Source organism: Bradyrhizobium sp. BTAi1 (assembly GCF_000015165.1).
GTDB lineage: Bacteria > Pseudomonadota > Alphaproteobacteria > Rhizobiales > Xanthobacteraceae > Bradyrhizobium > Bradyrhizobium denitrificans.
The window spans coordinates 3279721-3335502 of the sequence record NC_009485.1 but is presented as its reverse complement, the minus strand read 5'-3'; the positions used below and the strand labels follow the sequence as shown (position 1 = coordinate 3335502).

Genomic DNA, 55782 nt, shown 5'->3' with positions numbered 1-55782 from the left:
AACCGATCGCGGATCGCGCGCCTGCTGGATGCGCTGTTCATGTCGCCGATGGTGCTGCCCGCGATGGCCTTCAGCCTCTCGCTGTTGCTGGTGTTCAACGTGATCGGCATCAGGCTGTCCTTTGCCACCTTGGTGCTCGGCCACACCATCGTCTGCGTGCCGTTCGTGATCCGCATGGTCGGCGCCGCCGTGCAGCAGCTCGATCCCGTGCTCGTCACCTGCTCGCTGAGCCTCGGCGCCAGCCGCTGGTACACCTTTCGCCGCATCACCTTGCCGCTGATCCGCCGCGGCATCGTCGCGGGCGGCCTGGTCGCTTTCCTGTCTTCCTTCGACAATGTGCCGGTGTCGCTGTTCCTGGCGGATGCCCGCACGGAGGTCCTGCCGATCAAGCTGTGGGCCATCCTCGAAGGCAGCCTCGACGTCCGCGTCGCCGCCGTCTCCGGCGTGATCGTGGTGCTCACCCTCATCGGACTTGTCTGCGCGGAGACGCTGGGCGGACTCAGCCGCAGCTTCGGAAAGAGCTCTTCATGACCATCATCCGTGACCTGCGCGGCTATGGCCGCCAGCGCCCCGACATCATCTGGCCGAACGGCGCCCGCGTGGCGGTGTCGCTGGTGATCAATTTCGAGGAAGGCGCCGAGCTCGCCGTCGAGCAGGGCGACGCCGACACCGAGCGTTATGGCGAGGTGCAGCCGACCCTGCCCTCCGGCATGCGCGATCTCGTGCAGGAGCAGGTGTTCGACTATGGCATGCGGGTCGGCCTGTGGCGCTTCCTCGACGCCTTTGCCGCGCAGCGCAGGCCGGCGACACTGATGATGTGCGGCCGTGCCGTCGAGCGCGTGCCGGATCTCGCGCGCATCGCCGTCGAGGCCGGGCATGAGCCGGCCGTGCATGGCTGGCGCTGGCTGCCGCACGCGCTCTATGCCGACGCCACCACCGAGCGCCGCGACATCGTCCGCACCCGCGACATCATTGCGCGCGCGACCGGCGTGACGCCGGTCGGCTTCATGACCCGCGGCAGCCAGAGCCCCTGGACACGCGACCTGCTCGGCGAGCTCGGCTTCACCTACGACTCCAACGCGCTCGACGACGACCTGCCCTACTGGACCTCAGCCGCGAACCGGCCGCTGCTGGTGCTGCCCTATGGCTTCGACACCAACGACATGAAGTTCTTCCATCCGAACGGCTTCGTGCAGCCCGAGGATTTTTCCGACTACGTCGCGGCCGCGCTGCGCACGCTGCTCGCCGAGTCCGATCGTGGCGCGGCGTCGATGCTGACGATCGGCTTTCATCTGCGGATCTCCGGCCGGCCGGCGCGGTTTGCGGCGGTCGGGGCCATCCTGGCGATGCTGGCGCGGCTGGGTGATCAGGTCTGGGTGGCGCGGCGCGCCGATATCGCCGCGCATTTCCGTGCGATCGTCGCCCCGCCGATGGGCCAGAGCCCGGCGCGCGCGGATCACCTGATGCTCATCGACAGTTCGACCTCGTCGCCGAACGGAACCGAGAGGTAGCCGTTCCCCGGCGCGCGGACATAAGCGAGATAGTCTGGACAATGATCCGCATTGTCGGCCACGATGAACGCGCCGGGGCTGAGCTTGCTCTCGAGCAAATCGAGAACATCGCGATAGAGCGGCTTGGCGCCGTCGAGCAGGACGAGATCGATCGCCTCGGGCAGATCGGCGCCGAGCGTCTGCAGCGCATCGCCCTCGCGGATCTCGACGAGATCGAGCAGGCCCCCCTCGGCGAGATGATGCTTGGCGCGGGCGATCTTCGACGGCTCGAACTCGGTGGTGATCAGCCGGCCGCCGCCATTGTCGCGCAGCGCCGCGGCAAGGAACAGCGTCGAGATCCCGAACGAGGTTCCGAACTCCACGATCCTGCGCGCCTCGAAGCTGCGCGCCAGCATGTAGAGCAGCACGCCGGTCTCGCGCGAGACCGGCAGCGGGAAATCCTTCAGCTGCGTATAGAGCTCGACATGGCCGGACTTGCTGCGCATCAGCGCTTCGCCGCGTTCGGCCATGCCGGCGAAGATCGGGCTCGTCTCCGGCCGCGCCAGCGCGGCTTCGGCGAGCAGTCGATCGAGCAGCGGTGCGAAAGGTTGGGTGGTCAGCGTGATCATGGTCATCTCCAGGGCGTTGGTGGCTCATTGCGTCCTGGTCAAAATACGAATAATCACTCGCGTTCGCTAATCGCATTCCGGAACGCCGCATGGCTCCTCGTCGAAAAGCCTCGATTTCCGCGCGAAAACAGCCACAACAGGCACGCTCGACCGATCTCGTCGCAGCCATCCTGGAGGCCGCTGTTCAGGTTTTGACGACCGAAGGCGCACAGCGTTTCACCACCGCCCGCGTCGCCGAGAAGGCCGGCGTCAGCGTCGGCTCGCTGTATCAGTACTTCCCCAACAAGGCCGCCATCCTGTTCCGGCTGCAGAGCGACGAGTGGCAGCAGACGACCCGCCTCCTGCACGGGATCCTGGAGGATACGAGCCGCCCGCCCCTGGTGAGGTTACGGGCGCTGGTTCATGCCTTCCTGCAATCGGAGTGCGACGAGGCCGCGATCCGCGGCGCGCTCGACGATGCCGCTCCGCTCTATCGCGACGCGCCCGAAGCGCGTCAGGCCACGGCCAGCGGCCGCCGCGCGCTGCTGGCTTTCATGCGCGAGGTCCTGCCCGACGCAGGAGAAGCCGACCGCGCGCGTGCAGCCGACCTGATCAAGGCGACGCTGAGCCAGGTCGGCAAGCATTTCTCGGAGACACCGCGCAACCGCGCCGAGATATCGGCCTATGCCGACGCGATGTCGGACATGTTCTGCGCGTATCTTTCCACGGCAAACAAGCCTCGCAGGCGCAAGGCCGGGTAGTCCTGCAGCCGGCGCATCTCCGATCAACGCCCTCACAGGATCCTCCGTCATGCACGGGCTGGTCCCGCGCATCCAACGGGGTCAGTGCCCGATAAGCAGCATATGCGTGACCCAGGCTTCCGCAAACACGCCGCACCCGAAAGCAGCTCGGATGTTGCAAAGTCGATTGCGGCATCGACTTGCTCCTCATATCCAATGATAGGTCGGATGGGGCTTGCTTCTTTGCGGGTGCCGTCCGTGTGGACCGGTAAGATCAATACCGAGAGGTCATCAGGTCCGAAACAGGAGGTCCGATCTGACCGGAGGATTCGCCGGTGCGGCAGGGCCAACATGCGCTCGCGAGGACGGACGATATGGTCGCAGTTGTCGCTGCGGCGCGGATCTGGGGAGGGAAGGTTTTCACATGACGGATGTCAGCCTTGTTGGTCAGCCACTCTGGCTGCGCATTCTGCAATTTCCGCTGACGCGCCTCATCGTCCTGGGATCTGTCTTGTTCTACTTCATGGGGTGGGCCCAGGCTCGCCTCGAGCAATTCCACGATTCACCCTTGTTGAACGCGGCCATCCAGATCATCCTGGGCCTGGCGGCGATCGGCGTGTACGTGGCCTATGGAAAACTCGTCGAACGCCGCGAGGTGACCGAGCTTTCGACGCCGGGGCTTGGCCGTGAATGGGCCATCGGCGCGCTGTGTGGCGCGGTCCTTTATACCGTGAGCGCCGTGGTCCTGATGCTGCTCGGCATCTACAAGGTCCAGGGATTCAACCCCTTGCTGTTCCTGCTTCCCAACCTGGCGTTGGCGATCAAGTCGGGAGTCTTCGAAGAGTTGGTTTTCCGCGGCGTCCTGATGCGATCGGTCGAGGACATGTTCGGAAGCTGGGTCGGGATCCTGGTCTCATCCCTCGCGTTCGGACTTGTTCATCTGCTGAACCCAGGAGCGACGCTGGGCGGGGCCATCTACATCTGCATCGAGGCCGGGCTGTTGCTGTCCGCGGCCTATCTCGTCACCCGCCGCCTGTGGATCTGCATGGGCTTCCACATGGCCTGGAACTACTTCCAATCGGCGGTCTTTTCCGGCGTCGTCTCGGGCGCCGTCAGCGATCCCGGCCTGCTGAAGGCCACCATCGAAGGACCGGAGCTGCTGACCGGGGGCTCGTTCGGGATGGAGCATTCGGTGGTCGCGCTGGTGGTCTGCACCACGGCCGGCGTGATCCTTCTGCTCATCGCCATCCGCCGGGGTCACCTGATGCCACCGATGTGGCAGCGCTGAGAGAGGGGCGCGTTTCATGACGGGCAGCGGGACCCACGGCCGCCGGGACGCGACGTCGACTCGATGACCAGCGCATCCAGATCTCCGCTGACGTGATGCAGCGTCGCGAATCGGCGACGAGCCGACACCGGACTCTCATCAGAGCCTGGAAGGTGTCTGTTAAGGGCGAGGAGCGGACGTGATAGAGCATTCTGATTGAGGTGTAGCTTGTAGCGTCCGAACAAACGGAAATTTCCGGTATTGGGCTAGATCGGCTGGAACATCAACCTGCGCGGTCATGGTGGCCTCGATCCTTTCCGGATATTCAGCCAACGATCGGCGTCGCCTCAACGTAGATCTAAAGCCTTTGCTCCTTGACCATTCTAATTGCTCGCTCGCAAAGCTGCCCATCTCCACTTACCCGACCGTAGAACGCGTTTCTCCGTCCGACCTCTAGTCGTTTAATGCTCACGAGGACTTGCGCTCGCTCCAATTCGTTGTGGACTTCGCCGTAACCGGCCTCCAAACGCTCCAGATCAGCCATCGATCCGTGGGTCTGTAAGATCAAGCGGCATACTGCCCTCAGATAGAACGCTCGCGCATTGTCGAAGGTTATGAGTCGGGCGACAGTAATCAACCCAACACTCGGTGGAGAGCCTAACGAGTGCAGCCATCGAAAAATCTGATAGACTTGATAGTCATACATGCAATCAGGCGACTGGAGAAAACTCTCAATTGGAGTAAAATCTCTTGGAAATGTTCCAACCGCGCCAATGTAGTCCAAGAGGGATTGGGTCTCTTGTGGTTGGGTTGCCAAGTGTTCAAGGCAATATGCCAATGCGTAGTCGTCGGATTGTGCTCGAAGGCGATTTATAAGAAAGTGAAATAGGGTTTTGTTGAATTTTCCAGGCGCATCTATAAACTTCTGACGGAAAACCTCTCGCACGACCTCCACTGGCGCATCATCCGGACTCACCTTGTCATCAAGGTCCTCTATCGTCATGTAGGGATTAATCGACTCCATTGTTTTAATGAGAAAGTCCCTATACTGCTTTTGTACGTCAGTTATTATCGGAGCGATACCCTCGATGATAGCTTTGGCTTCAGCTGCTGAAACGATTTCCGTCTTTGCCGACTGCAAATTTAGACCCCGTCGGCGGAGAGATCGGATCAGAGACATCAGTGCTTTTTTGCAAGCTGGTACGTCTGAACAAAAAATTCGTATGTCGTCCACGTAACGAATAAAGTCGACTTGCATGTCTGCCATGGCTTGGTCAATTGGGTTTAGGTAAACCTTGGCCAGCACATCCGAGGCGGAAAGTCCTTGTGGAACTCCGCGATTGGGCACGACAGCCCATCGATTCAGGCAGAGCTGAAGCAATTGGATTACGTCGCTATCAGCGCCGAGCGTTCTCAAGTCCGAAAACAGAACCGTCAAATCTATGTTTTCGTAGAATCCCGTAATGTCGGTAAGAACGACGTGAGCCGCGCCATTATCAATCCGCTCGACGCTGACTTTGCGAAATGCAGACCAGCCATTGAAGCGATTTGTGAACCACTCAACCCGCCGGACGCTCTCGGAAAGCCGATATGAAAAGTCGACCTTACCTTGAGACCAACCTAATCCGAGGTTGATAGCCGAAAGCAAGGCGCCAACTGCAGCTGCATACACCACGCGATCCTCAAGATTGAGGAGGGCTGCAGGACGAACTGCGCCATTTCCTTTAGGAATGTCCGCGATCACAGCAGAGTGGGGACGATATCCGGCGGCAATTTTTTCGCTAAGCTGACTCAGCCAAGTGGCCTGATCGGCATCAACCAACTCGATCTCCAAAGGAGACTCGATAAAAGAGCGTGCAGTATTTAGATCAGATTTCACTCGCTTGAGGGCGAGCTCGAGGTCCAACTTCTCAACCGGAAATGCCATTTTGCATTGCACGCGACCGTTGCGCTCCCTATCCCGGCTAAGAACTCCCGCCGCCGACTCTTTAATCTCCGAGCCGGACCAGAGAAGCGTATCTTGATCCGGGTTGCATAGGAAGCGGGCCTCAGAACGCGACGGGCCACAGCCTCTCTTGACCCGTAGCCGACGTCCGTTTTGGGCTGAATGCGGACGCCACGGGCTCATTTGCAGAGGTCTGCCTCAGCGACAGTCTGTCTTCCCGAATCGGATTGCTTCGTAGCTTCCGCCCCCCAATGGCGCCGACCTGCTCCGCCGCGCAAGACGGAAGCCTCAGGTGAAATCCGCTCATGAGCCGCCGTGCTTCGTTTCGGCCGGCTTTCTTCGCGCGTGCTCAAAAAAGCGAAATTCCCCCGCGATCTCAAGCTGATTTGCCCTGTCCAGTCCCGCCGTGGACAATATTCTTGTTTCTTTTTTTCAGAATTCATGATCTTATTTCCCCATCCCGCCCGATCGAGGGGCGCTTTCGCGAACGTCACGAAACGTTGGGTGGGATGCGATGGCCGGTTCTCGTCGCAGCGTGCGTCACGCATGCGGACGAACGAGGAGAGCCGGACGGCGAAGTCGCGTGGTCCTGATACTCCGACGCTAGTATCACGCGCTGATGCGCAAGCATCATGCGCAACGGTGGCCAGACAGCCCGGCGCACCGGGGAGATCGCGTATAAGCCGTAAGCCCATTGCGCAGGGAAGGCCGGATGCCGGCTGATCCTGTGGTAACCGCCGCGTGCTTTGCTTTTTGCACGCGGGCCATGGGCGTCAGTCGATGCCCGGCCTTCCCTGTGCCCTCTCCTCAGAGAGGGACGAACGGCAGACACATCTTGGACGCCTGGTGCGCCGCGAGCCTGCGGACGGCTGCCTCATCGGATTTCCCTCGGCAGGAAGACAGATTTTCTCGCGACAGACCCGAATGAAGAACTTTCCTCTCCATCCCGACCGATCTGCAAAATTGCGCAGGGAAACCGATCCTGCGAATGATCCGGCCAGATTTGCAGGCATCGGCTTTCAGGAGATTTCGCATGACATCCTCTTTCACCGGCCCGGCGCGCGGATCGCGCCCCCTGAGGCTGGCCCGCCGCAGCGTGATGATGATGGCCGTCGCCCTGCTCGGCGCCCTCGCCGCATCGCGCGCTGAAGCCGCAGAGACGCTGCGCATCGGCTATCAGAAATCCTCCACCTTGATCGCCCTGCTCAAGACCAATGGCGAGCTGGAAAAGGCGCTGGCGCCGCTCGACATCAAGGTGTCCTGGCACGAATTCTCCAGCGGCCTGCCGCTGCTCGAGGCGATCAACATCGGCAGCATCGATGTCGGCGCTGATGTCGCCGACACCGTGCCGGTGTTCGCGCAGGCCGCAGGCGCCAAGATCGCTTACGTCGCCGAGGAGGCCGCCTCCCCCTCCGCGCAGGCGATCCTGGTGTCGACCGCCTCGCCGATCAAGTCGCTGGCCGAACTCAAGGGCAGGAAGATCGCGGTGACCAAGGGCGCCGGCAGCCATTATCTGCTGCTCTCAGCGCTCGCCAAAGCGGGGCTGACCTTCAAGGACATCACCCCGGCCTATCTGCCGCCCGCCGACGGCCGCACCGCCTTCGTCAGCAACAATGTCGATGCCTGGGTGGCGTGGGATCCGTTCCTGACCAGCACCATCCGCCAATCCGGCGCGCGCGTGCTCACCGACGGCAGCGACGGGCTCGCCAGCTACAAGCGCTATTACCTCGCCTCGGCCGATTATGCCGCCAAGCGCGGCGACGTCCTCAACATCATCTATGGCAAGCTGGTCGAGACCGGCAAATGGGTCAAGGCCAATCCGGCCGCAGCGGCGAACCAGCTCGCCACGCTGTGGGGCATCGATGCGGCCACCGTCGAGGAGGCCAACAGCCACCGCTCCTACCAGGTCGGCACAGTCACCGCAGCCGGCCTCTCCGAGCAGCAGAAGATCGCCGACGCATTTCTGGCCGAGCGCGTGCTGCCCGCGAAGGTGGACACATCTGCGTTAGCGATCTGGACTCCGAAGGCGCCGTGAGCCAGAGAGGGAACCGAGGTTTGTGCTCTGCAGCGAAGCCGAGCACGAGGCCCGATGACGAGCCTGAATGAAGGAGCCCACCTTGACCGACCACCTCCCGCCGACCGACCGCACCACCGAGCACCCGGCCCACCGCCTGTTCGTCGACCGCTGGTCGCCGCGCGGCTTCACCGACGAGGCGCTGCCCGAGTCGGCGCTTCTCACCTTCATCGAAGCGGCGCGCTGGGCGCCCTCCTCGTATAATTCGCAGCCCTGGCGCTTCCTCTACGCGCTGCGCGGCTCGGCACAGTTCGACACCTTCCTGGCGCCGCTGATCGAGTTCAACCGCGGCTGGGCGCAGCATGCCGCTGCCATCGTCTACGTGCTGTCGAAGAAGACCTTCATCCCGGCCGGCAAGACCGAGCCGGTGCCGGCCCGCACACATTCCTTCGACGCCGGCGCCGCCTGGGCCAATTTCGCCAACCAGGCCGCCCTGTCCGGCTGGGCCACCCACGGCATGAGCGGCTTCGATGTCGCTGCCGCGCAGGCGGCGCTCGGCGTGCCCGATGATTTCGCGGTGGAGATCGCGATCGCCGTGGGCCGCAAGGGCGACGGCGAGAAGCTACCGGCGATGCTGAAGGAGCGTGAGAAGCCAAGCCCGCGGCTTTCGATCGCCGAGATCGCCGCGTCAGGCCTATTCCCGAAGAGCTTCGGCTGAAGCCGATCAGCCGGTTTCGGCTGGCTCCTCCTAGACGGGGTAACGGGCCGACCACCCGGGCGGCACGCGAACGCGCTCCCAAATAGCGCAGGAGTGAGCGTGCCGCTCGGGTGGTCGGCCCGTTACCCCATCTACGATCCTGTTGAAACGGGTGTGGGCGCGCCGCATCTCGAACCAGGAGGCCCCCGGCGCTACCCCAGCTCCCGACGCTGACGACCGCCGCAATCTGTGGCACAACATGCGACCCGCCTGAAGAGAGTTGCCCCGCATGCCGCCGCCGAAACCGCCTGCCTTCGAGACCCTGAGCCTGCATGCGGGCCAGCAGCCGGATCCCGCGACCGGCGCCCGCGCGGTGCCGATCTATCAGACCACGTCCTACGTGTTCGACGATACCGAGCACGCCGCCGCGCTGTTCAATCTCGAACGCGCCGGCCACATCTATACCCGCATCTCCAACCCGACCACAGCCGTGCTCGAAGAGCGGCTGGCCGCGCTCGAAGGCGGCGTCGGCGCGATCTGCACCGCGAGCGGCCAGGCCGCGCTCCATCTCGCCATCGCCACGCTGCTCAATGCCGGCGACCACATCGTCGCCTCGTCCTCGCTCTATGGCGGCACCATCAATCTGCTTGCCCACACTCTGCCGCGCTTCGGCATCACCACGAGCTTCGTCAAGCCGCGTGACCTCGACGGCTTCCGCGCCGCGATCCAGCCGAAGACCAAACTCGTCATCGGCGAGACGCTCGGCAATCCCGGCCTCGAGGTGCTGGACATTCCCAGGATCTCGGCCATCGCGCACGAAGCGGGCATTCCGCTCCTGATCGACAATACCTTCGCGACGCCCTATCTCAGCCAGCCGATCGCGCAAGGCGCCGATATCGTGATGCACTCGGCGACCAAATGGCTCGGCGGCCACGGCATCGCCATCGGCGGCGCCATCATCGATGGCGGCCGGTTCGACTGGCGTGCGTCCGGCAAGTTTCCGCAGCTCACCGAACCCTATGCCGGCTACCATGGCATCGTCTTCGACGAGCAGTTCGGCCCGGCCGCCTTCATCATGCGCGCCCGCACCGAGGGCCTGCGCGATTTCGGCGCCTGCCTGTCGCCGACCAACGCCTTCCATCTGCTGCAGGGCGTCGAGACCTTGCATCTGCGCATGGAGCGTCATGTCGCGAACACCAGCGCGGTGCTGGCCGCGCTGACGGCCAACAAGGCAGTCGACTGGGTGCTGCACCCGTCGCTGGAGACCCACCCGGATCATGCGCTGGCGAAGCAGCTGTTGCCGCGCGGCGCCGGCTCGATCATCTCGTTCGGCATCAAGGGCGGACGGCCTGCCGGGCGCAAATTCATCGAAAGCCTGAAGCTGATCAGCCATCTCGCCAATGTCGGCGACGCCAAGACCTTGGTAATCCATCCCGCCTCGACCACGCATCAGCAGATGGATGCGGCCCAGCTCGCTGCCGCCGGAATCGGCGAGGAGCTGATCCGGCTGTCGGTCGGCATCGAGGCGGTGTCAGACATCATCGACGATCTCGGACAGGCGCTGCGCGCCTCGCAGAAGGTGTGAGCGATGCAGCTGTCGATCAACGACCGCGACGTCTTCATTGCCACCGGCGGCCGCGCTTTCGAGCCCGCTTTGCCTGCCGTGGTCTTCGTGCATGGCGCAGGCTTCGATCATTCGGTCTGGGCGCTGCATAGCCGCTGGTTCGCCCATCACGGCTTTGCGGTGCTGGTGCCCGATCTGCCCGGCCATGGCCGCTCCGCCGGGCCGGCGCTGCCGACCATTGCCGCGATGGCCGACTGGATCGATGCGCTGTTGCACGCGGTGAATGCCAGGCCTGCGCATCTGATCGGCCATTCGATGGGCTCGCTGATCGCGCTGGATGCGGCGGCACGCCATCCGGAGCGCGTCTCGGCGCTCAGCCTGATCGGCACCGCGGCCACCATGACGGTCGGACCTGATCTCCTGAAGGCCGCGGAGGCCAATGATCACGCCGCCATCGACATGGTCTCGATCTGGGGCCTCGGCTTTGCGGCCGAACTCGGCGGCAGCCGGGCGCCCGGGCTGTGGATGCATGGCAGCGCGCAGGCGACCCTGGAGCGCTGCGCGCCCGGGGTCCTGTTCAACGATCTCGCCGCCTGCAACACCTATCAGGACGCTCTGACGTCGGCAGCCAAGATCAAGGTGCCGACTCGCCTCATCCTCGGCGAGAAGGACATGATGACGCCGGTCAAGGCCGGCAAGGCGCTGGCCGCGGCGATTGCACAATCGCGCACGATCGTGTTGCCCGGTGCGGGACATACGATGATGGCGGAATGCCCGGATGCGCTGCTCGATGCGTTGATCGATTAGTGGAGCGCGTGTGGTCGAGCCGGTGGTGTAGGTGGATCCGCAGCGGCCTCCCGCAGGGCCGCTGCGGCGTTGTGACCGCGATGCGACCTTGTGCCACCGATACGGCGGCAGCATGACGCGGAACGGGCAGTTGTGGCGGAACGTTGCTCCCAATATCTGAAGGTCAGAAAGGAGCACGCAGATGCAGCTGCGCAAACTTTTGACGATCGCCGCCATCGGCACCATCACACTGTCTGCCGTGACGCCATTGGCGGCGGCACCTTTGCTGCCGAACAATCCGGCCGCACCCGCCCGGGCCGTCGACGGCCTGCAGCAGGTGCAATACCGCCATTGGCGCGGCGGGCACGATTGGCATCCCGGCCTCGGTCGCCGTCACGGCTACCAATACGGCTACCGGCATCATCACCACGGCTCCGGCGCGGCCGTGCTTGGCGGCCTCGCGGCCGGCGCGATCATCGGCGGCGCCATTGCCAACAGCCGTGCGCAGGCCAGCGAGTCCCAGGTCTCCTGCGCGCAGCGTTATCGATCCTATGATCCGGCCTCGGGCACCTATCTTGGCAAAGACGGGCGCCGTCATGTCTGCCGGTAGAGGAACTCAGGCGTCGCCGCGTTCCTCGACACATGTGGCGCGACAATCGGTCCGCCTTGAGAACTGAAACCAGGCTTCTGTCGTTCGGTTTGAGCAAGACCCAACACCTCGGGAGAAATCAGAATGATGACCTTCAAGGCCGCCGCGACCATGGCTGCCGCCGGCGCGATCTCTTTGTCCACGCTGCAATCGGTCTCCGCAGCGCCGCTCACCGCGGTGTCAGCGGCCGCGAAACCGGCTGAAACCTCGCACGCCGTCCAGGTCGGCTATCGGGGCTGGCACCATGGTGGCTGGGGCGGCGGTGCGGCGATCGGAGCCGGCCTGCTGGCTGGTGCCGTGATCGGATCGGCGATTGCGGCACCGAACTATTATGGCGGCTATGCGCCCTACCCGTCATACGGTTACGGCGGCTACCGCTACGCAAGCTCCCCGTATTACGGCTATGGCGGCTACTACCCGGTGCACGCCTATCGTCCGTATTACGGCGGCTATGGCTACAGCTACGCGCCCCGCCCGGTCTATCGCAGCTATGGCTATTCCTATGGACCGCGGCCGTGGCGGCACAGCTACGGTTACTATCGCGGTCCGGGCTGGGGTCATCACCATGGCTGGCATGGCGGCCGTCACTTCGGCCACGGTCATGGCGTGATCCGCACCCATCATCATTGGTGACATGATCGCGTGAAGTCGTGGCAGCGGCGCGAGCGGTCGGTCCGCCGCACCGCTGCCATTCACTTCACGTGCCGTGCGCCGCGGACGATAATCCCTGCCGCGCTTCAATGATGCCGCGGTCAATCCGGGCGACCTCTGCTGCTGGAATCACATACTCTTCGTGATCGCGCCAGGCGAACACGACGAACGTCGCGAAGGCCCCTATTGCACCGAGCGCCACCATCCACCAGATGTGCCAGATCAACGCAAAGCCCATGATCGTGGCGAAGAAGGCGCAGACAAAGCCGGTGGGAGAATTTCTCGGCAGCTCAATGTCCTCATAGTCCCTTTCTCTGGTCTGGAGCTGCTGGTTTTTGGCGTTTTCCTTGATCCGCCAATACGCGTCCTGCCCGGTGACATTCGGCAGCACCGCGAAATTGAACACCGGCGGCGGCGACGATGTCGCCCATTCCAGCGAGCGGCCGTCCCAGGGGTCGCCGGTGGTGTCGCGCAGACGTTCCCGGTCGCGGATGCTGAACACGAGTTGGAGGATTTGAAGAACGACACCGATCGCGAGCAACGCCGTGCCGAAGGTCGCCGCCGCCAGCCAGGGCCGCCATTCGGCGACATCGTAGTGCTGCATGCGCCGGGTCATGCCGAGCAGCCCCACGACGTAGAGCGGCATGAAGGTCATGTAGAAGCCGATCAGGGTGAACCAGAAAGCCGCCTTGCCCCAGCTTTCATACAGACGGAAGCCGAACGCCTTCGGAAACCAGTAGGTGACGCCGGCAAAGACGCCGAACAGGACTCCGCCGATGATCACGTTGTGGAAGTGGGCCACCAGGAAAAGACTGTTGTGCAACAGGAAATCCGCCGGCGGCACCGCGACGAGCACCCCGGTCAATCCACCGATCATGAACGTGATCATGAAGCCGACCGACCACAGCATCGGCGTCGTGAACCGCACCCGGCCGCCATACATCGTGAACAGCCAATTGTAGATCTTCACCCCCGTGGGCACCGCGATGATCATGCTGGCAATGCCGAAGATCGCGTTGACGTCCGGCCCCGCGCCCATCGTGAAGAAATGATGCAGCCAGACCATGAAGGAGACGACGCAGATCGCCATCGTCGCCAGCACCATCGATCGATAGCCGAACAGCGATTTACTGGAGAACGTCGCAACCACTTCCGAGTAGATGCCGAAGGCCGGCAGCACCAGAATGTAGACCTCGGGATGGCCCCAGGCCCAGATCAGGTTCATGAACATCATCATGTTGCCGCCGGCCTCGTTGGTGAAGAAGTGGAAGCCGAAATAGCGATCGAGCATCAACATCGTCAGCGTCGCCGTCAGGATCGGAAACGCCGCAACGATCAGCAGATTGGCGGCCAGCGTGGTCCAGCAGAACATCGGCATGCGCAGATAGCTCATGCCCCGAGTACGCAGCTTGAGCACGGTCGTGACGAGGTTGATACCGCTGACGAGCGTCCCTACCCCGGAGATCTCGAGCGCCCAGATATAATAATCGACACCGACGCCAGGCGAATAGGTGAGCTCCGACAGCGGCGGGAACGGCAGCCAGCCGGTGCGGGCGAACTCGCCGACCACGAGCGAGACGTTGACCAGCAACGCACCGGTCGCGGTAAGCCAGAATCCCACGGAGTTCAGGGTCGGAAAGGCAACGTCGCGGACACCGAGTTGCAGCGGCACGACGAGATTCATCAGCCCGACCACGAACGGCATCGCCACGAAGAAAATCATGATCGTGCCATGCGCGGAAAAGATCTGGTTGTAATGCTCCGGCGGCAGGTAACCGTTGGAATGGAAAGCGACGGCCTGCTGCGTGCGCATCATGATGGCGTCAGTGCCGCCGCGCAGCAGCATGACGAAAGCGAGCAGGATGTACATCACCCCGATCCGCTTATGGTCGACGCTGGTGATCCATTCACGCCAGAGATAGGGGAAATACCCCTTGGCAAACACCCAGATGAGGACGCCCAGAATAGCAACCAGCACCAGACCGGCGGCGACGAGTGGAATGGGCTGGCCCAACGGTATCGCCGACCAATCGAGCTTGCCGAGCATGCAGCCTCCAGATCAACGGTGCGCGCGGGCGCGCGGCGCGGACGGTGGACGACGACGTGCGAGCAGCATCAATGCGATCCCGCCGATGCCGACAGCCAGTCCGATCCTGCTGAGTTGACCGGCCGGCGGCAGCTTCTTGCGGCCGAGCCAGCCGCCGCTCACCGCAGTGCCGGCCGCGATCGGTGCAAGCACCGCGCCGGTGCTGCGCGGCGCGCTGTTGGCTCGCGACAACAGAAAGCGGAACGCTGTGCTCATCAGTTGCTCGGTCGGGCGGCGGGCCAGCGCATAGGAAATCTGGCCGAGCCGTGCCGGCCAGCCGACAGCGACCTCGTCGCGCGGCGTCCGAACCAATTGCACGAACGTCTCAGCGACGTCCTCGGGGCGATACAGCAGCGGCCCCGGATCCAAGGTGCGGCCGGACACATTGGCGCCGTGGACAAAACCGGGCGTGTCCACCATGGCAGGAAATACACTGCAGACGTGAACATCCTTGTGAGCGGTGAGTTCCTGGCGCAGGCTGGCCGAGAAGCCACGCAGGCCGAACTTGCTTGCCGTATAGGCCGCGGCGAACGGTGTCGGCGCCCAGCCGCCCAACGAAATGTTGTTGATCAGGGTTCCCCGCCGCTGCCGCAGGAAGATGGGCAGCACCGCATAGGCGCCGTTCATCGTGCCGAGCAGATTCACCTCGACGGTCTTGCGATGCAGCGCCATATCGGCATCTTGATAAGGACCGAACACGCCGGTCCCTGCATTATTGATCCAGACATCGACGCCGCCGAACGTCCGCACAGCCTGTTCGGCCAATCGTTTGACCGCATCGGCGTCGGTGACGTCGGTGGCAACGGCGATGGCCCGGCCCCCGAGCGTCTCGCATTCGAGCGCCACATCCTTCAAGACATTCTCGCGCCGCGCAGCCAGCACGACACTTGCACCCTCGCGTGCCAAAGCGAGCGCCGTGGCACGGCCAATGCCGCTGGACGCGCCGGTGACCACGACGCGGGTTCCGCGCAGATCTCGCATCAGCCTGCGCGCTTCGGGGGCAGAATCCAGAAGCCAGCCAAGCGAGGCCCGCAATCGCTGCGTGCCGCCAGTATCGAACCAGCGGCCATGGGCAAAGATGACGCGCTCGGGCGCCAGCGTGATCAGCCGGGCCGCTGCAAGCCGGACGGCGCGGCCGCCGAGCCGCAACACCAACCTCAGATAGGCCGGAGCCTTGCCGTCCGGCGCCGTGATTCCGAGCAGACGCGCCACGGTGCGCCGCACCGCCCCGAGACCTTCCGGGGCCAGATTCTGCACGAGATCGGTCAGGATGAGCGTACGGCTGGGCCGGTGGAACAGCTCGACCTCCGAGAACAGCGGCGCAGAAATCAGCACGATCTGCAGATCCTGCGACCAGGCATCCGGCGTCACATCGGTCAGTTCGCGATCGATCCGCAGCCCGCTGCGGCGGACCTGCGCGCGCCGCGCAAGGCCCGGCGCGGCGTAAACTTGGGCATTCGGCAGGGCCGCCTGCCAGTCCCGAAGAAACATCCAATGCGCGACGTTCGGGGCGAGCAGATATTTGATTGGACCGAGCCGCTCCAGCTCCTCCCGCAAGGCGTGGGAAAATCGTGTTGGCGAATGCAGCAGCAGGTCACCGCTCGACAGCCGTATCACCACCATTCGAATTGGCAGCGGCACACCAGCGGCGCTGATGCGGCCGGCATCGACGATCCACACATTGTCTGCGACCGACCGCAAGCCATGGCCGGCGCTTCGAGGCTGAGTTGCTTGGTCCATGCGAGGTCCACCGACGGGTTGCCCGTCAACAAACCTCCGGGAGCCGTCATGGTTTCAATCGGCGGCGCTCAGGTTCCAGATATATGTGCTGCCTGGGTCGAGTAAGGGACAGTCAGGGATCGCCATGACCTCCCCGGATCAACGCAGGTAGCTTGCCAGGTTCAGGCTCTGGATCTTAGAGATGGCGGTATAGGACGCCGTGAGCTGGGCCTGATAGGTGGACAGCTGCGCCGTCACCGCAGCCACATCGACGCTGGTCAGGTCCGTCGCGAGGCTCTCGGCATAGCTCTTGAAATCGGTCTGCTCCGATTTCGCGCTCTCGATCCGAGAGGCGGCATCGGACAGCTTGGCCTGCACGGTTGCGACGTCGTCGACGGCCTGGTCCGCCAGCGTCAGCGCCGAGCTGATATCCGTGGACGACAGGGTCGAGCTGTTGGCGACGAATTTGAGCACCCGCATCACCTCCTCGAAGGCCGAATTGTCGGCCGTGACGCCATAGGTCACGGCCGCGCCTCCGGACACCCGAGCAGACGCAAGCTCGTCGTCACCTTTATAATAGCTGGTATCCGGTGTCGCCAGCGATCCCGCTCCGGAGGCGAACGTCGAGGTATCGACAGCGGCTGTCGACGTCCGTGCGCCACCGAACAGATATTGTCCGTCATATTGGGTGTTCAGAATGCCGGCCATCTGCTGCAGCAATTGCTGCGCCGAGCTGATCGCCGACGTGGTTCCGGTGCTGCTGCCGGAGCTGGCGGCGCTCAGGGCCGACCGCAGCTGGCTGACAATATCGGACACCTGCCCGACGGCGGAATACATCACCTGCACTTTGCTATCGGCCAAGGTCGCCGCATCGATATAGGACTGCGCGCGCGTGACCGACACCTGCAGATTCACCACATGCTGCGTATCGGCGCCATACCCGGCCAGGTACTCCGTCTTGAGCCCGGAGGCCTCTTGCACCTGCATATCGGCCATGGTGGCCTGCGTGCGCAGCGCGCTCGAAATCATCTGGTCGGAGTTTGCGAAGGTCGCGACCCGCATCGTCATGTTACACGCTCCGGATCAAGTCGATTGCACGGCAGTGAGCAGCGACGAGAACATGCTGTTGACCACGGAGATCAGCTGCGACGCCGCCGCGTATTTGTTTTGCAGCGAACTCACGCGCGCGGTCTCCTCGTCGATATTCACGCCCGACTGCGACGACAGCGAGCTCGCATAGCTGGCTTGGGCGGTCGATTTGGCAGTATAGTTACTCGACGCCTGGGTTGCCTTGCTTGCCACATTGGCGACGATCGCTGCGGCATAATCGGCGAACGAGCCGGTGGTCGCGCTCAGGCCTCCCGCAGACGAGAAGCTCGTCGAGCCGGTCAGCTTGTCATAGAGCTGGTTGATGATCGTGGCCGAGCCGGACGTCAGCACCTGGCTGCCGGTGGTCAATGTGGCCGAATTGTCGAGGGTTCCAGTCGGCAGTCCGGCGGCACCGCTGAGAATACTGCTGTCGACGGCGAAATTGGCGGCGCCTGTGCCGGTGACGAGGTCATTCATCCCGAAATACTCGGAAAAACCGCCCCCGCCGACCGAACTCGTCATGTCGTTGATCGCGATGCCGTTGGACGACGATGTCGCGCTGATCGACAGGTATCCGCTCGAATCGAGCGAGGCGGACACACCGGAAATGCCGTTGAGTGCCGTCACCAGATCGCCGACCGTGGCGTAGGACGACAGATCGAGGTCCTTGTACGAGACGAGATTGCCGCTCTGATCGGCTACCGCGATCCGCACCGTTCCGGACGCCGCCAGCGCGGTTGTACTGCTCACGCTGGCAGAGCCGGTCAGGCTGGTCGGCGGCGGAACCGCCGACGCGCCGTTGGTGATCGCGTTCAGCGCCGATTTCAGCTCCGTGGCAAGCTGATCAAGCTGCGTCTGCGTCGCCGGCAGGGTTTGGTCGCGCAACGTGATCAATGCGCCGATCTTGCCGGACGTGATCTGCGACGTGACATCCACGCCGTCGACCATGATGCCGCTGAAGCCGCCAGACGAATAGCTCGACGACGCCGAGACATTCGCGGACGCGGTATAGCTCAGCGTGTGCGCCGAGCTGTCGACGAGAGCACGCCCCGACGACGTATAGACCTGAAGGTCGCCGTTCGAGGCGGTATAGTAGCTGACGTTCATATAGGACGACAGGTCCTGCAGCGCGGAGTTGCGCTGGTCCTCGAGATCTGCCGTCGACTGCCCGGCCGCCGCCATCTTGCGGATCTGGACATTCAGATCCGCAATCTGCTGCAGATCATCGTTCACGCTTTTGACCGAGGAGGCGATGTCCTTGTCGGAATTCGCACGCAGACTCTGCACGCCGCTCGACGTGCTGCGCAGCTGACTCGCAAAGTCATCGAGCGCACTGACCGCGGCCGATTGCAGCGACACGCTGCTCGGCGAACTTGCCAGCGACGACAACGCCGATTCCAGCGATGCCAGCGCGTTCGCCAGCGACGTTCCGGTCGTCGAGGTCCCAGATGTCGACGCGCTGCCGAACAGCTGCTGCAGCTGCTCCAGATAGCTGTTGGTCGTGTCGGCGGCACCGAGCTCCGAATTGGCGCCGATCAGCGATTTCAGCAGCAGCTTGTCGACGTTGCTCGATATGCCGGTAATCGAAACGCCGGTTCCGACGCCGCCTGTAACGGTCGCGACCTGATTCGCCGACTTTTCCGTGTAGCCTTTGGTGTCGGCATTCGAGATATTCGACGACGCCACACTGATCTGCAGCTCCGTGGCGGAGATGCCGCTGAAGGCGACAAGACGGGCTATATCGAGCGACATCGTCCCCACTCCCCTCGAATTGCTTCAAGCTCTGACGTTGGTTCCGCAGGACGTCGCCCGCACCGTGCGCCGTCCACTCGCGCCATAGGGCGACACGTTCGCGATCTGCTCGCGGATCGCCTGCATCACGGCCTCGATGCGCCTGTTGCTCGCCTCGATGGCCGCGCGCAGCCGAACGAGGTTCTCATCCATCGCAAAGCGCAGGTTGAGAATATGCTCCAGGAGCTGCTCGCGCAGCACGCGGTCCTTTACGTCGAGCGCAGCGGTCCGCGCGGCGCACTCGGCCACCCGTTGCTCGAAGATGCCGGCCAGCCTGTTCTTGTCGTCGAGCTGCTTCGATCGCGACGCGGGCAGCCCCTTGGCGAGCTCGACATTCTCCTCCGCAACGACCGCGATCAATTCGTCGATCAGCGCAATCAAGGCCCGGACCTCGTCCTCGCTTGCGGCCGTTTGAGGAACCTCAACCTTCTGTCTCATGCTGTCGCTCCAATCTCAATGCTCACGCGGCGGACGTCGGCCCGCCTGGGCGACGCGCGCGTAGGTGTTCAGGGCGGTGACGCGGACCGCGGCGATCCGAAACTCTTCCTCGAGCTGCGCGCATTCGCGCAACAGCTTGCGTCGGATCGCCTCGATATCGTCCATCAGCGCCAGAAGCTGCGCGCGGTCATCCTTGCCAGCAGCAGCCGCGCGCAGCTTCAGCCGCCGCAGCTTCTTCAACAGCGCCTCGCCCTCGCCGAGCCGCTCCCTCTTCACGTCGGCCATGCTCACCTCATCGACGAGATCAGGGTGTCGTACATCTTGTTGACGGCCGAAATCACCTGCGAGGCAGCCGAATAGGCCTGCTGAGCCGAGATCATGTTGCTGAACTGACCGGTGGTGTCCGTCGTGCTGGATTCAAGCTCGCTGCCATAGATGGTTCCCGCCCCGTTCTCGCCCGACGCCTGCAAGGTCGCATTTCCCGACGTCGCAGTAGCGGTGTACATGCCGTTCGAATGCGCAACGAGACCGTTCGGATCAGCGAAAGTCGCCACCGCGATCTTGTAGATCGGAACGGTTTGGCCGTTGGAATAGGTCGCCTCGACGAGGCCGTTCTTGCCGACCGAAATGCTGCTCAGCGTACCGAAGGATATGCCGTCGGAATTGGCGCTGAAGTTGGACACGCTGGGTGTTGTGCTTCCGGACGCCAGCTGGGTCAGACCGTCGGTACCGCCCCCGGTGGTCCCGAAGCTGAGCGCGATCGAGCTCGCCGCAGCGCCGTTGTTCCAGGTGATGCCGAGATTGGTCGAGGAGACGGTGCTGAGCGAACCGTCGGAATTGAAATTGATCGTATAGGTGCCGCTGGTGACCGTGCCGTCGGATGCAGTGGCTGGCGCGAAGCTGGCGGTCCATTCATTCGCCGTTGTCCCCTTGGTCCAGGTGACGTTGAGCGTATGCGATTGCCCCAGCGAGTCGTACACGGTCATCGAGCTGCTGAACGTGTCGCCGCTGGCTGCATCGGCCGGCAGGTTGGCTGCGAGCGAGGTCTTGGTGGTCGCTCCGCCATTGGTCAACGCCACCTTGGTGTTGACCGGCTCCAGGCCGCTGCCGACGACATTGCCGCTCGCATCGGTCCGCCAGCCTTCGAGATAATAGCCGTTGTTCTCGAGATAGCCGGCATTGTCGGTGGTGAAGGCGCCATTGCGTGTATAGAAGGTCTCGCCGCCGGCCGAGGTGGAGTCAGTTGCGACGAAGAAGCCGGAGCCCTGAATTGCGACGTCGGTCGCGTTCGTGGTGGTAGCCAGGAGTCCCTGCTGAGTGATGTTTGTTCGGCTGGAGACAGACACGCCGCCGGAGGAATAGGCCTTCGAGTTGCTCGAGGCGGTCACAAGCTGCTCGAACAGGCCAGACGTCGTCTTGTAGCCGGTCGTGTCGGCGTTGGAGATGTTGTCGCTGATCATGGCTAGCGACGAGCTCTGCGCGTTCAGCGCCGAGATGGCCGAGGACAGGGCTCCAGAGAGACTCATGATTTTACTCCGAATGACACGTCAGGAGGTGACGCCGATGATGTTGCTCGCACTGACCGGAACGCCACCGACGGTGAGCGACGGCGTGCTGGTCGAGGTATCGATGCCGGTCACCGTGCCGGTGATCGTCGTGTAGTTGAGGACCGAATTGCCCGCGGAGTCGGTTGCGGTGACGGAGATCGTGTATTGGCCGCCGTCGCTCAGCTGGTTGCCTTGAGAATCGGTGCCATCCCAGGTGATCGAGTTCGCCCCTTTGTTTCCGGTCCCCGTCCCGGTCCACACCGTGTTTCCTGAGGAGTCCTTGATCGAGATCGAGACGTTCGATGCGGCCGAGGACAGCGAGTAGCCGAAGGTGGCGGAGCCGTTGGAGAGAACGGCGGTGTCCGTTTTTGCCTCGACGGTGTGACCGATGTAGTTGACGGAGTTCAGCGTCACCAGGCTCGAGAACGAGCTGGCGAGGGAGTTCATGCTGGTGTTGAGCGACTGCTGTGACGTGTAGTTGGCATAAGACGTCATCTGGTTGACGAAGTCGGTCACGCTCGTTGCATTCAGCGGATCCTGGTTCTGCAGCTCGCTCACGAGCAGCTGAAGGAAGTCGCTGGAGCTCAACGTCGTCCGAGACGAGTCGCTCGTTGATGAGGTCGATGAGGTGGTCGTTGCAGACGAACTCGCCGCAGAAACGGTCATGATAGAACTCCGGCTCTCACCGATCGGCGCGGTGGGACACAGCTCACGCCCGAACGTCGTCGGGGCGTCTGCTGATCAAACGGCCGTCGCGCCAAATTCAGGCGCGCAAAATGAGAGGGAATTATTTGATCTCACGGCAGAATTTGCCGCCGCTCAGTTGTGCAAGGGCGGCAAAAAACGCCGGGCGCAGCGGCGCGGCTGACAGGACCTGATCGGCCGGCGAGAGGGACGGTCGGGTCGCTGCTCGTGTTCGACAGCGGACACAGCATGCGATCATGTTCGCAGACAGGTCTCAGGCACCGCCGAACAACCGCGACGGCGAACGCCTGCGCCGGCAGCGGCGCACGTCTTCCGCATGATCCGATGGAAAGCTGGATCTATGATGTGGGACGATTGCACCGGGGCGCAAACGCCGGCCGGCCACTCAGCGCTCGATCCGAGCTTGCGGGCCGGCGCGGCTCAACCCGGCTGATGGACATCCGCAGGCGACGCGGTCGCCTCTTCCGCCGCCAAGCGGCCGGCAGTTGCAACGATACGATCAGCGAGACCAGAGGGCGCGCGGACCGGGGCTGACGACAGGGCTTGGCGGATCAGGCGCGCTTCCGACAGCAGCCGGGCAGCATCAGGCGATGCAGCAAGCAGATCGGCCGCGGCGCGGCGCTGCACATCAGGCCATTGGGAGATGTCCTCTCCCAGGCGGTCGATCAGATCCTCGAATTCCCTGACGTCCATCGTCCGCCCGATCCAGCGTGTCTGGGATCGTCATAAACCATTCTGTAGCTGGACGAAATTGATATTGCCGGACCGCGACAAAGCGGCCTCGCGATGTAACGCGATTTCCGTATTTCCCGGGGGTCCTATGCAGCGCAGGTTGCATCCGATACCACCAATCCGAGCCGGACAGCTCCTGTTTCCCTCGGTTTCGGAATATGTCCCGCAATGCAACGCAACTGATTCGCGACGCTCACCCTCGCCTCGGCGAATCACCTGCCCGCGATCCCACCCGCGCCCTCACGTCAACCGCCTCCCAGGACTCGCGCAACTCCGTCACCCCCGCCATGATGCGCAGGAAGTTCTCGCGCATCCCCGGCCGGCCGTAGGCGCGCAGGGCCGCAACGATCAGCGCGTTGTAGGTCTCGAACAGACGTTCTGCGACCGCGCCGCCGCGGGTCGGGTCCAGATGCAGGCTCAACCCGCGCAGGATCGCAGTGGCGCGGGTCAGATGTGCATGCCCCTCCTCGAAACGCCGTGCCTCCTGGGCCTGAAGACACTTTTGGAGGTACGTCACCGTCCCGTTGAGAAGCATGATGACCGCGCGCACCGGGGGAACCGTGACGGCCGCGCCGCGATAGGCCTGAGTGGCCAAATGTGCCATCGGATTCTGGGTCATCAGTTACTCGAACTCGCGTTGAGAAGGGCTTTCAGATAGGTCAGCGTGTTGTTGGCGCTCTCGATGGCCGCCTGGTACTTGGCGTATTGCGCCGTGAGCTGGGTCTGATACGTCGCAGCCGCGCTCTTGATGTCATCGACCTTCGCCTGCAGCGTCTCGTCGCGCGACGTGAGATTGTCGATCAGCGTCTGCAGCGATCCGGTGGTCGACGAGGCTGTCTTGGCAAACTGGTAGATCTGCGTCGCCAGCCCCTGGGTGGAGGTCACCGTGATCGACTGCGAGGTCGAGCCGGTATAGGTGAAGGCCATGCCCGCATAGGCCGTCCCGGAATTGCCGACGATCGTGTTGCCGCTGACGGTGAACAGGGAGCTGTCGCCGCCGACCGAGGCCGCCGTGAGATTGCCCGACGAATCCACCGTGAGATCCAGCGTGAAGGATTGCGGCGACGTTCCGGTATTCACGACGCTGAGCTGGCTGGACGACGTCTTGGTCTGGGCCGACAGCAATGTGGTGACACCGCTCAGATTGGTGCTGAGGATCGTCGACAAGGTGCCCGTGTCGAGCTCAAGCTCATTCTTCTCGTTGAAGGACAGGCCGAGATCCGCCATCGTCAGACCGCCGACCGAGGTTCCCAGCACATCCTGGAGCGTGTTCATGATGTCGCGCATGGTGCCGTCGCCGAACAGCACCGCGCTCGAGGCCGCGGTGCCATCCGAATTCGTCGTCTGCTGCGCGATCACCGCATCACGGAAAGCATTATAGTTGGTGACGAATGTTTGCAGCGCCGACGAAATCTGGCTGGTATCTGTGCCGATGCTGATGTTGAGTGTCGTTCCGGACGGTGTCGCCTGCAGAAGATCGAAGGTGACGCCGCTGAGAACGTCGGTGATGTCGTTAGTGTTGCGGGTCAGGCTGATTCCGTCGAGCGTGAACTCCGCCGCCTGCGCGGTCTGCAGCACGGTGGCGAAAGCGCCGGAGCTGTCAGTCACCCCGAGCTTGTTGAGGATGTCATCGCCGGACGAGCTGGAATAAGTAATGTCGGCGGCATCCTCCGTGCCGGTCAGCACCAGCTCGTATGACCCGCTCGAGACCTGAACGATGGACGCCTCGACATTCGTCGTTGAGGTCTGGGCATTGACCGCGTCGACGACGTCCTGCAGCGACATGTCGCTCGTGACCGTGATGTCGGCGGTGGTGCCGCCCGACAGGCCAAGCGAGAACGTTCCGGAATAGCCGAGCGCCGTGGTCTGGCTGGATTGGGTCGTTCCGGCAACCTTGTGCGCGGTGGCGATCTGGCTGATAGTCAGGGTGTGGCTGCCGGTCGCCGCACCATTGTTTACCGACATCGAGAGGGCCGACGACGCGCTGACGTCCCCCGTCGCACTGATCGTGGCCGCCCGGGTCGCGAAGACGTTGGTCGCGAGCGAGTTCACCATCGAGGTAGCCAGCGACGACAAGCCTGAAGACAACGTCTTCAACGCGGTCTGCAGCGTCTGATAGGCCGTGATCTTCGCCTCGTTCGACGTGATCTTGGTCGAGATCTGCGTCGCCTGGGTGAGCTTGGCGTCGACGGCGGATTGGATCAGAGCAGTCCAGTCGATCGTGCTCGTGGTGCTCGTTCCCGACGTTGTGAGCGAACTGCTCGAACTCGTCGTCGACGAGGAGGAAGACGACGACGTCGTGCTGCTCGTGCTTGAGGTCGCGCTGCTCACCGTCATTCGTCGACATCCTCCGAGGGAGAGGCCGGGCCGGCGTCGCGCCGGCCCGGCAGAACATGACTTAGCCGAGCAGCTTCAGGAGGTACTGCGGGATCTGGTTTGCCGCGGCTTCGGCCGACACCGCAGCCTGGGTCTTCACCTGAGCCGAGGACAGCTTCGCCTGCTCCGAGGCGATGTCCACGTCCTTGATCGCGGAGTTGGCGGATTGCAGGTTCTGCGTCTGCGTCGAAATTGAATCGGCCGAGAAGTTGAAGCGCGACTCCTGCGCACCGATATCCGCGCGGGCCTTCGACACGGTGTCGATCGCAGTGTCGAGCGTCGTGAGCGCCGCAGTCGCACCGCTCTGGGTGCTGACGTCGAGCGAGGAGACGCCAAGCGTGCTCGCCGTGAGATCCGACAGCTTGATGTCGATGGTGTCGGTGGCGGACGAACCGACCAGCACCGAGACGCCGGCTGAGAAGGTGCTGGTGCCGTCGAGCAGGCTCTGGCCGCTATAGCGCGTTCCCGTCGCGATCGACGAGATTTCGCTGATCAGCTGCGAGAATTCCGACTGGATGTAGGTGCGGCTGGTGCCGACCGTCGTGCCCGAGGCCGACTCCGAGGCCAGCGACTTCATGCGGGCCAGAATGTCGCTGATGTTGGAGGCGCCGCCGTCGGCGGTCTGCAGGATCGAGGTAGCCTGCGCGGCGTTGGTGGCCGCCTGCTGCAGCGTGGTGATGTCCGAGGAAATGCGCGTCGAGATGGCGAGACCGGCCGCGTCGTCGGAGGCCGAGGTGATACGCGATCCGCTCGACAGCTTGGAGAGCGAGCTCGTCTCCTGATTGGAGTTGATGTTCAGATAGCGGACGGCCGAATTGGCGGCGATGTTGGTTGAAATGGCGGGCACGGTGAAGACTCCTGAGTGATCGGCAGAACGGGCCGGATCGTGGAAGGACTGACGGTGCGGATCAGCCCCGTCTGATCGATCAAACGGAAGCGCCTGCGTGTTTCAGGCGGGAATTCTTTCTGGCCAGGACTCTATGGTTAGCAATCGGTGAAAGCGCCGCAGATGTCGCGCTCGTGCCGCCGCAGCATGTCACGCAATTGCTGGCGACCCCGCTTCAGCAGCGACTCCACCGCAGACACCGTGGTGTCCATCACCTCGGCGATCTCACCATTGCTCATGTTCTCGTGATACGACAGGATCACCGCGACGCGCTGCTGCTCCGGAAGCCGACGCATCGCAGCCTCCAGCAGATCGCTCATCTCGGCTCGTTCGATCACGCTCGCCGCGTCGGGCTTGCCGTCCGCGACCTCCGGAACGACATCGACATTCTCGGTCCGCGGCTTGCGCCGTAGGTCGATGCAGCGGTTGCTGACCACGCGATAGAGCCAGGTCGAGAACTTGGCACGCCCATGCTGCCAACGTCCGCGATGGGTCCAGACCTTGAGCATCGTGTCCTGCACCACATCCTCGGCATCGGCGGCGTTGCCGACGATCCGCAAGGCAATGGCATAGGCGCGGTCGATATGACGCTCGACCAGCAGGCGGAACGCCGTCTCGTCTCCCGTGGCGAGACGATCGAGCAGTTCCTTGTCCTCGTCGAACACCGCGACCTGACCGGGCGAGCAATCCGGAACGGTGCTGGCCGACTCGCTCCACGGCACCTCGGCGACATCCGGCGACGCCGGCGCGTTCAGGGGCACGCCATCAGTCGGGGCACAGACGTCCAGCGCGTAGTTCATTTCCCAATCTCCAACCCGCAATGCCAAAACCGCGTCTCGCACACGGCTTCCGATCCTTGAACGCCCAGACCGAAACAAGCAGGCGGATTATTTTTGTTGTTTTTCAAACGCTTAGCTGGAGTATTTTGCCTAGCGCCGGGCAAATTCTGCCCTCCGCGGATCAGGCGAGGCACGATCATGGATGAAGAGAAGCCGCAGGTCGGCATGGCAGGGATTCATTCCGAGGACGAATTCAGCTGAAGATGCAGGCACAACGCAAACACACAGCGTTCGTAGGAGCGCACCGCGGTACATCAACATGGCAGTGGCGCGAGAGCCGGAAATCGTCACCGAGCGTATCCGGCGCCCGGCAATTTTTTCCGAATCATCTTCAGCGAAGCTACCGTATTTTTTGACTCTGTCAGTTGCCGCTGGCGCGTTTTTTGACTCGCACGACGACTTTTTACGAATTCATGCGCCTGATCCGACTAACTCAAACGTTGTAGTAGCCGACATCAAGGAATGCAGGGCGGTCGACATGACGTGTCGAACGCACTGAATGCGCGCGTGTCTGTTTCTATCAGTTTCAATAGCGGGCAGGTCTGTTTCCGGATGTTTCGATCGCCTCTCGCGATCGCTCGGACGGGCGCCGACGAAGCAAACAATCAGGCTCGGCCGCCCGCACTGACTCTCCATTTTTAACTAACTGTTCCGCTCCGGGCGATGAGTTCAATGGACCGCGTTTCATTCCGTGGCACTCAGCGCGCGTGGATGATCAATCAATGGTGACATCCGGCAACATTACGAAATGAACAACACGTTTTCCGTGTCCCCGCTTCCATCACACCCACATCACAAACGGCACGACCACTTGCGCGATCGCTGCGCCTGATCTGCGGCCTTGGTCCGTTCAACTGTCCAGGAGGACCTGCATGACGCGACCAGCATCGAGCGCCATTCATGACGACCCGACGCAGACCTTGCGCGCCGACGGAGTCTGGCTCGGCGAACACCAGGCTCGCCGTCTGCGTTGGGTGTCACGCACATTCGGTCCGCCGGTCCGGTGGGATCGTTTGTCTGAGGCGTGCGGCGGCCGCACCATTCTCGTGCTCGACCCTCCGACGGGTGCCGGAGCCGAACTGCTGGTCAGCAGCTTGACGTCCCATGACGCAGTCGTAATCCCACTCGGGGAAAATCCTGCATTCGACTTCCTCAAATCGAAGCTGACCGAGTTCGGCACCGTTGGCGCATCGGCGGATGGTCCACACGAATTGTGGTGGGGCGGGCTCGGCTGGCCGGCGCCGGTAGGCGCGCACAGACCCGATGCGCTGCGAGTCGTGTCCTGTCACGCCAGGACCATCGGCGACTTGCATATCTATCATCTCAGACGCTCGCTCGAGCGGCTCGGCCTCGCCTTCGAGATTGAAGCCATCGATAGCGGCAGCGGCGATCGCCTAACAGCCGCCGACAGGGCGGACTTCGTCACGCGCATGTGGCAGCGGCACAAGCAGCCGCTCCTGTTCGTCGAGCCCGACGTGATGTTGCAGGCCGTCCCGGATCTGCCTGAGCTGACGGGCTGCGATTTTGCCGTCCACAAATGGAACGGCTGGGAGATGTCGGCGCGGACGCTGTATTTCGGCCGCTCGAAGGCGGCCGAGACGATGCTGAGGACGTGGTCTGAGCTGGCTCGCACGTTTCCCGATGTCTGGGACGGTTATCTCATTGATCAGGCCTGGAGTGCCGTCACCTCGCAGATTGCGCTGGATACCGTGTGGCTGCCGCGGTCCTATCACGCTGTTGCGGGTCAATTGGCGGCTCGAAGCGCTGTCGTCGTTCACAACCTGAAACCGACGAGCGGCGATCTCGGTCCTGATCCGGATTTTGCGACGATGGTCCGCCCCGCCAGGCGCGCCGGCCGTGTCGGTGCGTCAGACGCCCTGCTCGTCCTCTGCTCCGGTGCCAACTCCGACAAAGCGGTCACCGTCATTCTGCGCGAGGTCGACGGCCGCAGCGCCCGCGAGACGGCCGACAGCATTGATGCGGTGACCCGCGCCTTCGTCGCGGATTGCGGCGGCTTCGGACGGCTCGAACTCTCGCTGTGTTCGTGGCAGCCGGAGGCCCGCATCGCCCGCGAAGCCGCTTTCCTCGCCGACAACATGGTCTTCGAGGTCGTTCCCGGGCAGCACTTGCCGGAGAACCTGTTCCGCACCATCGCCGCCGCCGAGGCAGGCCGCAGGCCGGACAATGTCGAGACCTATCGCCGCTGACTGCAACGAGGACAGATCATGTTCGATACCATCATTCTGCTGACCGGCAGCCGCGACCAGCAGCTCGCGCTCTCCGAACTGCTCAGGGCGCATAATCCCGCACTGGCGTTCCGCGGCGCGGTCAGCTTGCCGGAACTCGAAGCCATCGAACAGGACGTGCTCGGCAGATCTCGCCTGATCGCGTTCACCACCGGCGTGATCGTGCCGTCCGAGATTCTGGCGGCTGTCGGTCACGGCGCCTACAATTTTCATCCGGGGCCGCCGAACTACGCCGGCTGGGCGCCAGCCCATTTTGCGATGTATGACGGCGCCGAGAGCTTCGGCGCCACCGCCCATGTGATGGAGCCCCGCGTCGATTGCGGCGCGATCATCGGAACCGAAACCTTCGACATCCCGAACGGCGTCGATGTCCGCGGCCTGGAGCAGATGACGTTCGTGCGGACAGCCTATCTGTTCTGGCGCATGTCGCGCGATCTCGCCTGCCACGCCAGGCCGCTGCCGGTTCTCCCGATCGCCTGGAGCGGCATCAAGAGCACCAGGCAGATGTATGCGCGGATGTGCGATATGGCGGCCGATATCGATCCTGCCGAGATGATGCGCCGCGTCCGCGCCTTCCACGACGATTTCCGCGGCATCCCCCTCACGATCACCCTGCACGGCATGCGCTTCCAACTGGCATGCACCACCGCCCAGGCCGCCGAGCCGGCCACGGTGGAGGCGCCGGCGCTGGCGATGGCTTCGTGATCCTGTTTATTGGTTTGAGCTTGATCGTTTCGGAACGCGGTTTCCGCTCTTCCGGCTCAAGCTCTACCGTTTGAGCGGCTGGATCGCTGTCTGGTTCAGCCGAGTCTCCCAGCCGTGACGCTCCAACTCGGGATCGTCATGTTCCTCTTGCGGCCAGCCGATGCAGAGATAGGCGACCAGCGTCCAGTCGGACGGCAGGTCGAGCTCCCGACAGACGGCGGCGGGGTCGAGGATCGACACCCAGCCGACGCCGAGCCCTTCGGCCCGTGCCGCAAGCCAGAAGGTCTGGACCGACGCCACCACCGAGTAGCGCAAGGTCTCCGGCATCGTGGCGCGGCCGAGACGGTGACCCGTCGCGGTCCCCTCATCGGCACAGACAGCGAGATGCACGGGAGCGAGCGTGAGCCCTTCCAGCTTCAGGCGGGCATAGAGCGCGCGTCGCTCGCCATCATACCCTGCCAGCGCGGCCTGATTACTCTGTCTGAAGTTTTCGACAATTGCTGCACGCCGCTCTGCCGTTTCAACCAGGACAAACCGCCAGGGCTGACAGAACCCCACGGAAGGCGCGTGAGCGGCCAGGGTCAGCAGCCGCTCGATCAAATCCGGGGGCACCGGATCGGTCCGAAAGCGGCGCACATCGCGGCGCCAGCGCACGAGATCGGCGAACAGAGCCTTGAAGGACGCATCGAAATGCGGAGGATGCTTTGCAGGGCTCATGGCGCCGCTCCACTCAGGACGTGCAGGAACGATCCGGTCACCGAGCCGCGCCGGGCACCGCGTTCTGCCGTCACCTGGCCCGACGCATCACGGCAATCGATCAGCGGATCGTCGGTTCCGCTCAGAATCGTCGCGTAGTGGAACTCGTGACCGTGGACTTCGGCTCCGGTCCGGCCGAGGCTGCAATCCGCCAGCAAGGTTGCACGGCGATAGCCGAGGTGCAGGCGCCGCCTGGCGAACGAGGTCTCCAGCGACAGCAATCCGGCCATGGCGTGCCGCGCGCCCTCGGCATCTTCCAGCCCGGCCCCCAGCATCATATAGCCCCCGCATTCGCCATGGATCGGCACCGCGCGCGCGGCCAGATCGCGCAGTCCGTCGCGGAACGTCGCCGCCGACGCCAATCGGCCGGCGTGCAGTTCGGGATAGCCGCCCGGCAGCCAGACCGCATCGGCTGTGGGGTCCGGAGCCTCGTCGTTCATCGGCGAGAACGGCACGATCTCCGCGCCCTCGGCGCGCCAGTGCCGCAACAGATGCGGATAGTTGAACGAGAAGGCGGCGTCGGACGCCAAGGCAACGCGCTGCCCCGGCGGCCTGATACCCAGGCCTGATGTCTGTGCGGCATCGATCGGGAGGCGTGCGGGTTGCGCGAGCGCGCGCACGGCATCGAGGTCGACCGACTTGGCCAGACATGCCGCAAGCCGGTCGAGATGAGGCTCGATCGTGGTGAGCTCCTGGACCTGGACGAGGCCGAGATGCCGCTCCGGCAATGTCAATTGCGCATCGCGCATGACCGCGCCGAGCACGCTGATTCCGAGCTGCGCAAACGCCGGCGCGATGAGCGCGCGATGCCGTTCGCTCGCCACCCGATTGAGGATCACGCCGGTGATCTGGACATCGTCCCGAAACCGCGCACAGCCGAGCGCGACAGCGGCAGCCGTCTCGGTCTGCCCGCTGACATCGAGCACGAGCACCACCGGCCAGCCCAGCAGCGCGGCCAGATCCGCGGCCGAGCCCCTGCCCGCGCGGCCGGGCTGCGGCGCCCCATCGAACAGGCCCATGACACCCTCGACGATGGCGATCTCGGCACCGGCGGCGACGGCAGACACAAGCCCTCGCAGCTGCGGCGCCGACATCGCCCAGCCGTCGAGGTTGTAGCTCGTCCGGCGCGCCGCGATGCTGTGGAACGCAAGATCGATGTAGTCGGGGCCGCATTTGAACGGCTGCACGGCCGTGCCACGTTCGGCAAGAGCGCGCAGCAGCCCGAGCGTGACGGTCGTCTTGCCGGCCCCCGAGCGCGGCGCGGCGATGATGATCCCCTTGGGAGCCGCCGCGGTCATGGTCGGAGTACCGGCTTGTCGCAGCAAAATATGCTATGCGATCCGGCATGACGGAAACCGCGGATCCGCTGAACCGACCGCTGAAGCGTGGCTGGACCACCGGCAGCTGCGCGACCGCGGCTGCGCGCGCAGCCTATGAGCTGCTGATGACCGGCAGCTGTCCTGCGATCGTCGACATCGCCCTGCCGGGCGGACGTCGCGCGAGCTTCGCAGTCGCGATCCACGAGGCCGAGGGGGGGCGTGCGACGGCTGGCGTCGTCAAGGATGCCGGTGATGATCCCGACGTGACGCATGGGGCGTTGATCAAGGCCACGGTGCAACGGCGCGACGCCGGCTCCGGCATCGCGTTCCGCGCCGGCTCGGGCGTCGGCACCGTGACGCGGCCCGGACTGCCGCTGCCGCCGGGGGAGCCTGCGATCAATCCCGTGCCGCGTGAGATGATCATCGCCGCGATCGACGAGGCTGCCACAGCCCTTGGCGGCACGCGCGACGTCACCGTCGAGATCGCGATTCCCGGCGGCGAGGACCTCGCGAAGAAGACCTTGAACCCGCGGCTCGGCATCGTCGGCGGCCTGTCGATCCTGGGCACCACGGGCATCGTTGTGCCCTTCAGCTGTGCCGCCTGGATTCACTCGATCTATCGCGGCATCGATGTCGCGCGCGCCGCCGGCCTGCCGCACATCGCCGGCGCCACCGGGAGCACCTCCGAGAAGGCGGTGCAGCAGCTCTATGGTCTGCCGGACACGGCGCTGATCGACATGGGCGACTTCGCCGGCGGCATGCTGAAATATCTGCGCCGCCATCCCGTCGGCCGCGTCACCGTCGCCGGCGGCTTTGCCAAGATGACCAAGCTGGGCCAAGGCCTGCTCGACCTGCATTCGCGCGCCGGCGAGGTCGATCTCGGCTGGCTTGCAACCGCGCTGCACGATGCGGGCGCGCCACCGGAGCTGGTCGAGACGGCGCGAACCGCCAACACCGCGCTGCAGGTGCTGCAAGAGTCCGACAGGTCCGGCTTCCCGGCTGGCGACGTGGTCGCGCGGGCCGCTTGGCAGACCGCGTATCGCGCGCTCGCCAATGACGCGGTCGCGCTCGATGTCGCCGTGTTCGACCGCGACGGCCGGCTGGTCGGGCGATGTCTGGGGGCAGATCACTCTCCCCTCCCGCGAAACCGCCGCTGATAATCAGCATCGTACAGTGCGCTGTCGCGAAAATCCTCTGCGCCAAGTGCGTGGCCAACCAGGATCAGCGCCGTGCGCTCGACCTCATCGGCCGCGACCTGAGCTGCGATGGTCGCAAGCGTGCCGCGCATGATGCGCTGATCCGGCCAGCTCGCGCGATAGACCACGGCGACCGGGCAATCATCACCATAATGCGGGCGCAGCTCATCGGCGACCTTGTCGATCACATGGATCGACAAATGAATGGCGAGCGTGGCGCGCGACTGCGCGAACAGCGACAGTCGTTCCGTATCGGGCATGGCTGAGGCGCGACCCGACGTGCGTGTCAGCACGACCGACTGGACAAGCCCTGGCAGGGTCAGCTCACGTCCCAGCGCCGCCGCCGCCGCGGAGAACGACGGCACGCCCGGCGTCACGGTGTAAGGGATCTGCAGCGCGTCGAGGCGCCGCAATTGCTCGCCCAGCGCGCTCCAGATCGCGAGGTCGCCGGAATGCAGCCGCGCGACGTCATGGCCGGCGGCCGTGGCCTGTGCGATCTCATTGATGATCTCGTCGAGCGACATTGGTGCCGTATCGACGATGCGTGCGCCCGGCGGGCAGTGTTCGAGCAGGGCCTGGGGGACCAGCGAACCGGCATAGAGACACACCGGGCAGCGCGCGATCAGGTCGCGCCCGCGCAAAGTGATCAGATCCGCCGCGCCAGGGCCGGCGCCGATGAAGTGCACCGTCATCCGCCGTTCTCCGCAGGGAAGGCGCCGTCCCCTTCAGCCAAGGCACAGGTCGCCGACGCATTGGCCATGCGCGGCAGGATCAGTCGCGCATGGCGGCCCGCGGCAACGAGCGCCGCCGTCTCGGCGATGGATGGCACTCCCTTCAACCGGTGCACGAGGTCGCTATAGGTGACAGCGCGATCGGCGACCGCCGCAAGCTCGGCAGCCGCGACCCCGACCAAGGGACGCCGCAGGCGCTTGGCGGCTTCGACAATGCCCGCCTCGTCTCGCTTGTCGGCTGCCGTTGCGATCACGGCGATATCGCTCGACACCAGGCTCGCGGCCCTCAAGGCTTGAGCCACCACGGCCTCGATCGCATCAGCGCTGGCGTCGCGGCGGCAGCCGATCCCAAGCGCAATCATGGCTTCATCACCCGCCATTGCGTTACCGGCATCGCCTGCCGCCAGCCATGCATCCGGCCGACCGGCTCGATGCGCGACACGGCGATCCTGATCAGCTCGCCGCCATGCCGGCCGAACAGCTCGGTGACACGCGCTTCGCCCTCGAGCGAAATGACATTCGCCACGAGCCGCCCGCCCGGCTTCAGTCGCGACCAGGCCGCCTCGAACACGCCTGGTTCCGAAATCCCGCCGCCAATGAACACCGCATCCGGAGGTTCGAGATCGGCCAGCACCGCTGGAGCGCGGCCGAGCACGACCTTGAGATCGGGCGCGCCGAGGGCAAGCGCGTTGCGCATGGCTCGGTCGGCCCGGTCCTGCCGGGCCTCGATCCCGATCGCGCGCAGCGCGCCGTGGCGCAGCAGCCATTCGATCGCGACCGAACCTGAGCCCAGGCCGACGTCCCAGAGCAGTTCGCCTGGATGCGGCGCCAGCGCCGACAGCGTGACGGCCCGCACGTCGCGCTTGGTGAGCTGGCCGTCATGCTCGAACAGATCATCGGCGAGACCCGACGTGAGCGGAATCACCGGGGCGTCCGGCTCGCCGATCACCTCCAGAGCAATCGTCGTCAGCGGGTGGATGTCCGACAGATCGAAGACATTGGCCGCCGCGCTGCGCACCCGCTCCTGCGGTCCGCCCATCGCCTCGAGCACGGTCAGGCGCGAGCGCCCCATGCGCCGTGACGTCAGCAGAGCCGCGAGCTTGCCCGCCGTCGATCCATCCCAAGCCAGCGCGAGAATGCGCGCCCCCGGCACGAGATGGCGGATGATCCCTTCGAGCGGGCGGCCATGCAGGGTGACCAGAGCGACATCCTGCAGCGGCCAGCCGAGCCGCGCCGCCGCCAGACTGAAGGCGGATGGCTGCGGCACGCACAGCATGTCCGCCGCGCCGAAGCGCTGCATCAGCTGCTTGCCGACGCCGTAGGTGAATGGATCGCCGCTGGCGAGCACGACCACCGGCTCTCCCCTGCGGGCCTCGATCCGCTCGAACGCCAGATGCAGCGGACTTGGCCAGGCCAGCCGCTCGCCTGAAATCAGCGACGCCGCGAGCTCCAGATGGCGCGCGCCGCCGACCACCAACGCGGCCTGCGCAATGAGACGGCGGGCAGGCTGCGAAAGCCCCTCAACGCCGTCCTCACCGATGCCGACGATGGACAGCCAGCGCGCCGCGTTGCAAGTTGGCTGCGGATTCATGATGGACCCTGTCCTGCATGCGCATTCTCATTCTCGGCGGCACGACCGAAGCTTCGGAGCTGGCGCGTCTGCTGGACGGCGACGCCCGCTTCGCGGCGACGCTCTCGCTCGCCGGCCGCACCGCCTCGCCCAAGCCGCAGCCGCTGCCGACGCGCATCGGCGGCTTCGGCGGCGTTGCCGGATTGGAAGCATGGCTGCGCGATCGTGCGATCGCCGCAGTGATCGACGCGACGCATCCTTATGCGGATCAGATCTCGCGCCATGCCGTCGCGGCCTGCCGTGCCTTGTCGCTGCCGCTCGTCTCGATCCGGCGCGCCGCATGGCAGCGCCAGGACGGAGATCGCTGGATCGAGGTCGACAGCGCGGAGGCTGCAGCCGCGGCGCTCGGCGCGACGGCGGCGCGAATCTTCCTCAGCCTCGGCCGGCTGGAGCTCGCGGCGTTTGCCGCGGCTCCGCAGCACCATTACATCGCTCGCACGATCGACCCGCCCGGCGACATCGCCCTGCCGCCGGATATTCGCTTCGTCTATGATCGCGGGCCGTTCGACGACGCGAAGGAGCACGACTTCCTGATCCAGCAGCGCGTCGCCTTCATCGTTTCCAAGAACTCCGGCGGCGCTGCGACCTATCCGAAGATCGCGGCCGCGCGGCGGCTCGGCATTCCCGTGGTGATGATCGCGCGCCCCGACAAGCCGCATGGCATCGCGCTCGACGATGCGCGGCAGGCACTGCTCTGGCTGGAGACGCAACTTGCTCATGCGCCACCCTCCACCTCACGGCGCAAAGTATAGACCCAAGGCGCCCTGCCCTCGCGCGCGATCAGGCGCGTGGCCGTCGCCCCGATCATCACCAGCGTACGCATATCGGCGTCGTCAGGATTGACCTCCGCCAGCGTCGTGATGATCCGTCTGACATCGCCGCTGCCGGCGGCACGCACCATCACGACGACAGTCGATGGCGGCTTGAGCTGCCGCAACAACTCGAACGCCTGGCCGAGCTGGTGCGGTCGCGCTTTCGACAGCGGATTGTAGAGCGCGATCACGAAATCGGCCGTGGCCGCGGCTTCGAGGCGACGCCTGATCGTGGTCCAGCTCTTGAGATTGTCGGAGAGCGAGATCGCGCAGAAATCGCCGCCAAGCGGCGCGCCGACCTCAGCGGCCGCTGCGAGCATCGCGGTGACGCCGGGCTCGACGCGGATGTCCAGCTCGCGCCAGGCCAGGGGCCCGGTCTCGACCGCCTCGAACACGGCGGCGGCCATGGCGAACACGCCGGGATCGCCTCCCGACACCACGGCAACCTGCCGGCCTTCGCTGGCGAGGGTGAGCGCGTGCCGCGCGCGATCGAGCTCGACCCGGTTGTCGCTGGCGTGGCGGACCTGGCCCGGAGAGCTGGTGGCGACCCTGTCGAGATAAGGTCCGTAGCCGATCAAGTCGGTCGCAGCAGCGATCACTCGCGACGCCGCCGGCGTGATCAGCTCCGGCCGCCCCGGACCGACCCCCACGATGGTGAGCGTGCCCGTCACAGCCGACGCCCCTGTCCCGGGATCAGGATCATCGAGAAATACGGGCCGCGCGCCAGTTCGATCTCAGCCAACGGCGCGACGCGCTGTGCCTCCATCGTGCCACGCTCGATATAGAGGGCGCGGTCGATCAAGCCGGCGCGGATGATGGCTCGCTTCACTTTCGTCAGATTGCGCCCGACCTTCATGATCACGGCCGCCTCACAACGCGCCAGCCGATCATGTAGGACGTCCTCGTCCAACGTACCTGGCAACACCGAGAGGATGTCATCACCCCAGGTGATCGGAACGTTGGCCTTGGTCCAGCATCCGGACATGCCGGTCACGCCGGGCACGACCTCGACCGGATGATCACGCTCGAGCCGGCGCCACATATGCATGAACGAACCGTAGAAGAACGGATCGCCTTCCGACAGCAACCCGACCGACCGTCCAGCGGCAAGATGCGCCGCGATACTCTCCGCCGCGCGGTGATAGAAACCGCCGATCTGCGCCTGATAGGACGGATCGGCGACAGGCACCTCTTCGGTGACGGGATATTCCAGCCGCAACTCACGACGGCCGGCATCCATCAGCGGCGCGACGATCCGGCGGGCATGGCCCTCCATCCCGCGCTTAGCGAAGAACGCCACCACATCGACCGACCGGACCAGGCCGGCCGCGCGCAGCGTGAGGTAACGCACGTCGCCGGGACCAACGCCGATGCCGTACAACGTGCCGGCATCGGCCACGCCCGCGATGGTGTCGAGCAGGCTCATTCGGCATCGCTCGCGATGGCATTCACCGCCGCAACGGCCATCGCGCTGCCGCCCTTGCGTCCTTTCACGATCAGATACGGCACGCGGCCATCGGCCGCGAGCGCCTCCTTCGATTCGCGCGCGCCGACGAAGCCGACCGCTGTTCCGATCACCGCTGCCGGCCGCGGCGCGCCCTGGTCCAGCATATCGAGCAGATGAAACAGCGACGTCGGCGCGTTGCCGATCGCGACCAGCGCGCCGCCGAGATGCGGACGCCACAATTCGAGCGCCGCGGCCGAGCGCGTCGTGCCGAGCTGCGCGGCCAAAGCTGGAACCTTGGGATCATCGAGCGTGCAGATGATCTCGTTGTTGGCAGGCAGTCTGGCGCGCGTGATGCCCTGCGCCACCATCTTTGCATCGCACAGGATCGGCGCGCCGCGATCAAGCGCGGCGCGTGCCTCGGCCGCGAAGCGTTCGGAGATCTCGATGTCGGACGTGATCTCGACCATGCCGCAGGCGTGGATGATGCGCACGGCGATCTTCTCTTCCAGGCCCTGAAAGCGCGTCAGGTCAGCTTCGCGGCGGATCGTCGCGAACGAGCGCCGATAGATCTCCGCCCCATCCTTGATGTAGTCGCGCAGGTCAGACATCGGCGTTCTCGCTTGCTCGGAACAGCCCGGCCGCTGTCCCATCGCGCGCCGGATCGAACATGCCGCAGGACGCGCTCTTCACGGTGCCGTGGCGGATGATGCGATAATGATCGCCGTCACCGGCCAGCACCAGCTCTGCCGGCGCCGAGCGCGCGCACCCCTTGGCGCAGCCGGAGACGTGCAACGAACCTTTGAACCCTGTGCGCGCCATCGCGGCCACGAGCATGCGCGCGTGTTGCCGCGTCGCCAGCCCGGTCGACGGACAGCCGCCGACGCCCGAACAGGCATCGATGCGCATCAACGGATCCGAATCATCGACGATCAGGCCAAGCCGCGCCGCATCGGACACGCACTGCGCGGCCGTTTCGCGGCGTACTGCGACATACAATCTGCGCCAAGGTGACAGGCGGATCTCGCAGACATCATGGGCCGCGAGCACAGCCGCGAGCCGCATCAGCGTCTCGCTGTCGAGGCGACCGAACGGCGCGCCGAGGCCGACGGCGCAGGTCTGGTCCGTCAAAGCGATCAGACCGCAGCGCTCCGATGGCGCGATCGCCCTCGTCGCGATGGCATCAGAAACCGTCAGCCCCAGCGCGGCGCTCAGAGCAGTTTGCATCGTCGACGGCAGCGTCGCGGAGCGGCGCGTCGGGCTGTGCTGCAGCACGAGCCGCGCGAGCTGCACAGCCTTGGCCGGGGCATCAGCGGCGTCGGTGGTGCCAAGCCATGCGACGCCATCCATGGCCGCCATGCCGAGCGCGACGCGGCCGCGACCGTCGCGATCACAGGCCGCGAGCCGAATATCGGCGGCAAGATCCGTCAGCGGCAGCCGGCCGCCGCCGTCGAGCACGAAACCGAACTTGGCCGGCAACGCCTCAAGCGCCTGATCGGACGCCAGCAAGGCCTCCAGCTCGGCCGCAACGGGACGCATGTCGATCATTTCCGCGGGGTCCAATCCCGCCAGCGGATTGATCACGATGTTTCGGATCGCCTCCAGCTCCGCGCTGTCGTCGAGCACCCGGAGCCTCTCCAAGACCTCCCACAACGGCGCCAAGGTCGCTGGGGAAACGCCGCGGATCTGCAGATTGGCGCGCCGCGTCAGATCGATCTGGCCATTGCCGAAGCGCTCAGCCGCCTCAGCCAGGTCACGCAGCGCGGCGACCGGCAAGGCGCCGCCATGCGGCCGAACGCGAACGATGAGCCCGTCACCGCTCGGCATCGGCCGCCGCGCCCCGGGACACCAGCCTTTGATATCGACCGCGGCGGTCACGACACTCTCTCCGTTGGCACGAGGCGCGTATGGGCCAGCGCAAGCTCGTCAGCAACAGCATTGCGACGCGGCACCCAGAGGCGTCGGCGCAGCGCATCCTCGAACCGCGACAGAATGGCGGCCACGGCCGCCGGATTGCGCGCGATCATGCCGTCCAACACTGCCTCGTCGCGCAGCAACGCCCCATGCGCCAGATCAAACAGATGCTCGGGAACGCTGTCCGACGTGGCCGCGAAAGCGTAGAGCGCGTCGATTCCTTGCGCGATCTCGGCGACGCCGCGATAGCCGTGGGCGAGCATGCCCGAGATCCAACGCGGATTGGTGAGTCGGCCGCGCACCACACGGGCGATCTCCTCGTCAAACGTGCGTGCCTTCGGCTGGTCGGGCCGGCTGGTGTCGAGATGCAGCAGCGCGGGTGTCGCGCCGAGCGATGCGGCCGCAGCGGCGAAGCCGCCGGCGAAGTCGGCGACCTCCTCGCCGTCCAGCAGATCGCGCTCACGATCGTCCTGCGGATGCACCAGCGCATCGATGCTGCGAACCCGGTCACGAAACGTCGCGGCGGCCGACACGCCGTCATGCCCTCCGCCGAAACTATAGCCGCTGCCGTCCAGATAGGCGTCGCCGAGCTGCGATCGGGTTTCCCATGTCATCCCGAGCGCGAGGTCGGCGGCGACGGCGCCGTAGCTGCCGGGCGCGCCACCGAACACGCGCGCGAGGCTCTCGCCGCGCCGCCGCGCCGCGGCCAAGGGATTGTCGGCATCGTCCTCGTCGAGCACGGCGACCTTCTGCACGGCGAGATCGAACAGCGCGATCTGCGCTTCGAACAGGTCGCGAAACAATCCCGAGATGCGCAGCGTCGCGTCGATGCGCGGCCGATCGAGCATCGCCAAAGGCAGCACATCGATGCCGGTGACGCGGTTCGAATTCAGATCCCAGCGCGGGCGCACGCCGAGATAGGCCAGCGCCTGGGCGAGATCGTCACCGCCGGTTCGCAGCGATGCGGAAGCCCAGAGATCGAGCATCAGCGACCGCGGATAATCGCCGTGGTCCTGAAGATAACGCCGGATCACCTCGTCGGCCGCGCGCACGCCGACCACGGCCGCGGTCCGGGTCGGAATGGCCCGCGGGTCGATCGCAGTCAGATTGCGCCCGGTGGGCAGCACGTCGAGACGGCCGCGGCTCGGCGCGCCAGCGGGCCCGGCCGCCACGCGGCGGCCATCGAGCGCGGCCAGCAGCGCCTCGCGCTCGGCGACGACGCTCGCGTGAATTCGGGTTTCGACGTCGGCGCGATCGACGGCGCCGCCCGCCTGGCCAGCGGCTGCCGCGATCGCGTCGATGAGCAGGCCGGCCGCCGGCGCGTCCGGAGCCTGGCCGAACACATGGAGGCGGTCGCGCACCGCCAGCTCCTTGATATCGCAGAGCTGGGCGTCGAGCTGCGCCACCGCCTCGCGGCCGTTCATGGTGCGGTCGAGCCCGCAATCGGCGGCGAGACCGCTCTGCCAGGCCCGCGCGATGATCTCGTCTTCCAGCAGTCTGAGGCGGCGCCGATCGAGCCCATCGGCTTCGGCATATTCTTCGACCAGCCCCTCCAGCTCCAGCAACGGTCCGTGCAGACCGGCCTGCGCCAGCGGCGGCGTGAGATGTCCGAGCGTCAGCGCCGCAAGCCGGCGCTTGGCCTGCATCGCCTCGCCGGGATTGTTGACGATGAACGGATAGATGACGGGAAGCGGGCCGAGCACGGCCTCCGGCCAGCATGTGTTCGACAGCGCCAGCGCCTTGCCCGGCAGCCATTCCAGCGTTCCATGCGCGCCGAGATGAACCAGGGCATCGATCGTCTCGACCTCGCGCAGATGCGCATAGAGCGCGACGTAGCCATGCCGCGGCGGCACGGTCGTGTCGTGATAGCCGGATTTGCGGTCCGCACGACTGCCGCGATCCGGCTGCAGCAAAATTGTAAGCTTTCCGGCGCGCAGCACCGGAAAGCGAAAGGCGCCATCGCGAAATGCCGGGTCGGCCGCGGCCTCGCCCCAGCACTCATGCAGCGCGTCCTGCAGCCCTTCCGGCAACAGCTTCAAAGCGCTTTGATAGACCGCGAACGGCACGACGAGGTCATCCGCCTCGTCGCGCAGCAACGCTTCGATCTGCGCGGCGGTCGGTGGAGCACCGCCAAGATCGTATCCTGCCTGGGCGAGGAGCTGCGCAATGGCCGCAGCGCTCGCGCTGGTGTCGAGACCGACCGCATAGCCACGACGCCCGCCGCGCGCCGGGTAGTCCGACAGCATCAGCGCCATACGGCGCTCGCCTGCCGGCGCCGCGCGCAGCCGCGCCCATCGCGCAGCGAGCCGGGCGACATAGGACGCACGATCCGCCTGCGGAACGTAGCTGATAGTGCCGAATTGCAGACGCTCATCCGCTGCGGCCTCGCCCTTGAAGGCGATCGGACGCGCCAGCAAGCGGCCGTCCAGCTCCGGCAGCACCACATTCATGGCAAGATCGGTCGGCGAAAGGCCGCGCGACGAGGCGGCCCAGGCCTCTTCGGTGCTCTGCGCCTGGATGATCTGCAGCACCGGCGCGTCGGCTGCGTCCAGCACGGTCGAGCCGTCATCGCGCAACGCAGAGAATGCGGTCGCATTCAGGATGATCGCGGGACGCCGCGTCGCGATCAATCGCCCCATCGCATCCGCGATGCTCGGATCCTTGAGGCTGGTGACCGCCACAGCCGCTGCGGCGAGCCCCCCGCGCTCGATCGTCCGCATCAGTTCCGCAATTCCCGCCGTGTCGGCGGCAAGCAAGCTGGCGCGATAGAACACGATCAGCGCGGCTGGCCGCTTGTCATCGCCAGAACAGAGATCGTCGATGGCGACGGCGCCACGATCCGGCACGAAGCCGACGATCGAACCGATCGCGACCGGCTCGGCAAACGTCGCGTCGCGGCCGAGCAGCATGGCCAGATAGTGCAGCGCCTCGCGCGCATTGCCGATGCCGCCCTCGTGCAGATAACCATACAGCCGCGCTGTCGACTCTTTCGGCAAGGTCGAGAACTCATCGAGCCGGTCATCGGCGCGGTCATCTCCCGGCAGCGCCGCCAGCAGGATCTTGCGGCTCCGGCAAACCGCCGCGATGCGCTCCATCCCATAGCGCCAGTAGTCGAGCCCACCGAGGCAACGCACGACGACGGCGCGCGCCCCGAGGATGACGCTGTCGATGTAGAGATCCACCGACATGGGATGCTTCAGCCGCTTCAGGCTGGCGAGCCGCAGGCTGGGCAACTCGGCCGCCGATGCGGTCCACGCCCCCGCCAGCGCCGACAGGTCACTGTCCGAAAACGACAGCACCACGATCTCGGCCGGCGACTGTGCGAGATCCACGGCCTGTTCGAGGTCGTCGAGATCTGCGCCGGATGTCGCCAGGAGATGCATCGCCCTCGCCTATCCCGCGATCAGGCTCTGGATCGCGGCCGCATCGAGGCCACGCTCGCCGATCACCACCAGCCGGCCCTGCCGCGTTTCCCCCGCCCGCCACGGACGCTCGAACTGGTGCTGGATGCGGTTGCCGACGGCCTGCACCAGCAGGCGCAGCGGCTTGCCGGCCACCTCCACGAATCCCTTCACGCGCAGCACGTCATGCGCATCGACGGCAGCGGCAATGCGGTCGACGAGCGCGTCCGGCGAAATCTGCGCGGGCACATCGAGCACGAAACTCTCGAAATCGTCGTGATCGTGCTCGGCCTCATTGTCGTGATGCGAGGGCCGCGCGGCGAGGTCCTGCTCGGCCGCGGCGCCGAGGCCGAGCAGAACGGACGCGGACAGCCTGCCGTGCTCCGTCGCAATGACCTTGACGGCGCGTTGCACCTTCGCGGCGATCTCAGCCGCAACATCCTTGCGCTGCTGCTCGCTCAAGAGGTCGCTCTTGTTCATCACAACGAGGTCGGCGCAGAGCAGCTGATCCTCATAGACCTCCTCGAGCGGATTGTCGTGATCGAGCGAATCGTCGGCGGCACGCTGCGCGGCCAAGGCCTCCGGATCATCGGCGAAGCGGCCAGCGGCGACAGCAGGGCCATCGACGACAGCGACGACGCCATCGACGGTCACACGCGTCGCAATCTCCGGCCAGTTGAAGGCCTGCACCAGCGGCTTCGGCAGTGCGAGGCCCGAGGTCTCGATCACAATATGCTCGGGCGGCTCCTTCTGGTCCAGCAGGCTCTTGAGCGCCGGCACGAAATCATCCGCGACCGTACAGCACAGGCATCCGTTGGACAGCTCGACGATGCGATCCTCTGGACAGTCCGGCACGCCGCACCCTTTCAGGATGTCGCCATCGATGCCGACATCGCCGAACTCGTTGACGATGATCGCGAGCCTTCGGCCATTCGCCGTCTCGATCAGGTTGCGCACCAGCGTGGTCTTCCCCGCGCCAAGGAAACCGGTGACGATGGTGCAAGGCGTCTTGGCGTAGGACTTTGTCATGGCGAGAGCTCTCGTCTTCAGCGCGGCAACGACAGCGCGGGTACCCGCGCAACGGTGTTCTTGCGGATGTATTCCGGACGCTCGCGCCAGGCCGGCAGACCGGCCTCGTGACGCTGATGCAGCTGAGCGAATGTCAGCACATCCTGCGCATGAATGTCGGGATCGAGTGCGCCGAGCACATAGGTCCACTTGCCCGGCGCCGTCACCGCGACGGTGCAGGCACGGTTGCAGTTCGATAGGCACTCGACGCCGACCACGGCAACACCGGCGCGCTGCTCTGCGGGCGCGGCCTCGATCGCGGCAAGCAGACGCGCTCCAGCCCGCGGCTGGTCAGCCGACGCACTGTCCACACCCTGCGCACGGCAAGTAACGCAGACGAACAGTGTCGTCTGCCCAAGCTCTGATGCGGTCATCAATCAGCCGATCACGCCGGCCGCCGTCGCCGCCGCGACACCGCCCACCAGAACGATGGCAGCGCCCGCGACGCGCAGCGCGACTGGCGCAAGCGTGTCGGCCTTCGCGGACAGCGCCTTCGTGCCCAGGAATGCTCCCACCGCGATCAGGGTCTGGATCACCAGCAGGCCGGCGAAATAGGCCCCGAGCGGGGTGTTTTCGGCGCCGACGATCGACTCACCCAGCGCATAGCCGTGCACGAGGCCGGTCAGAGCGAACAGAGCCGCGACGGGCAGCACGCCGAATTGGCCGCGCATCACGACCAGAAGACCGACCACCGCGGTGGAAAGACCGACCAGCAGTTCGGCCGCCGGAATGTTGGCCTTGGCCAGATGCAGACCGACGCCGGCGATCATTGCGGTGGTGAAGGCGAGCACCGGAGCAAAGCCGCGCCCGAGCAGCGCCGCAACGATGCCGGCGCCCACGATGGCCGCCAGATGATCGAGCCCGATGACGGGATGACCCAAACCGGACAGCAGACCTTGCGCGAAGGTCTGCGGCAGCTTGCCGTCCATCATATGATGCGCAAAGGCGGGCTCAGCCGCGAGCAGGACAAGGCTCGCGAGCGCGAAGGACGCAGTGCGGTTGAACTTCATGGCCATCTCCGTCGCTTGCCGGCTCCCCAGAGGGCCGGACGATGCGCTGCATCCGACGGCATCCCGCCCATCCCGGCGGGATCAAACCAGCATCGCGACTCCCCGCGCGACGGGTCGGCCAACAGCAATGTCGACGGCAGGTCTCCTGGCTCTCGGGTCGCTGCGTGAAACCACCTTCCCGGTTTCCCAGTGGTGTCTTGGCCTCACACTCGCCGATTACAGTTGCGGGGGCAGCCACGGCCTTGGGTTCAGAACCCGCACCGTGTTCCCTAAATCTCTCCTTTCGGAGAACCGTCATCCTGTTAGATACGGGTCGCGCCAAAGCCCGTCAATCGGAATCGTCCCCATGGACCCTGCCCCGCCGTCCCCCGCCCTGCCGCGCCTGACCTTGGTGCTCGGCGGCGCGCGCTCGGGCAAAAGCCGCCATGCTGAGGCGCTGGTGACCACGAATCCGCCGCCCTGGATCTATGTTGCGACCGCACTGGCATTCGACGATGAGATGACCGCGCGCATCGCGCAGCACAAGGCGCGGCGCGTGGCGGGATGGCAGACGCGTGAGACCACCCATGATCTTCCCGCTCTCGTCCGCGCCCATGCCGGCTCGCGCATGCCGCTGCTGATCGACTGCCTGACGCTCTGGCTCAGCAATGTGATGCTCGCCGAAATGGACGTCGCGGCTTGCTGTGCCGATCTCGTCGATGCGCTCGCCGCAGTGTCCGGTCCGATCGTCGTCGTGTCCAATGAGGTCGGTCTCGGCATCGTCCCGGACAATGCGCTGGCGCGCGCATTCCGCGATGCGCAGGGGCGGCTGAACCAGGACGTCGCAGCGGCGGCCGATCGGGTGATTCTGATGGCGGCGGGACTGCCGCTGATCTTGAAATGAACAGGGCTCAGACCGGACTTGGACATGAAAGGAATCTGCCGATGACCGAGAGCGCCGAGGATGCCCGCCACAAGGCCAAGATGGAGAATCGCAAGGCGGTTCAGGATGCCGAGGTGGCGTCGAAGACCGTCGAAAAGGGCCTGCTGATCGTCCACACCGGCAAAGGCAAGGGCAAGTCGACCGCGGCCTGGGGCCTGATGCTGCGCGCTCTGGGCCGCGGCTTTCGCATCGGCGTCGTGCAGTTCGGCAAGGGTGCGTGGGAGACCGGGGAGCGCAAGGCGATCGAGCGTTTCGGCGATCAGGTGTCGTGGCACACGCTCGGCGAAGGCTTCACTTGGGAGACGCAGGATCGCGCGCGCGACGTCGCCGCGGCCGAGCGCGCCTGGGGCAAGGCGAAGGAGCTGATGGCCGATCCCACGATCCGGCTGCTGATCCTCGACGAGCTCAACATCGCCTTGCGTTATGACCATCTGCCGATCGGCGACGTGGTCGCAACGCTGGCCGGGCGCCGCCCCGATCTGCACGTCGTCGTCACCGGCCGCAACGCCAAGCCGGAGCTGATCGAGGCCGCCGATCTCGTCACCGAGATGAACCTCGTCAAGCATCACTTCGCGGCCGGCGTGAAGGCGCAGGAAGGCATCGAGTACTAGTCCATGCCCGCACGCGCCATCATGTTCCAGGGCACCGGCTCCGACGTCGGCAAGTCGCTGATCGTCGCCGGGCTCGCACGGGCGCTGACCTTGCGGGGGCTGAAGGTGGCGCCGTTCAAGCCGCAGAACATGTCGAACAACGCCGCGGTCACCGCCGATGGCGGCGAGATCGGCCGCGCCCAGGCGCTGCAGGCGCGCGCGGCGCGGCGGCCGATGACGGTGCACATGAACCCGGTGCTCTTGAAGCCGCAGAGCGAGATCGGCTCGCAGGTCGTGGTCCAGGGCCGCGTGATCGGCAATGCCAAGGCGTCCGCCTATCAGGCCATGAAGCCGCAATTGATGAAGGCCGTGCTTGATAGCTTTCATCATCTGATCGCCGATACAGACATCGCGTTGGTGGAAGGCGCAGGCTCGGCGTCGGAGATCAACCTGCGAGCCGGCGACATCGCCAATATGGGCTTCGCGCAGGCCACACAGATCCCCGTGGTGCTGATCGGTGACATCGACCGCGGCGGCGTCATTGCGAGCCTGGTCGGCACCCAGGCTGTGCTCGCGCCCGACGATGCCGCGCTCATCGCGGGCTTCCTGGTCAACAAGTTCCGCGGTGATCCCGCCTTGTTTGCCTCGGGCATGAGCGAGATTGCGACAAGAACCCGATGGACATCGCTCGGGCTCATTCCGCATTTCGCGGATGCGCGCCGTCTGCCGGCGGAGGATGCGCTCGGACTGCCTGGGGGCGGAGTGTGGAGCAGAGATCGGCCAAAGATCGCCGTGCTCGCTTATCCCCGGATCTCCAATTTCGACGAGTTCGATCCGTTGCGGCTGGAGGACGGCGTCGACCTGCAATTCCTCAGGCCGGGCACGCCGATTCCGGGAGACGCAGCCGTCGTCATCCTGCCGGGCTCCAAGGCGACGATCGCCGACCTTGCCGCCTTGCGCGAGGCGGGCTGGGACATCGATCTGCAGGCGCATCTGCGCCGCGGCGGCCGCGTCCTCGGCATCTGCGGCGGCTATCAGATGCTGGGGCGAATGATCAGCGATCCCGACGGACATGAAGGCGCGCCGGGCGCGGTCGCGGGACTTGGGCTGCTCGACATCGAAACGACACTGACAGGCGACAAGGCGCTGCGCGACGTCGAGGGCAGATTGACTCAAGATGAGGCGCCCTTCCGCGGCTACGAGATGCATATCGGCCGCACCGACGGGCCCGCCGCACAACACCCCTTCCTCGTGTTCTCCGACGGCCGCCGCGATGGGGCCGTTGCGGCTGGCGGCCAGATCGCCGGCTGCTATGTGCATGGCCTGTTCGCCGATGACCACCTGCGCGCGCATTGGCTGCGCGGTCTCGGCACCACCGCAAGCGGCCAGTCCTATGACGCCGATGTCGATGCGACCCTGGATGCGCTCGCGGCACATCTCGAACGCTACATCGATATCGACCGCATTCTGGATCTCGCGCGCGTGCCGCGTGCGATCACATGATCGCGGCGAGGGCCAGCGCAGCGACGACGATGCCCTGGATCAGGCACGCGGTCCGATAAAGCCGGAGGGCCTGCCTGATATCGCCCGCATTCAAAGCCGACCGGCCCTGGCCCATCCATGCATCCGCGACCGTTTCACCGTCATAGACGCGCGGCCCCGCCAGCCGCAGCCCCAACGCACCGGCCATTGCGGCTTCTGGCCAGCCAGCATTGGGCGAATGATGCTTGGAGGCATCGCGTCCGACCATCTGCAGCGCGGCACGCCAGGACGCTCCGGGAACGACCGCCGCCGCACCGGCAAGCCACACCGCCGACAACCGGGACGCCGGCAAATTGATGAGATCGTCGAGCCGCGCCGCCGCCCAGCCGAAGGCGCGGTGACGCTCGGAGAGATGACCGATCATGCTGTCGGCGGTGTTGATCGCCTTGTAGATCAGGATGCAAGGGAGCCCGCCGACCGCAAGCCAGAACAGCGGCGCAACGATTCCATCCGAAAAATTCTCGGCGAGGCTCTCGATCGCGGCGCGCGCCACGCCGGCTTCATCCAGCCGCTCGGGATCACGCCCGACGATCATCGCCACCGTGCGGCGACCGCCGTCGAGCCCCTCTTTCTCCAATCCTTCAGCAACCGCAGCGACATGCGCATCGAGGCTGCGCTGGGCCAGCAGGCTGCTCGCCGATACGGCCAGGATGATCGTTGCCGCCGGCTCCCCGAACACGGCCTGCGTGGCCGATGTCGCGGCCAGGCCAATCGCCATCATCCCCAGGACCAGCAGAGCGACCAGTGCGATGCCGCGCGCCCGGCGCACCGCGAAGCGTGCGTCGGCCCCGTTCCAGCGGCGGTCAGCCCATGCTATCAGCGCGCCGATCCACATCACCGGATGACCGATCCGCTGCAACAGGATTTGGGGATAACCGACGACAGCCTCGATGAGGAGCGCCGCGAGCGCGAGTGAGACGAACATCGCTCTCCGCTGAAGGACAGACATGGACGACAGAGCGACTAGCACGCAGCAGACCCCGCCGGAAGCGATCGTTCACGGCGGCGATCTCGATGCCATCAGCCGTCGCTACCCCGATGCGCCGCGCCCCTGGATCGACCTGTCCACCGGCATCAATCCCGTGCCCTACCCGGTGCCACCGATCCCGCCCGCCTCGTGGCAACGCTTGCCGGCCGCCTCCGAGGAACGCGCGCTCCGCGCGACGGCCACCGCGCGCTATGGCGTGGACGCGCCTGAGCAAATCGTGGCCGCTCCCGGCACACAGGCGCTGCTGCAGATCCTGCCGCGGCTGCGCCCGTGCTCGACCGTCACCGTGCTCGCGCCGACCTATGAGGAGCACGCGCGGTGCTGGCGCGGCGGTGGCCATCGCGTCAGCCTGACCGACGATGTCGGCAGACTGGCCGACGCCGATGTGGCGGTGGTGGTGAATCCCAATAATCCGACCGGGCGGCTGCTGGCGCGCGAGACGCTAGTCAGCCTGGCCGCCACCCTGCGTCGCCGGGATGGCCTGCTGATCGTCGACGAAGCCTTCATCGACCTCTATCCCGCCAACGCGAGCCTTGCGACGGACCTGCCGCCGGCGACGATCGTGCTGCGCTCGTTCGGCAAGGTCTATGGTCTTGCCGGCGTGCGGCTGGGATTTGCGATCAGCGCCGAGGACATCGCACAGCAGCTGCGCGAGCAGCTCGGGCCGTGGGCGGTGTCGGGAGCTGCGCTCGCCATCGGGATGGCCGCACTGGCCGATGAAGCGTGGCTGCACCAGACACGCGCCCGCTTGGTCAAGGACTGCGCGCGCATCGACGGGCTGCTGTCCAAGGCCGGTTGCGTCGCCATCGGCGGCACGCCGTTGTTCCGGCTGGTCGCCTCGACCGGCGCGACTGACATCGCCGAACGGCTGGCCCGCCGCGGCATCCATGTCAGACGCTTCCCGGCGCAGCCGAACTGGCTGCGCTTCGGGCTCCCCGGTGATGAAGCCGCGTGGCAGCGCCTGACTCAGGCGCTCGGCGACGCCGGCTAGCCCAGCACGCAAGCGGCGAGCAGCAGCGTCTCCGTCACCTCGATGCTGGCGCCGTGACAGTCGCCGGTGATGCCGCCGAGCCGCCATTGCCAATAGACTGCGACGGCCGGGATGAGTGCGATGGCAAGCAAGCTCGGGACGGCGCCGGCAAGCGCGCCGATCGCCAGGACGACGCTCCATCCAGCAATGACATTCCAGCCGGCGCGGTTCGACACGCTCGCACCCAGCCCCGGCTTCAACGACACCAGCATCTTGCTCCAGACCAACGTGCCCAGGCGCGCCCAGGCCGGGATCAGCAGAAGCGCCCAGCCGGTCGGCCCCGTCGCCAGCTCGGCGAGCAGCACCAGCTTGGCGGCGATCTGCAGGCTGATGGCCACCACCGCGAAGCTGCCGGCATGAGGATCGCCCAGCACAGCGATGAAGCGCTCGGGCTTGCCATGCGCGGCGCCGAACGCGTCGGCGACATCGCCGAGACCGTCGAGATGCAGCGCGCCTGTGATCCAGATCCAGGCGACGACCACGGCCAGCGCGACGATCCATGGATCGGCGCTTTGGAAAATCCGGGCGATCAGGGCCAGGCACGCGCCGATCACCAGCCCTGCGGCCGGAAACCACGGCGATGCCCGTGCGAGATCGTCCGGCCGGGACTCGACGACGCGCGGCGTCGGCAGACGCGTCATGAACTGCAATGCGATCCAGAAGTCACGCAAACTCATGGCTGGATGATCTCGACGATTTCGCCCCAGGGCGCGCCGTCCGCCCCCCGCCCGGCTTCGAGCGTGATGCGGGTGCCAGGCTGAATCCGCAAGCTCCACAGCTGAGGCAAGGGCCAGCCGAGCAAATGCGATAGCGCGGCACGGATGGCACCGCCATGGCTGACCACCAGAACCGGTGCCGCCCCTGAATGGGTCAGAACACGCTCGACGGCGCGCGCGACCCGCGCCTGCAGGTCGGCCCAGCTCTCGCCCTCGGGCGCCGCAACTGCGGGATCGGCGTAGAACGCCGCCAGCAAGTCGGCTCCGCGGGCCTCGGCGGCAATGTCCCTGCGCCTCCGTCCGTCCCAGCGGCCGAAGTGAAGCTCGCGCCAATCGCCATCGATCTCCAGCGTACAGCCGGTTCGCCGCGCATAGTCCTCGGCGGCCGCACGCGCGCGTGCCAAGGGCGAACTCACGACGCGGCGCCACATCCGGCTCTCGGTCTGCCGCCCGACCTGATCCCAGCCGTCATCCGTGAGCGGCGGGTCGGTGCGGCCGTCGAGATAACCGTCGCGCCCGGTCGAGCCGTGCCGCAGCAGATCGATCCGCATCACGCGTCGCGTCCCGAGACGGCAGCCTCCGCGAAGGTGGCCATGCCGTTATGCAGCGCGCAGGCGAGCCGGATGATCGGCAGCGCGGTGGCGGCGCCGGAGGCCTCCCCGAGCCTGAGGTCGAGATCGATCAACGGATGGGCGCCGAGCGCGTCGAGCACCAGCGCATGACCGCGCTCGGCCGAGCGGTGCGAGAACAGTAGCCAGGTACGGCACGACGGATTGAGCCTGACCGCCGCGAGCGCCGCGACCGAGACGATGAAGCCATCGACCAGCACTGGCCAACGCCGCTGCGCGGCAGCGATCATGGCGCCGGCCATTGCGATGATCTCGAAGCCGCCGACGGCGGCCAGGATATCCGCCACCGCCGCGTCCGATGTCAGTCCATGCCGCGCCAGGGCTGCGACAATGACGGCGGCCTTCTTGGCGCGCCCATCGGCGTCGAGACCCGTGCCGCTGCCGACGATGTCGACCGGCGCGCAGGACAATAGCGCGGCGGCGATCGCGGCGGCTGATGTCGTGTTGCCGATCCCCATCTCGCCGAAGATGACGAGCTGCGGCTGATGATCGGCCTGCCGCGCCAGCGCGCGGCGCCCGGCATCGCAGGCGAAGGCCACCTCCTCCGGCGTGAGCGCCTGCGCGACACTGAAGTCGCGCGTGCCGCGGCGCGTCTTGTCGGCCACCACGCCGGGAACGGCATCGCTCGCCAGCGTGCCAACGTCGACCACCTCGAGCGGGCAGTTGAGATGACGCGCGAGCACCGCAATCGCCGCGCCTCCACCGGCAAAGTTGCGAAGCATCTGCACTGTGACCTCCGGCGGATAGGCCGAGACCCCCTGCGCCGCGATCCCGTGATCGCCGGCGAACAGCACGACGGGCGCCCGGTCGGCACCTGGGTGGTCCGTCGCCTGCAGCGCCGCCAGCTCGACAGCCACCTCCTCCAGCCGGCCAAGCGCACCGAGCGGCTTGGTCAGCTGCGCCTGGCGCGCCATGGCCGCCTGCCGATGGCTCTCGGACGGCGCGGCACAATCGAGGGAGATCCAGTCAGGGAGCACGATGGGTCCTTTCGGGTCGCTCAAGCGTTGGACGATTGCCACTGCGACAGGGTCAAGACAAGCGCCAGGGCGCCATCGCGCCTCAAGGTGCAGAATACGAACAAAGCGAGACCATCGGCAGAACCGTCACCCGGAGACGGCCCGATTGTCATCCCATTGTCATCGAAGCCGTCGACAGGTGGCTGCCCACCCAGCCGAAAGACTCTCATGGAATACTTCCGCCGCTTCACCTTCCTGTTCGCCGCGCCCGTGTTCGAGACCGACGATCTCGCCGGCCTGCGCTTCAACCAGATCATCGAGGAGATCCAGCGCTCGGGTTTCGAGGTCGTGCGCGCCCGCAAGCTGGAGGATGCCGAGATCGCGGTGCAGACCGATGCCGCGATCGGCTGCATGGTGGTGGACTGGGGCAAGAAAGGGCTGGAGGGCAAGACGGCGGCGCTGATCAACCTGATGCGGCGGCGCGGTCTGGATTTCCCGATCATCCTCTTGATTCGCCGCAAGCGGTTCGAGGACCTGCCGGTCGAGGTGCTCGACTTCATCGACGGCTACGTGTTCCTGTCCGAGGAAACGCCGGCGTTCATCGCCAAGAACCTGATCAGCCGGCTGAAGCAATATGCCGAGACCTTGAAGACGCCGTTCTTCGGCACGCTGGTCGACTATGCCGAGGAAGGCAACCAGCTCTGGACCTGCCCCGGCCATAATGGCGGCGTGTTCTATAGCCGCAGCCCGATCGGCCGGATCTTCGTCGAGCATCTCGGCGAAGCCGTGTTCCGCGACGATCTCGACAATTCCGTGCTCGATCTCGGCGACCTGCTGACCCATGAGGGTCCGGCGCTGCGCGCGCAGAAGGAAGCGGCGCAGATCTTCGGCGCCGAGAAGACCTATTTCGTCCTCAACGGCACCTCGACCTCCAACAAGGTGGTACTGGGCGCGCTGGTGACCGACGGCGACCTCGTGCTGTTCGACCGCAACAATCACAAGGCCGCCCATCATGGCGCGCTGCTGATCTCCGGCGGCGTTCCGGTCTATGTTCCCACCGTCCGCAATGCCTGGGGGCTGATCGGGCCGATGCGCTGGGATCTGCTCGACGAGGAGCAGTTGCGGCAGCAGATCCGCAACAACCCGCTGGTGAAGGACCCCGAGGCCTGGCGCAAGGAACGGCCGTTCCGCGTCGCCATTGTCGAGCAGTGCACCTATGACGGCACGATCCACAGCGCCGAAATGATCCTGCAGCGCATCGGCCATCTCTGCGACTACATCATGTTCGACGAGGCCTGGGCGGGCTTCATGAAATTCCACCCACTCTATGCCGGCCGGTTCGCCATGGGACTTGCCGAGCTCGGGCCCGACGCCCCCGGCATCATCGCCACGCAATCGACCCACAAGCAGCTCGCGAGCTTCTCGCAGGCGTCGCAGATCCACATCAAGGATCGCCACATCAAGGGTCAGCGCCGCCGGGTCGAGCATCGCCGCTTCAACGAAAGCTTCATGCAGCACGCCTCGACGTCGCCGTTCTATCCGCTGTTCGCCTCCCTCGACGTCGGCGCGCAGATGATGAAGGGCCGCTCCGGCGAAGTCCTGTGGGACGACACGATCCGGCTCGGGATCGAATTGCGCAAGAAGATCAGAGCGATGCGCCGGGAATTCGAGGAAAAGGAGAAGGATCCGGCGCGGCGCTGGTTCTTCGAGCCGTTCGTGCCCGACCGGGTGTCGATCCCTGACGCCGCCAGCCCGGGCGGGCGGCATGACGTGGCCTGGGAGGCGATCTCGACCGATCAGCTCGCGACCGACGCCGCGCTGTGGCAGCTCGCGCCGGGCGAAGCATGGCACGGCTTTCCGGATCTCGCGCCCGGCTTCGCCATGACCGATCCGAACAAGCTCACGCTGCTCACGCCGGGCTTCGACCGCACCACCGGCGGCTACGCCGACCACGGCATCCCGGCGCCGATCGTCGCGCAATATCTGCGCGAGAACCGCATCGTGGCCGAGAAAAATGACCTCAACTCGCTGCTCTTCCTGTTGACCCCCGGCGTCGAGGCCAGCAAGGCCGGCACCCTGATCAGCGGGCTCGTCGCCTTCAAGCGGCTGCACGACGACAATGTGCTGCTGGAGGACGCCATTCCCGAGTTCACCCGGCGCCGCTTCGGCCGCTACGGCAAGGTGCGGCTGCGCGACCTCTGCGGCGAGATGCACCGGTTCTACCGCGAGGCCGAGGTGAGCGCGCTGCAAGCCAGGCAGTTCCAGCCGCAGCATCTGCCGGAGATCGCGATGTCGCCGCGCGAGGCGGCGCGTGCGCTGATGCGCAACGAGGTCGACTATCTGCCGATCGCCCAGATCGACGGACGCATCGCGACGACGCCCTTCGTGGTGTATCCGCCGGGCATTGCCACCATCGTTCCGGGCGAGCGGCTGTCCGACCGCGCCCGGCCGATGATCGATTACCTCAAGATGTTCGAACGCGCCTTCAACACGTTTCCGGGCTTCGACGTCGAGATTCAGGGATTGTACAAGGAGATCGACGAAGCTGGCCGGATTCGGCTCCATACCTATGTTTGCGCAGAGTAATTCGAACGATGGACAATCCCGCGACCGTGCTCGACGCCGAACCGCCGGTGCTGGTCCGGCCGTCGCGCGACGAGGATGTCGAGGCCATGCTGGCGATCTACCGGCGGCACATTCGCCGGGGCGTCGAGGACAGCGCCGCCAATTCCGGCTCGCCCGAACCTGACGATCTCAAGCAGCGGCGCAAGAACCTGCGCAACCACCGCCTGCCACATCTGGTCGCGACGTTCCGCGGCGAGGTGGTGGGTTATGCCTATGTCGTGCAGTTCAGGAAGCGGCCTGCCTACCGTTTCGCGGTCAAGCACTCGATCTATGTCCATCATGAGCATCTCGGCCGCGGCGTCGGCCGGCTGTTGATGCAGGCGCTGATCGACGCGTCCGCCGCCGCGGGATATCGGCAGATGATCGGCTATATCGATGCCGACAACACGGCCTCGCTCGGCATCCACGAACGGTTCGGCTTTGTCCGCGTCGGCCTGCTGCCCGGGGTCGCCTACCGCTACGGCCGATGGTCCGATACGGTCATGGTCCAGCGCTCGCTCGGCCCCGGCACGACCGAGGCGCCGACGGGAGCGAGCCGCTGACCCTGCGGGTCAGGATGGAAAATCGGCAGCCTTCACCTGGATGCGATCGGCGTGCAACGACCAGTCGTGCAGCGCCTGCTGCTCGCAGAATCGCGTCTTGGCGATCTCGGCGGCCTGGCCTTCGGTTTCGGCCTCAACTTCCAGCGTACACTGGCAAATCTCGCTCTGGCGGCCGTTCTCGCCGAGCACATCCTTCATGAAATGAACGACGTAATGCGACATGGCACTCCCCGCTGGTCAGCAGTGGTTGAGTCCATGTTAGCGCGGTTGAACAGCGGCTGGGGACGGATCTCAAGCCGCAGGGCCAAATATTTGATGGAACAGCGGAACCCCGTTCACGCCCCCGCCGACGGAAGACTGGCTGCGGCGATGGCGACGAAGGTCGAGACGG

54 protein-coding genes and 1 riboswitch (1 of these 55 only partly in view) are annotated in these 55782 nt (G+C 65.4%); of the genes, 21 read left to right on the top strand and 33 right to left on the bottom strand.

Annotated features, from left to right (window positions below; genetic code table 11):
• Nucleotides 1-531, top strand: the 3' portion of a protein-coding gene (locus tag BBTA_RS14885; RefSeq protein WP_012043315.1) for an ABC transporter permease. The gene continues 285 nt to the left of window position 1, outside the view; only the last 531 of its 816 coding nucleotides appear in the window; its start codon lies beyond the left edge, outside the window; its stop codon occupies nucleotides 529-531.
• Nucleotides 528-1511, top strand: a complete 984-nt coding sequence (locus BBTA_RS14880) for a polysaccharide deacetylase family protein (protein ID WP_012043314.1) — start codon at nucleotides 528-530, stop codon at nucleotides 1509-1511. Before BBTA_RS14885 ends, BBTA_RS14880 begins: the two co-directional genes overlap by 4 nt.
• On the opposite strand, the gene BBTA_RS14875 is transcribed toward BBTA_RS14880, so the two are convergent.
• Entirely contained in the window at nucleotides 1457-2119 is a 663-nt protein-coding gene (locus tag BBTA_RS14875) for an O-methyltransferase (RefSeq protein ID WP_012043313.1), read from the bottom strand. The two genes, BBTA_RS14880 and BBTA_RS14875, sit on opposite strands and share 55 nt — an antisense overlap.
• A gap of 89 nt (nucleotides 2120-2208) precedes the next feature.
• Here BBTA_RS14875 and BBTA_RS14870 point away from each other — a divergent pair, with 89 nt between their 5' ends.
• Together BBTA_RS14870 and BBTA_RS14865 are read left to right on the top strand one after the other, a co-directional pair.
• Complete coding sequence (locus BBTA_RS14870; RefSeq protein ID WP_012043312.1) at nucleotides 2209-2859, top strand: TetR family transcriptional regulator; 651 nt, start codon at nucleotides 2209-2211, stop codon at nucleotides 2857-2859.
• Between the two features lie 403 nt (nucleotides 2860-3262).
• Nucleotides 3263-4126, top strand: coding sequence for a CPBP family intramembrane glutamic endopeptidase (locus BBTA_RS14865; RefSeq protein ID WP_012043311.1), 864 nt, complete (start codon nucleotides 3263-3265; stop codon nucleotides 4124-4126).
• Nucleotides 4127-4463: 337 nt separating this feature from the next.
• Here the strand turns inward: BBTA_RS14865 and BBTA_RS14860 are convergent, their stop codons facing one another.
• Complete coding sequence (locus tag BBTA_RS14860; RefSeq protein ID WP_041750649.1) at nucleotides 4464-6032, bottom strand: RNA-directed DNA polymerase; 1569 nt, start codon at nucleotides 6030-6032, stop codon at nucleotides 4464-4466.
• Nucleotides 6033-7155: 1123 nt separating this feature from the next.
• Here BBTA_RS14860 and BBTA_RS14855 point away from each other — a divergent pair.
• The 6 genes from BBTA_RS14855 (at nucleotide 7156) to BBTA_RS14830 (ending at nucleotide 12393) form a co-directional block, all read left to right on the top strand.
• Nucleotides 7156-8085: an aliphatic sulfonate ABC transporter substrate-binding protein gene (locus BBTA_RS14855; RefSeq protein ID WP_012043309.1), complete on the top strand. Its 930-nt coding sequence runs from the start codon at nucleotides 7156-7158 to the stop codon at nucleotides 8083-8085.
• Between the two features lie 82 nt (nucleotides 8086-8167).
• On the top strand, nucleotides 8168-8782 hold the full coding sequence (locus tag BBTA_RS14850; RefSeq protein WP_012043308.1) for a nitroreductase family protein: 615 nt from the start codon (nucleotides 8168-8170) through the stop codon (nucleotides 8780-8782).
• A gap of 268 nt (nucleotides 8783-9050) precedes the next feature.
• Nucleotides 9051-10346: an O-acetylhomoserine aminocarboxypropyltransferase gene (locus tag BBTA_RS14845; RefSeq protein WP_012043307.1), complete on the top strand. Its 1296-nt coding sequence runs from the start codon at nucleotides 9051-9053 to the stop codon at nucleotides 10344-10346.
• A gap of 3 nt (nucleotides 10347-10349) precedes the next feature.
• Nucleotides 10350-11132 carry an alpha/beta fold hydrolase gene (locus tag BBTA_RS14840; RefSeq protein ID WP_012043306.1) on the top strand — a complete coding sequence of 261 codons (783 nt, stop codon included), beginning with the start codon at nucleotides 10350-10352 and terminating at the stop codon, nucleotides 11130-11132.
• 181 nt (nucleotides 11133-11313) lie between these two features.
• Nucleotides 11314-11721, top strand: coding sequence for a BA14K family protein (locus tag BBTA_RS14835; protein WP_012043305.1), 408 nt, complete (start codon nucleotides 11314-11316; stop codon nucleotides 11719-11721).
• 123 nt (nucleotides 11722-11844) lie between these two features.
• Entirely contained in the window at nucleotides 11845-12393 is a 549-nt protein-coding gene (locus BBTA_RS14830; RefSeq protein WP_012043304.1) for a hypothetical protein, read from the top strand.
• A gap of 64 nt (nucleotides 12394-12457) precedes the next feature.
• Here the strand turns inward: BBTA_RS14830 and cyoB are convergent, their stop codons facing one another.
• The 8 genes from cyoB to BBTA_RS14790 all read right to left on the bottom strand — a co-directional run bounded on the left by cyoB (nucleotide 12458) and on the right by BBTA_RS14790 (nucleotide 21747).
• Nucleotides 12458-14458: a cytochrome o ubiquinol oxidase subunit I gene (gene cyoB, locus BBTA_RS14825; RefSeq protein WP_012043303.1), complete on the bottom strand. Its 2001-nt coding sequence runs from the start codon at nucleotides 14456-14458 to the stop codon at nucleotides 12458-12460.
• A 12-nt stretch (nucleotides 14459-14470) separates the two neighbouring features.
• Nucleotides 14471-16237, bottom strand: coding sequence for an SDR family oxidoreductase (locus BBTA_RS14820; RefSeq protein WP_041750647.1), 1767 nt, complete (start codon nucleotides 16235-16237; stop codon nucleotides 14471-14473).
• 138 nt (nucleotides 16238-16375) lie between these two features.
• Nucleotides 16376-17284, bottom strand: coding sequence for a flagellin (locus tag BBTA_RS14815; RefSeq protein ID WP_012043301.1), 909 nt, complete (start codon nucleotides 17282-17284; stop codon nucleotides 16376-16378).
• A gap of 15 nt (nucleotides 17285-17299) precedes the next feature.
• Nucleotides 17300-19057, bottom strand: a complete 1758-nt coding sequence (flgK, locus tag BBTA_RS14810; protein WP_012043300.1) for a flagellar hook-associated protein FlgK — start codon at nucleotides 19055-19057, stop codon at nucleotides 17300-17302.
• Between the two features lie 24 nt (nucleotides 19058-19081).
• A complete protein-coding gene (locus BBTA_RS14805; RefSeq protein WP_012043299.1) occupies nucleotides 19082-19534 on the bottom strand; it encodes a hypothetical protein in 453 nt (150 codons plus the stop codon).
• Between the two features lie 15 nt (nucleotides 19535-19549).
• Entirely contained in the window at nucleotides 19550-19819 is a 270-nt protein-coding gene (locus tag BBTA_RS14800) for a hypothetical protein (RefSeq protein ID WP_012043298.1), read from the bottom strand.
• A 2-nt stretch (nucleotides 19820-19821) separates the two neighbouring features.
• Nucleotides 19822-21060, bottom strand: coding sequence for a flagellar hook protein FlgE (flgE, locus tag BBTA_RS14795; RefSeq protein WP_012043297.1), 1239 nt, complete (start codon nucleotides 21058-21060; stop codon nucleotides 19822-19824).
• Between the two features lie 21 nt (nucleotides 21061-21081).
• Nucleotides 21082-21747, bottom strand: coding sequence for a flagellar hook assembly protein FlgD (locus tag BBTA_RS14790; RefSeq protein WP_012043296.1), 666 nt, complete (start codon nucleotides 21745-21747; stop codon nucleotides 21082-21084).
• Between BBTA_RS14790 and BBTA_RS40745 the strand changes: the two genes are divergently transcribed.
• Entirely contained in the window at nucleotides 21710-21949 is a 240-nt protein-coding gene (locus tag BBTA_RS40745) for a hypothetical protein (protein WP_168167851.1), read from the top strand. The genes BBTA_RS14790 and BBTA_RS40745 overlap by 38 nt on opposite strands.
• 257 nt (nucleotides 21950-22206) lie before the next feature.
• On the opposite strand, the gene BBTA_RS14785 is transcribed toward BBTA_RS40745, so the two are convergent.
• The 5 genes from BBTA_RS14785 to BBTA_RS14765 form a co-directional block, all read right to left on the bottom strand.
• Nucleotides 22207-22479 (bottom strand): hypothetical protein, encoded by a 273-nt coding sequence (locus BBTA_RS14785; RefSeq protein WP_012043295.1) that lies wholly within the window; start codon nucleotides 22477-22479, stop codon nucleotides 22207-22209.
• A 232-nt stretch (nucleotides 22480-22711) separates the two neighbouring features.
• Nucleotides 22712-23137 carry a flagellar export chaperone FliS gene (fliS, locus tag BBTA_RS14780; RefSeq protein WP_012043294.1) on the bottom strand — a complete coding sequence of 142 codons (426 nt, stop codon included), beginning with the start codon at nucleotides 23135-23137 and terminating at the stop codon, nucleotides 22712-22714.
• Complete coding sequence (fliD, locus tag BBTA_RS14775) at nucleotides 23137-24855, bottom strand: flagellar filament capping protein FliD (protein WP_012043293.1); 1719 nt, start codon at nucleotides 24853-24855, stop codon at nucleotides 23137-23139. Before fliD ends, fliS begins: the two co-directional genes overlap by 1 nt.
• A 61-nt stretch (nucleotides 24856-24916) precedes the next feature.
• Complete coding sequence (locus BBTA_RS14770) at nucleotides 24917-25741, bottom strand: flagellin (protein ID WP_012043292.1); 825 nt, start codon at nucleotides 25739-25741, stop codon at nucleotides 24917-24919.
• A 137-nt stretch (nucleotides 25742-25878) separates the two neighbouring features.
• Nucleotides 25879-26580 carry an RNA polymerase sigma factor gene (locus BBTA_RS14765; RefSeq protein ID WP_012043291.1) on the bottom strand — a complete coding sequence of 234 codons (702 nt, stop codon included), beginning with the start codon at nucleotides 26578-26580 and terminating at the stop codon, nucleotides 25879-25881.
• Nucleotides 26581-27491: 911 nt separating this feature from the next.
• Between BBTA_RS14765 and BBTA_RS14760 the strand changes: the two genes are divergently transcribed.
• Together BBTA_RS14760 and BBTA_RS14755 are read left to right on the top strand one after the other, a co-directional pair.
• Complete coding sequence (locus tag BBTA_RS14760) at nucleotides 27492-28826, top strand: hypothetical protein (protein ID WP_012043290.1); 1335 nt, start codon at nucleotides 27492-27494, stop codon at nucleotides 28824-28826.
• 18 nt (nucleotides 28827-28844) lie between these two features.
• Nucleotides 28845-29570, top strand: coding sequence for a formyltransferase family protein (locus BBTA_RS14755; protein WP_012043289.1), 726 nt, complete (start codon nucleotides 28845-28847; stop codon nucleotides 29568-29570).
• Between the two features lie 63 nt (nucleotides 29571-29633).
• Here the strand turns inward: BBTA_RS14755 and bluB are convergent, their stop codons facing one another.
• The gene (gene bluB, locus BBTA_RS14750; protein ID WP_012043288.1) at nucleotides 29634-30287 is read right to left on the bottom strand and encodes a 5,6-dimethylbenzimidazole synthase; all 654 of its coding nucleotides are present in this window, start codon (nucleotides 30285-30287) and stop codon (nucleotides 29634-29636) included.
• Nucleotides 30284-31624, bottom strand: a complete 1341-nt coding sequence (locus tag BBTA_RS14745) for a cobyrinate a,c-diamide synthase (RefSeq protein WP_012043287.1) — start codon at nucleotides 31622-31624, stop codon at nucleotides 30284-30286. The genes bluB and BBTA_RS14745 overlap by 4 nt, the downstream gene beginning before the upstream one ends.
• Nucleotides 31625-31671: 47 nt before the next feature.
• On the opposite strand from BBTA_RS14745, the gene BBTA_RS14740 reads away from it, so the two are divergent.
• Nucleotides 31672-32802 carry a cobalt-precorrin-5B (C(1))-methyltransferase gene (locus tag BBTA_RS14740; RefSeq protein WP_012043286.1) on the top strand — a complete coding sequence of 377 codons (1131 nt, stop codon included), beginning with the start codon at nucleotides 31672-31674 and terminating at the stop codon, nucleotides 32800-32802.
• Here BBTA_RS14740 and cobM read toward each other — a convergent pair.
• From cobM to BBTA_RS14725, 3 genes are read right to left on the bottom strand one after another with little or no spacing between them, the layout of a single operon-like run.
• On the bottom strand, nucleotides 32772-33533 hold the full coding sequence (gene cobM / locus BBTA_RS14735; RefSeq protein ID WP_012043285.1) for a precorrin-4 C(11)-methyltransferase: 762 nt from the start codon (nucleotides 33531-33533) through the stop codon (nucleotides 32772-32774). The two genes, BBTA_RS14740 and cobM, sit on opposite strands and share 31 nt — an antisense overlap.
• Entirely contained in the window at nucleotides 33530-33934 is a 405-nt protein-coding gene (locus tag BBTA_RS14730; protein WP_012043284.1) for a cobalamin biosynthesis protein, read from the bottom strand. Before BBTA_RS14730 ends, cobM begins: the two co-directional genes overlap by 4 nt.
• Nucleotides 33931-35163, bottom strand: coding sequence for a bifunctional cobalt-precorrin-7 (C(5))-methyltransferase/cobalt-precorrin-6B (C(15))-methyltransferase (locus BBTA_RS14725; RefSeq protein WP_012043283.1), 1233 nt, complete (start codon nucleotides 35161-35163; stop codon nucleotides 33931-33933). The genes BBTA_RS14730 and BBTA_RS14725 overlap by 4 nt, the downstream gene beginning before the upstream one ends.
• A 17-nt stretch (nucleotides 35164-35180) precedes the next feature.
• Here BBTA_RS14725 and BBTA_RS14720 point away from each other — a divergent pair, with 17 nt between their 5' ends.
• Entirely contained in the window at nucleotides 35181-35954 is a 774-nt protein-coding gene (locus BBTA_RS14720; RefSeq protein WP_012043282.1) for a cobalt-precorrin-6A reductase, read from the top strand.
• Here BBTA_RS14720 and cobJ read toward each other — a convergent pair.
• Genes cobJ through BBTA_RS14680 form a run of 8 tightly spaced genes read right to left on the bottom strand, consistent with a single transcriptional unit; the run spans nucleotide 35918 to nucleotide 44851 of the window.
• The gene (gene cobJ / locus BBTA_RS14715; protein ID WP_012043281.1) at nucleotides 35918-36685 is read right to left on the bottom strand and encodes a precorrin-3B C(17)-methyltransferase; all 768 of its coding nucleotides are present in this window, start codon (nucleotides 36683-36685) and stop codon (nucleotides 35918-35920) included. The two genes, BBTA_RS14720 and cobJ, sit on opposite strands and share 37 nt — an antisense overlap.
• The gene (locus BBTA_RS14710; RefSeq protein WP_012043280.1) at nucleotides 36682-37440 is read right to left on the bottom strand and encodes a precorrin-2 C(20)-methyltransferase; all 759 of its coding nucleotides are present in this window, start codon (nucleotides 37438-37440) and stop codon (nucleotides 36682-36684) included. Before BBTA_RS14710 ends, cobJ begins: the two co-directional genes overlap by 4 nt.
• Nucleotides 37437-38069: a precorrin-8X methylmutase gene (locus BBTA_RS14705; RefSeq protein WP_012043279.1), complete on the bottom strand. Its 633-nt coding sequence runs from the start codon at nucleotides 38067-38069 to the stop codon at nucleotides 37437-37439. Before BBTA_RS14705 ends, BBTA_RS14710 begins: the two co-directional genes overlap by 4 nt.
• On the bottom strand, nucleotides 38062-39336 hold the full coding sequence (gene cobG / locus BBTA_RS14700) for a precorrin-3B synthase (protein WP_012043278.1): 1275 nt from the start codon (nucleotides 39334-39336) through the stop codon (nucleotides 38062-38064). Before cobG ends, BBTA_RS14705 begins: the two co-directional genes overlap by 8 nt.
• A complete protein-coding gene (gene cobN / locus BBTA_RS14695) occupies nucleotides 39333-42755 on the bottom strand; it encodes a cobaltochelatase subunit CobN (protein ID WP_012043277.1) in 3423 nt (1140 codons plus the stop codon). The genes cobG and cobN overlap by 4 nt, the downstream gene beginning before the upstream one ends.
• A 9-nt stretch (nucleotides 42756-42764) precedes the next feature.
• Nucleotides 42765-43802, bottom strand: coding sequence for a cobalamin biosynthesis protein CobW (gene cobW / locus BBTA_RS14690; RefSeq protein WP_012043276.1), 1038 nt, complete (start codon nucleotides 43800-43802; stop codon nucleotides 42765-42767).
• A gap of 17 nt (nucleotides 43803-43819) precedes the next feature.
• Nucleotides 43820-44215: a DUF1636 domain-containing protein gene (locus tag BBTA_RS14685; protein WP_041751441.1), complete on the bottom strand. Its 396-nt coding sequence runs from the start codon at nucleotides 44213-44215 to the stop codon at nucleotides 43820-43822.
• A 3-nt stretch (nucleotides 44216-44218) separates the two neighbouring features.
• Nucleotides 44219-44851: a HupE/UreJ family protein gene (locus BBTA_RS14680; protein ID WP_012043274.1), complete on the bottom strand. Its 633-nt coding sequence runs from the start codon at nucleotides 44849-44851 to the stop codon at nucleotides 44219-44221.
• 117 nt (nucleotides 44852-44968) lie between these two features.
• A riboswitch (cobalamin riboswitch) is annotated at nucleotides 44969-45162 on the bottom strand.
• A gap of 35 nt (nucleotides 45163-45197) precedes the next feature.
• Here BBTA_RS14680 and cobU point away from each other — a divergent pair.
• Genes cobU through BBTA_RS14665 form a run of 3 tightly spaced genes read left to right on the top strand, consistent with a single transcriptional unit; the run spans nucleotide 45198 to nucleotide 47866 of the window.
• Nucleotides 45198-45734: a bifunctional adenosylcobinamide kinase/adenosylcobinamide-phosphate guanylyltransferase gene (cobU, locus tag BBTA_RS14675; RefSeq protein WP_012043273.1), complete on the top strand. Its 537-nt coding sequence runs from the start codon at nucleotides 45198-45200 to the stop codon at nucleotides 45732-45734.
• 41 nt (nucleotides 45735-45775) lie between these two features.
• The gene (gene cobO, locus BBTA_RS14670) at nucleotides 45776-46384 is read left to right on the top strand and encodes a cob(I)yrinic acid a,c-diamide adenosyltransferase (RefSeq protein ID WP_012043272.1); all 609 of its coding nucleotides are present in this window, start codon (nucleotides 45776-45778) and stop codon (nucleotides 46382-46384) included.
• A 3-nt stretch (nucleotides 46385-46387) separates the two neighbouring features.
• Nucleotides 46388-47866 (top strand): cobyric acid synthase, encoded by a 1479-nt coding sequence (locus tag BBTA_RS14665; RefSeq protein ID WP_012043271.1) that lies wholly within the window; start codon nucleotides 46388-46390, stop codon nucleotides 47864-47866.
• Here BBTA_RS14665 and cbiB read toward each other — a convergent pair.
• On the bottom strand, nucleotides 47859-48830 hold the full coding sequence (gene cbiB / locus BBTA_RS14660) for an adenosylcobinamide-phosphate synthase CbiB (RefSeq protein WP_012043270.1): 972 nt from the start codon (nucleotides 48828-48830) through the stop codon (nucleotides 47859-47861). The two genes, BBTA_RS14665 and cbiB, sit on opposite strands and share 8 nt — an antisense overlap.
• Before the next feature lie 22 nt (nucleotides 48831-48852).
• On the opposite strand from cbiB, the gene cobD reads away from it, so the two are divergent.
• Nucleotides 48853-49884 (top strand): threonine-phosphate decarboxylase CobD, encoded by a 1032-nt coding sequence (gene cobD / locus BBTA_RS14655; RefSeq protein WP_012043269.1) that lies wholly within the window; start codon nucleotides 48853-48855, stop codon nucleotides 49882-49884.
• Here the strand turns inward: cobD and BBTA_RS14650 are convergent.
• The 3 genes from BBTA_RS14650 to cobT are packed head-to-tail and all read right to left on the bottom strand — an operon-like array spanning nucleotide 49881 to nucleotide 52245.
• The gene (locus BBTA_RS14650; protein WP_012043268.1) at nucleotides 49881-50600 is read right to left on the bottom strand and encodes an adenosylcobinamide-GDP ribazoletransferase; all 720 of its coding nucleotides are present in this window, start codon (nucleotides 50598-50600) and stop codon (nucleotides 49881-49883) included. The genes cobD and BBTA_RS14650 overlap by 4 nt on opposite strands.
• Nucleotides 50597-51190, bottom strand: a complete 594-nt coding sequence (locus BBTA_RS14645; protein ID WP_012043267.1) for a histidine phosphatase family protein — start codon at nucleotides 51188-51190, stop codon at nucleotides 50597-50599. Before BBTA_RS14645 ends, BBTA_RS14650 begins: the two co-directional genes overlap by 4 nt.
• Entirely contained in the window at nucleotides 51190-52245 is a 1056-nt protein-coding gene (cobT, locus tag BBTA_RS14640) for a nicotinate-nucleotide--dimethylbenzimidazole phosphoribosyltransferase (RefSeq protein ID WP_012043266.1), read from the bottom strand. Before cobT ends, BBTA_RS14645 begins: the two co-directional genes overlap by 1 nt.
• 207 nt (nucleotides 52246-52452) lie before the next feature.
• Between cobT and BBTA_RS14635 the strand changes: the two genes are divergently transcribed.
• Together BBTA_RS14635 and BBTA_RS14630 are read left to right on the top strand one after the other, a co-directional pair.
• Nucleotides 52453-54810 (top strand): Orn/Lys/Arg decarboxylase N-terminal domain-containing protein, encoded by a 2358-nt coding sequence (locus BBTA_RS14635; protein WP_012043265.1) that lies wholly within the window; start codon nucleotides 52453-52455, stop codon nucleotides 54808-54810.
• Between the two features lie 8 nt (nucleotides 54811-54818).
• A complete protein-coding gene (locus BBTA_RS14630; protein WP_012043264.1) occupies nucleotides 54819-55391 on the top strand; it encodes a GNAT family N-acetyltransferase in 573 nt (190 codons plus the stop codon).
• Between the two features lie 9 nt (nucleotides 55392-55400).
• On the opposite strand, the gene BBTA_RS14625 is transcribed toward BBTA_RS14630, so the two are convergent.
• Nucleotides 55401-55613, bottom strand: coding sequence for a hypothetical protein (locus tag BBTA_RS14625; protein WP_012043263.1), 213 nt, complete (start codon nucleotides 55611-55613; stop codon nucleotides 55401-55403).
• Nucleotides 55614-55782: the final 169 nt, after the last annotated feature.

Bases quoted from the DNA above. Each gene is read 5' to 3' on its own strand.
- BBTA_RS14880 (WP_012043314.1), top strand. From the start codon at position 528: ATGACCATCATCCGTGACCTGCGCGGCTATGGCCGCCAGCGCCCCGAC.
- BBTA_RS14875 (WP_012043313.1), bottom strand. From the start codon at position 2,119: ATGATCACGCTGACCACCCAACCTTTCGCACCGCTGCTCGATCGACTG.
- BBTA_RS14870 (WP_012043312.1), top strand. From the start codon at position 2,209: ATGGCTCCTCGTCGAAAAGCCTCGATTTCCGCGCGAAAACAGCCACAA.
- BBTA_RS14865 (WP_012043311.1), top strand. From the start codon at position 3,263: ATGACGGATGTCAGCCTTGTTGGTCAGCCACTCTGGCTGCGCATTCTG.
- BBTA_RS14860 (WP_041750649.1), bottom strand. From the start codon at position 6,032: ATGGCATTTCCGGTTGAGAAGTTGGACCTCGAGCTCGCCCTCAAGCGA.
- BBTA_RS14855 (WP_012043309.1), top strand. From the start codon at position 7,156: ATGGCCGTCGCCCTGCTCGGCGCCCTCGCCGCATCGCGCGCTGAAGCC.
- BBTA_RS14845 (WP_012043307.1), top strand. From the start codon at position 9,051: ATGCCGCCGCCGAAACCGCCTGCCTTCGAGACCCTGAGCCTGCATGCG.
- BBTA_RS14840 (WP_012043306.1), top strand. From the start codon at position 10,350: ATGCAGCTGTCGATCAACGACCGCGACGTCTTCATTGCCACCGGCGGC.
- BBTA_RS14835 (WP_012043305.1), top strand. From the start codon at position 11,314: ATGCAGCTGCGCAAACTTTTGACGATCGCCGCCATCGGCACCATCACA.
- BBTA_RS14830 (WP_012043304.1), top strand. From the start codon at position 11,845: ATGATGACCTTCAAGGCCGCCGCGACCATGGCTGCCGCCGGCGCGATC.
- cyoB (WP_012043303.1), bottom strand. From the start codon at position 14,458: ATGCTCGGCAAGCTCGATTGGTCGGCGATACCGTTGGGCCAGCCCATT.
- BBTA_RS14820 (WP_041750647.1), bottom strand. From the start codon at position 16,237: ATGGACCAAGCAACTCAGCCTCGAAGCGCCGGCCATGGCTTGCGGTCG.
- BBTA_RS14815 (WP_012043301.1), bottom strand. From the start codon at position 17,284: ATGACGATGCGGGTCGCGACCTTCGCAAACTCCGACCAGATGATTTCG.
- flgK (WP_012043300.1), bottom strand. From the start codon at position 19,057: ATGTCGCTCGATATAGCCCGTCTTGTCGCCTTCAGCGGCATCTCCGCC.
- BBTA_RS14805 (WP_012043299.1), bottom strand. From the start codon at position 19,534: ATGAGACAGAAGGTTGAGGTTCCTCAAACGGCCGCAAGCGAGGACGAG.
- BBTA_RS14800 (WP_012043298.1), bottom strand. From the start codon at position 19,819: ATGGCCGACGTGAAGAGGGAGCGGCTCGGCGAGGGCGAGGCGCTGTTG.
- flgE (WP_012043297.1), bottom strand. From the start codon at position 21,060: ATGAGTCTCTCTGGAGCCCTGTCCTCGGCCATCTCGGCGCTGAACGCG.
- BBTA_RS14790 (WP_012043296.1), bottom strand. From the start codon at position 21,747: ATGACCGTTTCTGCGGCGAGTTCGTCTGCAACGACCACCTCATCGACC.
- BBTA_RS14785 (WP_012043295.1), bottom strand. From the start codon at position 22,479: ATGGACGTCAGGGAATTCGAGGATCTGATCGACCGCCTGGGAGAGGAC.
- fliS (WP_012043294.1), bottom strand. From the start codon at position 23,137: ATGACCCAGAATCCGATGGCACATTTGGCCACTCAGGCCTATCGCGGC.
- fliD (WP_012043293.1), bottom strand. From the start codon at position 24,855: ATGACGGTGAGCAGCGCGACCTCAAGCACGAGCAGCACGACGTCGTCG.
- BBTA_RS14765 (WP_012043291.1), bottom strand. From the start codon at position 26,580: ATGAACTACGCGCTGGACGTCTGTGCCCCGACTGATGGCGTGCCCCTG.
- BBTA_RS14760 (WP_012043290.1), top strand. From the start codon at position 27,492: ATGACGCGACCAGCATCGAGCGCCATTCATGACGACCCGACGCAGACC.
- BBTA_RS14755 (WP_012043289.1), top strand. From the start codon at position 28,845: ATGTTCGATACCATCATTCTGCTGACCGGCAGCCGCGACCAGCAGCTC.
- bluB (WP_012043288.1), bottom strand. From the start codon at position 30,287: ATGAGCCCTGCAAAGCATCCTCCGCATTTCGATGCGTCCTTCAAGGCT.
- BBTA_RS14745 (WP_012043287.1), bottom strand. From the start codon at position 31,624: ATGACCGCGGCGGCTCCCAAGGGGATCATCATCGCCGCGCCGCGCTCG.
- BBTA_RS14740 (WP_012043286.1), top strand. From the start codon at position 31,672: ATGACGGAAACCGCGGATCCGCTGAACCGACCGCTGAAGCGTGGCTGG.
- cobM (WP_012043285.1), bottom strand. From the start codon at position 33,533: ATGACGGTGCACTTCATCGGCGCCGGCCCTGGCGCGGCGGATCTGATC.
- BBTA_RS14730 (WP_012043284.1), bottom strand. From the start codon at position 33,934: ATGATTGCGCTTGGGATCGGCTGCCGCCGCGACGCCAGCGCTGATGCG.
- BBTA_RS14725 (WP_012043283.1), bottom strand. From the start codon at position 35,163: ATGAATCCGCAGCCAACTTGCAACGCGGCGCGCTGGCTGTCCATCGTC.
- BBTA_RS14720 (WP_012043282.1), top strand. From the start codon at position 35,181: ATGCGCATTCTCATTCTCGGCGGCACGACCGAAGCTTCGGAGCTGGCG.
- BBTA_RS14710 (WP_012043280.1), bottom strand. From the start codon at position 37,440: ATGAGCCTGCTCGACACCATCGCGGGCGTGGCCGATGCCGGCACGTTG.
- BBTA_RS14705 (WP_012043279.1), bottom strand. From the start codon at position 38,069: ATGTCTGACCTGCGCGACTACATCAAGGATGGGGCGGAGATCTATCGG.
- cobN (WP_012043277.1), bottom strand. From the start codon at position 42,755: ATGCATCTCCTGGCGACATCCGGCGCAGATCTCGACGACCTCGAACAG.
- cobW (WP_012043276.1), bottom strand. From the start codon at position 43,802: ATGACAAAGTCCTACGCCAAGACGCCTTGCACCATCGTCACCGGTTTC.
- BBTA_RS14685 (WP_041751441.1), bottom strand. From the start codon at position 44,215: ATGACCGCATCAGAGCTTGGGCAGACGACACTGTTCGTCTGCGTTACT.
- BBTA_RS14680 (WP_012043274.1), bottom strand. From the start codon at position 44,851: ATGAAGTTCAACCGCACTGCGTCCTTCGCGCTCGCGAGCCTTGTCCTG.
- cobU (WP_012043273.1), top strand. From the start codon at position 45,198: ATGGACCCTGCCCCGCCGTCCCCCGCCCTGCCGCGCCTGACCTTGGTG.
- cobO (WP_012043272.1), top strand. From the start codon at position 45,776: ATGACCGAGAGCGCCGAGGATGCCCGCCACAAGGCCAAGATGGAGAAT.
- BBTA_RS14665 (WP_012043271.1), top strand. From the start codon at position 46,388: ATGCCCGCACGCGCCATCATGTTCCAGGGCACCGGCTCCGACGTCGGC.
- cbiB (WP_012043270.1), bottom strand. From the start codon at position 48,830: ATGTTCGTCTCACTCGCGCTCGCGGCGCTCCTCATCGAGGCTGTCGTC.
- cobD (WP_012043269.1), top strand. From the start codon at position 48,853: ATGGACGACAGAGCGACTAGCACGCAGCAGACCCCGCCGGAAGCGATC.
- BBTA_RS14650 (WP_012043268.1), bottom strand. From the start codon at position 50,600: ATGAGTTTGCGTGACTTCTGGATCGCATTGCAGTTCATGACGCGTCTG.
- BBTA_RS14645 (WP_012043267.1), bottom strand. From the start codon at position 51,190: ATGCGGATCGATCTGCTGCGGCACGGCTCGACCGGGCGCGACGGTTAT.
- BBTA_RS14635 (WP_012043265.1), top strand. From the start codon at position 52,453: ATGGAATACTTCCGCCGCTTCACCTTCCTGTTCGCCGCGCCCGTGTTC.
- BBTA_RS14630 (WP_012043264.1), top strand. From the start codon at position 54,819: ATGGACAATCCCGCGACCGTGCTCGACGCCGAACCGCCGGTGCTGGTC.
- BBTA_RS14625 (WP_012043263.1), bottom strand. From the start codon at position 55,613: ATGTCGCATTACGTCGTTCATTTCATGAAGGATGTGCTCGGCGAGAAC.